This window comes from Pseudomonas proteolytica (assembly GCF_007858275.1).
Classification (GTDB): domain Bacteria; phylum Pseudomonadota; class Gammaproteobacteria; order Pseudomonadales; family Pseudomonadaceae; genus Aquipseudomonas; species Aquipseudomonas proteolytica.
Genome location: NZ_VFEV01000046.1, coordinates 1 through 48,680, shown reverse-complemented (window position 1 = coordinate 48,680; position 48,680 = coordinate 1). Strand labels below are relative to the sequence as shown.

Sequence of the window (48,680 nt, the reverse complement as noted above, 5' to 3'; positions counted from 1 at the left end):
GGCTTGATGGTCTTGAATCGGAACACTGCTGCTAAGCTTATCCACAATTGCTGGGGCAAAAATCAGCAATCCGTCCTGGGTCAATTTTCAGTCGGCAGGGTGGGTCAGTTTTAAATCAGCGCCAACAAGCAAGGCGGCATCATCCGTTTTAACTCCTCGGCTGAGGTAAAGGACAACGGCGCGACTGGCGCTGAGACGTTCGTTGAGATCCTTACAGCGGGCCTTGACGACTACTTTAACGGCGGTGACTGGGAAGCGGCGGCAGAGGACGCAATCCCCTGTGAGTTCCGCCCTAAGGGCGCTGAGCCAACCACACAGCAGATTATGCTGATGCAAGACCGTAGCGTTGAGTTCGATCCCCGTAAATCCATCTACGATGACTCGACCTTTGAGAAGGGTGAGGCAGTCGCTGGTGACTTCCTGTTCTGTGAGGCGACCCCGCATGCCGCTCTGTTCTCTTTCCGTCAAACGTTCTTCGACCACCACATGATGGCTGGCTTCACTGCCAATGGCATGGGTCAGATGGCCGAGAAGATGCTGAAAGACTTTGAGCTGTCTTGTGGGGCGACCATTGCGAAGATCCTGACCAGTGCTGCATCCACCGAGACCAAGGCACTGACTGGCTTATCGAAGAACCCACGCGAACGCGCAGAGGACATCATCGACGGCCTGACCATGAACATCAACCAAGCCGTTGGCACTTCGCTGTCTGACTTTGTGTTGCTGATTCCTGCAAAGGAAGTCGCTGGTCTTGAGCGTGCTGCTCAACGAGCTGGTTTGTCGGATGTAGAGGAGCTATTGGGTTGTGGTACGCAGTTCTATTCTGGTGAAGACCTCGGCATCTTTATGCTTCCTAAAGACATGGCCTCTTTGAGCTTCCGCCAAGATGGTGATGGCGATGTGTGGCAGATCCATGCGACCCGCAACGCCAATGCAGCAGCATGGGACGTAGAGATCATTGGTGTGGCTGATGTAATGGCTCAGGCCAAGGTGCAACTCAAGCTGGCAAACCCAGCCGACCCAGCCGAGAAGCTCCAAGTTGAGCTGGTAGATTTTCCAATGGTCACTCGTGTGACGCTGGGCGAATAGATGGATGAAGTCCTGAGGCTCCCTATGAGGAGTCTTGGGTTCTTTTAGTGATACGTTATTTCATTGCTTTAATTGGCTGGTTCAAGGAGGACCCTATGACCATGCGAAAGATATTCGGTTAGCTGTCCTCAAGGCTATCGTTAAATCTCCCAGCTTCTGGAAGGTAGTCGCCATGATTGCCATAGTCAGTGGGGTCGCCGTGCCTGAGGGGCTCATTGAGCTTACCCACGATCTGTTGAGCGATGTAATGACAGCTATGTAGGGCGCCCATGTATGAATTCGCAGTGGTTCTTGGCTCGCAGGTTATTCAGATTTCACACAGGAACTCCTTGAGGTCCCTTTAGAATTTGAGAGAAAAATCTGAGCGATCACCTTTAATACTCTCTGGGCGCGCTTACCCCCGTAGGCCCTCGCACGCTCGCTCAGGCGCACGATAAGGACCCTTGCGGGCAGGCGATAAGGACCCCAGCGTTGGGACAAATGTGCGCCAAAGCTGTTACAAATCGAGGTCCTATGGTGCTACGCTAAGGTCTCCTAACGTGCCTCATCAGGTCGGTGTAAGGATCGTATCCTTCGCCTCTGGCAGCATCCCTGGATAGTCCAGCGTGTAGTGCAGACCCCGAGATTCCTTACGTTCCATCGCAGACCTGATCATCAGTTCCGCTACCTGAGCAAGGTTCCTCAATTCAATCAGGTCTCTGCTTACTCGGTAGTTGCTGTAGAACTCGTCGATCTCATCCAGCAACAACCGCACACGATGCTGCGCCCGTGCCAAGCGCTTGTTGGTGCGCACGATCCCCACGTAGTCCCACATGAAGCGCCGCAGCTCGTCCCAGTTGTGGGCGATGATCACGTCCTCGTCCGAGTCGGTGACCTGGCTGGCGTCCCAGCGGGGCAGGGCGGCCGGGACCGGGACGCGCGGCAGTTGTTCGAGGATGTCGGCGGCTGCGGAGCGGGCATAGACGAAGCATTCGAGCAGCGAGTTGCTGGCCATGCGGTTGGCGCCGTGCAGGCCGGTGAAACTGGTTTCGCCAATCGCATACAGGCCAGGGACGTCGGTGCGGCCTTGCTGGTCGACCATCACCCCGCCACAGGTGTAGTGCGCCGCCGGGACCACCGGGATCGGCCCTTTGGTGATATCGATATTGAAGGCCAGGCAGCGTTCGTAGACCGTCGGGAAGTGAGTCTTGATGAAGTCGGCTGGCTTGTGGCTGATGTCCAGGTAGACGCAATCGATGCCCAGGCGCTTCATCTCGTGGTCGATGGCGCGGGCCACGATATCCCTTGGTGCCAGTTCGGCGCGCGGGTCGAAGCGCTGCATGAAGCGCTCGCCGTTGGGTAGCTTCAGGTGGGCGCCTTCGCCCCGCAGGGCTTCGGTGATCAGGAAACTCTTGGCCTGGGGGTGATACAGGCAGGTGGGGTGAAACTGGTTGAACTCCAGGTTCGCCACCCGGCAACCCGACCGCCAGGCCATGGCGATGCCATCTCCGCAGGCACCGTCGGGGTTGCTGGTGTAGAGGTAGACTTTGGCGGCGCCACCTGATGCCAGGATGGTGAAACGCGCGCCGTAGGTATCGACTTCACCGCTGGCGCGGTTGAGGACGTAGGCTCCCAGGCAACGCTCGCCGGCCAGGCCCAGGCGTTTTTCGGTGATCAGGTCGACGGCGACCCGTTGCTCCAGCAGTTCGATATTCGGCCGTTGCCGGGCCTGGGCCAGCAGGGTCTTGAAGATCGCGGCGCCGGTGGCATCGGCGGCATGGATGATGCGCCGGTGGCTGTGGCCGCCTTCACGGGTCAGGTGGAACTCGAAACCACCGTCATCACTGCCCGCATGTTCATCACGGGTAAACGGCACGCCCTGGTCGATCAGCCACTGGATGGCTTCGCGGCTGTGCTCGACGGTGAAACGCACTGCTTGTTCGTTACACAGGCCGCCGCCGGCGTTGAGGGTGTCTTCAACGTGGGATTGCACCGTGTCGGTGTCATCCAGCACGGCAGCAACTCCGCCCTGGGCCCAGAACGTCGAACCGTTGGCCAGGTCGCCCTTGCTCAATACAGCTACGCGCAGATGGCTCGGCAGGGTCAGTGCAAGGCTCAAGCCTGCGGCGCCGCTACCAATCACCAGGACATCGTGTTGAAACTGTTGGCTCATTTATGGGATTCCGCAAAAAGCGATCCGAAGGGGTGGCGCAAACAGGACGCCTGGATCGGCGAATCAAAGGGTCACACGGCCCACTAGTATATAGAGGGGGCTATCGGCACAATAGCCGGGCATTCGTGGCATTGTGAGACTACGGTGAGCGAACTGCACGGCTTTGATGAGGCGGTCCGGTAGGGCGGTGGGAACTTTTGTATCCCTCCCGACTCCATTACAGGATGCCCGAAAGCTGGGAAAACGTTGGTTTTACTGATTGGCCTGGAGCATGGGAGCGTCAGAAAACCGGCGACAAGATTATTCGCGCAGCCGGCTATGCCCGCGCTGCGTTTTTCGTGTGTGCCAAAACAGAGCCCACCGGAAACTTGCTTGAAGGGGGAGAACTTTTGCGAAAAGTCCTAGTCTATGTTTGCAAGCCTGATCGTTTAGTTATGCAAGCCTCCTTCAAGTACAACGAGGAGTGTTCATGCTAACCCAGGAAGAGGATCAGCAGCTTGTTGAGCGCGTTCAACGCGGCGACAAGCGAGCATTTGATCTGCTAGTGCTGAAATACCAGCACAAAATTCTCGGGTTGATCGTGCGGTTTGTGCACGACACCCATGAAGCGCAGGACGTTGCACAGGAAGCCTTTATCAAGGCTTACCGTGCACTCGGTAATTTCCGCGGTGACAGTGCGTTTTACACGTGGCTTTACCGCATCGCCATCAACACGGCGAAGAACTATCTGGTTTCTCGCGGTCGCCGCCCGCCAGATAGTGATGTGAGTTCGGAAGATGCTGAATTTTATGATGGTGATCACGGCCTCAAAGATCTCGAGTCGCCGGAGCGTGCATTGCTGCGCGATGAGATCGAAGGCACTGTCCATCGCACTATTCAGCAACTGCCAGAAGATTTGCGTACGGCGTTAACTTTACGTGAATTCGATGGTCTGAGTTACGAGGACATTGCGAGCGTCATGCAATGTCCGGTGGGGACCGTACGCTCCCGGATTTTCCGGGCTCGGGAAGCCATCGATAAAGCCCTGCAACCGTTGTTGCAGGAAAACTAAAGACAGCGGCGACAGCCAAGAGAGGAACCGCCATGAGTCGTGATGCCCTGCAGGAATCGCTGTCCGCAGTGATGGATAACGAAGCGGATGAACTGGAACTTCGTCGAGTGCTCAATGCATTTGATGACGCCGAAACCCGTGATACCTGGTCTCGTTACCAAGTCGCTCGGGCGGTGATGCACAAGGATCTACTAGTCCCTCGTCTGGATATTGCTGCGGCCGTTTCTGCTGCGCTGGCCGATGAAGCCGTTCCGGCAAAAGCTGCACGTGGTCCGTGGCGTAGCCTGGGTCGCTTGGCAGTTGCTGCCTCGGTGACTGTGGCCGTACTGGCTGGTGTGCGCCTGTACAACCAGGACGAGATCGCCGGTGCCGAACTGGCCCAGCAAACCCAGCAACCGGTCATGGCCGGTCCGCAGGTCAAGGGTCCAGCTGTACTGGCCGGCTACAAGGAAAGCTCTGAAGCACCAGGCCCGATGGCCAATGGCGTGCTGCAAGGGCAATCCGGCTGGCAGGACCAGCGTCTGCCAGGCTACCTGCGTCAACACGCTCAGGAGTCGGCGGTAAAAGGCACCGAAAGCGCCTTGCCTTACGCTCGCGCTGCAAACCTGGAAAACCGCTAAACCGCTAAGGAGCTTTATGCGTGCCATACCGCTCCTTGCGCTTTTGCTCAGTGGCTGGTTTGCAGTTCCTGCCCAAGCCGACGAAGGCCAGGATTGGCTGAAACGTCTTGGGCGGGCAGGGCAGCAAAGCTACCAAGGCACGTTTATCTACGAGCGTAACGGTAGTTTTTCTACCCATGAGATCTGGCATCGCGTCCAGAACGGGCAGGTTCATGAGCGCTTGTTGCAGCTCGATGGATCGGCTCAGGAGCTTGTGCGTATCGATGGGCGCATCCAATGCGTTTCCGGCAGTCTGGTGGCCGGCGTCGATAACTCCCCGGGCGCTTCCGCCCACGAATTCGACCCACAAAAACTCAACCCTTTCTACGAGATTGTCGTCAGCGGAAAGTCGCTAGTGGCCGGCCGTAAAGCGGTGATCGTGTCGCTGACCCCGCGTGACCAGTACCGCTACGGATTTGAGTTGCACCTGGATCGTGAAACCGCGCTGCCTCTCAAGTCGTTGCTGATTAACGATAAGGGGCAATTGCTGGAGCGATTCCAGTTCACCCAACTGAAGACCACAACCCCCGATGCGCGTGATTTGCAGCCAGGCAGCGACTGCAAGCCGTTGACCCCTGCGAGCAATAAGGCGTCAGCGCCGACGGGCCAGGCCCAGGCTTGGCATCCACAATGGTTGCCGCCAGGGTTCGAGTTGACCCGCAGTGACGCGCGCAAGGATCCCAAGACCCAGGTGGTTGTAAACAGTTTGATGTATGACGATGGGCTCGCGCGTTTTTCACTGTTCCTTGAGCCTGTGACGGGTGAGGCTGCTACCGAAAGCCGCGTTCAGCTTGGTCCTACGGTTGCGGTATCCCGTCGCATGAGTACGCCTGAGGGCGACATCGTTGCCACGGTTGTCGGGGAGATTCCGATGGGGACCGCCGAACGGATAATCCTGTCTGTTCGCAGTGGCCCGGCGCCCGAAAAGCCTTGAACCGTTAATCCTATGCTCATCCAGATCGTTCACAGTGCTGCAGGAGACAGGCGAAGGTTGCCTCGTTCTTCTGCCGAGAACATGAAACTTCTGGAGAGTATTTTCACTTGCAAAATCTCCTTATGTTTTTTATAGGTCAGAACTCCTCGGCCCTGGCCTTGTGTTGTTCACGCAATGTTGACGTCGCTAGTAGTAGCCTTCGGCGTTTATTGAACCCTGTCGCCCAACCCTGCTCGTCGTAACGGGAGCTGTATGTCGATACCACGTTTGAAATCTTACCTATCCATAGTCGCCACGGTGCTGGTGCTGGGTCAGGCCGTTTCCGCGCAAGCGGCGGAGTTGCCTGACTTCACCCAACTGGTGGAGCAGGCTTCGCCTGCCGTGGTGAACATCAGTACCACCCAGAAGCTGCCGGATCGTAAAGTCTCGAACCAGCAGATGCCCGACCTTGAAGGCCTGCCGCCCATGCTGCGGGAGTTCTTCGAGCGTGGCATGCCCCAGCCGCGCTCGCCCCGTGGTGGCGGTGGTCAGCGCGAAGCGCAATCCCTGGGCTCGGGCTTTATCATTTCGCCCGACGGCTACATCCTGACCAATAATCATGTGATCGCCGACGCCGACGAAATTCTCGTACGCCTGGCTGACCGCAGTGAACTCAAGGCCAAGCTGGTCGGCACCGATCCTCGCTCCGACGTCGCCTTGCTGAAGATTGAAGGCAAAGACCTGCCGGTGTTGAAGCTGGGTAAATCCCAGGACCTCAAGGCCGGGCAATGGGTGGTGGCCATTGGTTCGCCGTTTGGCTTTGACCATACGGTGACCCAAGGCATCGTCAGCGCTATCGGCCGCAGCCTGCCGAACGAGAACTATGTACCGTTCATCCAGACCGACGTGCCGATCAACCCGGGCAACTCCGGTGGCCCGCTGTTCAACCTGGCGGGCGAAGTGGTGGGGATCAACTCTCAGATCTACACCCGTTCCGGTGGGTTCATGGGCGTCTCCTTCGCTATCCCGATTGATGTGGCCCTGGACGTTTCCAACCAACTCAAGGACGGTGGCAAGGTCAGCCGTGGCTGGTTGGGCGTGGTTATCCAGGAAGTGAACAAAGACCTGGCTGAATCCTTTGGCCTGGACAAGCCGGCTGGTGCCCTGGTCGCGCAGATTCAGGATGATGGCCCGGCTGCCAAAGGCGGCTTGAAGGTTGGCGATGTGATTCTCAGCATGAATGGCCAGCCGATTGTCATGTCTGCTGACCTGCCGCATCTGGTAGGCGCACTCAAGGCAGGTGGCAAGGCCAAGCTTGAAGTGATCCGCGAAGGCAAGCGTCAGAATGTTGAACTGACTGTCGGAGCCATTCCGGAAGAAGGCCAGGAACTCGCGCTGGGCGGCAAATCCGGCGCCGAGCGCAGCAGCAACCGCCTGGGCATCGCCGTGGTGGAGTTGACCGACGAACAGAAGAAGAGCTTCGACCTCAAGAGCGGCGTGGTGATCAAGGAAGTTCAGGACGGCCCGGCCGCCCTGATCGGCCTGCAACCCGGTGACGTGATTACCCACTTGAACAACCAGGCCATCAATTCCACCAAGGAGTTCACCGACATCGCCAAGGCGCTGCCGAAGAATCGCTCGGTGTCGATGCGGGTCCTGCGTCAAGGGCGCGCCAGCTTCATCACCTTCAAACTGGCGGAGTAATGCGCTAGTAGCGGGTCAATAAAAAGCCCCGCTCTCGATAGTCGAGAGCGGGGCTTTTTTGTGGGCGCTGGGTTTAGCTCATCATGCCTTTGACAATGCGTTCCTGCTCGATCAACTCACGCTGGCGCGCATCGATGCGTGACGACAGCGGGAAATTGCTGCCGGCGCGGCGCTTGGCAAAGTCCAATTGCTGGATCGCTTGCTGGAAGTCGCCCACCAGCGCGAAGTACTCGGCGCGGGCTTGATGCAAGCCGATGATATTGCCGGACAGGCCACGAGTCTCGGCGACCTGATACCACACATCCGGATCATCGGAACGCGACTTGAGCAGACCTTCCAGGGCCTTTTCCGCGTCGGCCGTACGGTTCTGCTTGAGCAGCAGGTCCACGCGCACCTGGTTCAACGGGTAGTTGCTGGGGTACTGGGCCAGCATGCGATCGGTACGTTGCTGCGCGTCGGGCATGCGATTGTTGGTGATATCCAGCTCGATCTGCGCCAGGTTGTAGGTGATGTCGTTGGGCGCCTTGGCCAGCAGCGGCTTGAGGGTTTCCCGCGCCTCATTGAGTTGGGTGCCCTTGATCTGGGCGATGGCCAGGCCGTAGCGCGCCACATCGCTTTTCGGGTTCTCATCCAGTTGGGCGCGGAAGCGCTTGGCGGCCAGCCCAGGTGTGTCTTCGTAATACAGCTGGACCCGGGCGCGTATCAATTGATAGCGCAGGCTGTCTTCGGTGCCGCCGGTCTTGGCTTGCTCGGCGCGGTTACGGGTGTCGGCGATCCGCGATTCGGTGACCGGGTGCGTCAGCAGGAATTCCGGTGGCTTGGCATCGAAGCGGTATTGGCGCATCAAGCGCTCGAACATGGTTGGCATCGAGCGCGGGTCGTAGCCGGCCTTGACCATGTTGAGGATGCCGATGCGGTCGGCTTCCTGTTCATTCTGCCTGGAAAAGCGCCGTTGCTCCTGGATGGCCGCGGCCTGACTGCCGGCAATCGCAGCGATCCCTGCATCGCCTGCGCCGGCGGCTGCCGCGATAATCCCGCCGAGCAGCGCGGCCATCATCGGGATCTGCATCCGTTGCTGGGCTTCCACGCCACGGGCGAAGTGGCGTTGCGACAAGTGCGCCAGTTCGTGAGCCATGACCGAGGCGTATTCGCCTTCGGTCTGGGCATTGAGGAACAGGCCACCGTTGACCCCGACAATCCCGCCCGGTGCGGCAAATGCGTTAAGTTGCGGGCTATTGATCAGGATGAACTCCAGCCGCCGGTCATTGACCTGGCTGGTCTCCACCAGCTTGTAAACGCTGGTTTCGACGTAATCCTTGAGTTGCGGGTCATTGAGGACCGAGACCTGCCCGCGCAGGAATGCCAGCCAGGCCCGGCCCAGTTGGTGTTCCTGTTGTGGCGAGACAATGGCAGAACTGGCGTCGCCAAGTGACGGCAGATCGTCGGCGAAGCCTGGAGAGGCAAGCAGGCAAGCTAGCGTCAGCAGGGTAGGGCGCAAAAAAGTCATGCACAAAGCCTTTCGACAAAGACCTTACTGTAGCCGGACACTGAGCCTGGGACCAGATATTCTAAGCACCCCTTGATGCCGCCAGGAGCAAAACCATGACCGATGCTGTAAACCACGACGCCGAGCTCGATGCCAGCGGCCTGAACTGCCCGTTGCCATTGCTCAAGGCCAAGATGGAGCTCAATCGGCTGGCCAGCGGTGCGGTACTCAAGGTGATTGCCACGGATGCGGGTTCCCAGCGCGACTTCCGCACGTTTGCCAAGCTGGCGGGGCATGCGCTGTTGCACGAAGAGGCCGATAACGGTGTGTATCGTTACTGGTTGCGCAAGGCCTGATGGCCCCCTCGCGGCATAGGTATCTACACAACTTTGCCGCAACGCCTAAATCCAGGCAGATAGCGCAGTTGTGGCAAGCCCGCTTGCCACAGGAGAGTTCGTCAGTTTCTGAAAGTTGTGTAGATACCTATGCCCATCGCAGGCAAGCCCGGCTCCCACACTCACGAGTTGTCTGGTCGAGCACCGATCCAACGTAGGAACTGGCCTGCCAGCGATAGCTATCTAACGGCCACCCACAACATCAAGCCTTGTCCAGTGCCTGCGCCGCCGCCAAGACGGCATCCACATGCCCTGGCACCTTCACGCCGCGCCATTCCTGGCGCAGCACGCCATTTTTGTCGATCAGGAAGGTGCTGCGATCCACCCCCATGTATTCCTTGCCGTACAGCTTCTTCAGCTTGATTACATCAAACAGCTGGCAAACCGCTTCATCCTTGTCGCTGATCAGCTCGAAGGGGAAGGCCTGCTTGGCCTTGAAGTTCTCATGGGACTTCACGCTGTCCCGGGACACGCCAAACACCTCGGTGTTGGCGGCCTGGAAGGCAGCGTGCTGGTCACGGAAACCCTGGCCTTCAGTGGTGCAGCCTGGCGTGCTGTCTTTGGGGTAGAAGTAGATCACCACTTGCTTGCCCTTGAGTCCCGCGAGGCTGAACGTCTGCCCGCTGGTCGCCGGGGCTTGGAAATCGGCGACCGGTGTGTCGATGACTACCGCCATGGAAAACTTCCTTACATTGGGTTCTGTGGGCGCCAGGGTTCGATCAGTGCATCCAGGTTCAGCGCATCGGCGAAATCCAGGAACTGGTCACGCAACCAACTGATCTGCACGCCTGCCGGCAAGGTCACCGTAAAGGTGGCGTTGAGCATGGTGCCGCCGGTCTGAGGGGCCTGATAAGTGTCAAACGTCAGGTTTTCCAGTTCGACGTTATGGTCGATAAAGAACTGGCACAGTTCATTGACGATGTCCGAACGGTAGGCCGAACTGACGTAGGCCACATACGGTAGCGCCTGGGGACGGTTCTCCAGGGCGGCACTGCGCACCACATTGACGGTGAAGTCGTGCTTCTTGGCCAGGGTCGGCAAGCCGGCTTCCAGGCGCGCCAGGGCATCCCAGCTTCCGGAAATCTGCAGGACCAGCGCACTGCATTCGCCATGGCGAGTCAGGCGTGAGGTCACGACGGCGCAGCGGTTTTCATGGCTGGCGCGGCACAGGACGTTAGTCAGCTCCATGGGGTTGGCGCCAAGGGCACTGATAACAAGGAATTGTTCGCGGACTGTGGGGGTGGACATGCAGCATTCCTAAAGCGATGAGCGGTCGATACGAGCGTGCGGTACCGATCAAAGGATCAAGGGTAGCGAAAAGCGCCGCCAAGGGCTAGGACGTGGCGTTTTCATTGCATATTCAGTGGCAGTTGGCCGTGCTTTGGCCCAATGATGGCATTGCCGGCAACTAAGTTGATCCAGAACGCATCCTCAGAGGGTACTTCGCTTGTGCAAGCATCTTGGCGCCAGTACCATTACGGCTCTCTTTTTCCGGCAGGAGCGGTTGCATGATTGCGGGCAGTATGGTGGCACTGGTCACACCCATGGATGCACAAGGTAATCTCGACTGGGACAGCCTGGGCAAACTGGTGGACTTTCACCTGCAAGAAGGCACCAACGCCATTGTGGCCGTCGGCACCACGGGTGAATCGGCCACGCTTGATGTGGAAGAACACATCGAGGTGATCGAGTTTGTGGTCAAGCGCGTTGCAGGGCGTATCGCGGTCATTGCCGGTACGGGCGCCAACTCGACTCGCGAAGCGATCGAGCTGACCAAGAACGCCAAGAAAGCCGGTGCCGATGCCTGCCTGCTGGTGACGCCGTACTACAACAAGCCGACCCAGGAAGGCTTGTACCAGCACTTCAAGACCATCGCCGAAGCCGTCGACATCCCGCAGATCCTCTACAACGTGCCAGGGCGCACGGCGTGCGACATGCAGGCCGCGACCGTGATCCGCCTGTCGACCGTGCCGAACATCATCGGTATCAAAGAAGCCACGGGCGACCTGCAGCGCGCCAAGGACATCCTGGCCGGCGTGAGCAGCGACTTCCTGCTGTACTCCGGCGATGACGCCACGGCTGTGGAGCTGATCCTGCTGGGCGGCAAGGGCAATATCTCGGTAACCGCCAACGTTGCCCCGCGTGCCATGAGCCAGATGTGCGCCGCTGCCATCGCCGGCGACGCCGTGACCGCCCGCGCGATTCACGAAAAGCTGATGCCGCTCAACAAAACACTGTTCATCGAATCCAACCCTATTCCCGTGAAATGGGCGCTGCATGAAATGGGCCTGATGCCGGACGGTATCCGTCTGCCGCTCACCCAACTCAGCCCAGCCTGTCACGAACCGCTGCGACAGGCCCTGCGCCAGTCCGGCGTCCTGGTTTAATTGAGGAAGCACTACGCATGAAGCGATTGGCCGGACTTTCCGCACTTGCCTTGATTATCTCCAGCACCAGTGGCTGCGGTTGGATCTGGGGCCCGGAAGGCTACTTCCGTGACCGCGGCAGCGATTACCTGGAAGCACAACAAACCGCACCGATGCAATTGCCGCCGGACGTCAACGTCGCCAAGCGCCTTGACCCGTTGCTGCCGATCCCGCGCAACGTAGCCGACGACACCGTCAAGGGCGAGTACGAAGTACCGCGTCCACAACCGATTTCGGCCCTGGCCGATGCCAGCGACTACAGCCTGCAGAAAAGCGGCGATTCGCGCTGGATCATGGCCCAGCGCCCACCTGCCGAAGTCTGGCCGGTGGCGGTGCAGTTCTTCCAGGACAATGGCTTCCGTATCGACGAGCAACGCCCGCAGACCGGTGAATTCACCACCGCGTGGCAGCAGCCGAGTGAGCTGTCGGCCAACATGGCCAAGCGCTTGCAGGCGGGTGGCGTCGCCGCTGATGGCGAAAGCCGCATCCGCGTGCGCATCGAGCCAGGCGTGCAGCGCAATACCAGTGAAGTCTACGTGGTCAGCGCCGAGCGTCCTGCGGGTAGCACCGCCAACGTCGACTTCACCAACCGTTCGGTCAACAGCGGTGTCGATGCCGCGCTGGTCGACGAGATGCTTGCCAGCATGAGCCGCATCTCCGAGAAGGGCGGTTCCGTCTCGCTGCTCGCCGCCCGTGACTACGACACCCCTAGCCGTGTCAGCCTCACCGAAGACGGCAGCGGCAACGTTGTGCTCAACCTGGGTGAAGACCTGGACCGTGCCTGGGCCAGCGTCGGCCGTGCCCTGGAGCAAGGGCCATGGCGCGTCGAAGACATCAACCGCAGCCTGGGCCTGTACTACATCAACGTGGCAGAAAAGGCCGAGAAGAAAGACGAAGAACGTGGTTTCTTCAGCAAGTTGTTCGGCAGCGAGCCGACCAAGGAAGAGATCGAGACCCGCGCCGAGCGTTATCAAGTGCGCTTGAGCAAGGTCGGCGACAACGTGCAAGTCACCGTCGAGAAAAACATCAACACCGTGGCGCCAGCAGAAACGGCGCGCAAAGTGTTGGGCGTGATTCAGGACAACCTGGGCTGATCCGATGCGTTTTGCTGTTCTCGGCAGCGGTAGCCAAGGGAACGGCACGCTTGTAGCCCACGACGACACGTACGTCCTGGTGGATTGTGGTTTCTCCCTGCGGGAAACCGAGCGACGCCTGCTGCGCCTGGGGGTTCACCCCGCGCAGTTGAGCGCGATTCTAGTGACCCACGAACATGCCGACCACGTGCATGGCGTGGGTTTGCTGTCTCGGCGCTACAATCTTCCGGTGTACCTGAGTCGCGGCACCTTGCGCGGGATGCGCAAACCCATTGAACCCGCAGGTTTCCTGGCCGGTGGCGAGCAACTGCAGATCGGTGCCTTGAGCGTCGACGTGATTGCCGTGGCGCATGATGCCCACGAGCCCACGCAATATGTATTCAGTGACGGCGAGCGCCGCTTTGGCCTGCTTACCGACCTGGGTTCCTACTGTGCCAAGGTGCTGGAAGGCTATCGTGACCTCGATGCGTTGATGATCGAGTCCAACCATTGCCGTGACCTGCTGGCGCGCGGTCACTACCCGTACTTTCTCAAGCAACGGGTGGGTGGCGAGCTGGGACATTTGAACAACCACCAGGCGGCGTACCTGGTGTATGAGTTGGGCTGGCAAGACCTGCAACACCTGGTCCTGGCCCACCTGAGCAGCAAGAACAACCTGCCGCAGCTTGCCCGGCAATGTTTTGTCGACACCCTCGGGTGCGACCCGGACTGGCTGCAACTGGCCGATCAAGATTCAGGGCTTGACTGGCGACATATCGCCTAGCCCATCTACTTACCAAGCGGAGCCCATCATGGAAAAACGTGAAGAACTCTACCGCGGCAAAGCCAAGTCGGTTTACAAGACCGACGACGCCAACCGCTTGATCCTGCTGTTTCGCAACGACACCTCGGCGTTCGATGGCAAGCGCATCGAACAGCTCGACCGCAAGGGCATGGTGAACAACAAGTTCAACGCCTTCATCATGCAGAAACTCGAAGCTGCCGGCATTCCGACCCAATTCGACAAACTGCTGGGCGACAACGAATGCCTGGTGAAAAAACTCGACATGATCCCGGTCGAGTGCGTCGTGCGTAACTACGCAGCCGGCAGCCTGGTCAAGCGCCTGGGCGTGGAAGAGGGCCTCAAGCTTAACCCTTACACGTTCGAACTGTTCCTCAAGGACGACGCCAAGGGCGACCCGTTCATCAACGAATCCCACGTCGTGGCATTCGGCTGGGGCACTGCTGAACAGCTGGCACGCATGAAAGAACTGTCGCTCAAGGTCAACGACGTCCTGAGCAAACTGTTTGACGATGCTGGCCTGCTGCTGGTGGACTTCAAACTGGAATTCGGCGTATTCCACGACGGCTCCATCGTCCTGGGCGACGAATTCAGCCCAGACGGCTGCCGCCTGTGGGACAAGGACACTCGCAAGAAGATGGACAAAGACCGCTTCCGCCAGGGCCTCGGTGACGTTATCGAAGCCTACGAAGAAGTCGCCAACCGTCTCGGCGTACCGCTGTAATCGACGCAAGCATCTGATAGCACGGAAAAAAATCCACTGAGAGCTTTGCTTCCCAGTAACAGGCTGTTATGATGCGCGCCGTTGGAGAGATGCCAGAGTGGCCGAATGGGACGGATTCGAAATCCGTTGTACCTTCACCGGTACCTAGGGTTCGAATCCCTATCTCTCCGCCATTACATAGAAAAGCCCCGCAGATTAATTTCTGCGGGGCTTTTTCGTTTCCGTCTCCCTCTCTTCCAACGCCTGCCTCCCCAGTTTTGCCACCCTGTTTTGACGATTTCTCCCCAGCGTTTTGCCTGGCGAAACACTTCCAACAATCGCTCCCCGGTTTTCATTCAGGTAAACCCATAAAAAACAATCACATACACATTTTGTGATTTTTTTTTCCCGTCAGCCCTTTACTTAAAATTGGTGAAATGCTTATATTTTGTTGTTAATTCAAAATACAGTTCCGCACAGCGAAATTGATTGAATTGTCAAAGCTGTAGCGTTCCTTCGTCCTTGGCGAGGGGCGAGGGACTTCACACATAACAACAAAAATAGGGCTGCATCATGGAGCGCCATTCCTGCGTCATTGCTACGTGTCTCCTGGTTTCCATTGTGCCTGCGTCGGCGTATGCGGACTTTTTCGCAGACAGTAAGGCCAGCGTCGAGCTGCGTAATTTTTACATCAATCGCGATTACAGCCAGGCCAGCACCACCCAGTCCAAGCAGGAAGAGTGGGCCCAGGGCTTTTTGCTGCGTTACGCATCTGGGTTTACCGCGGGCCCTGTGGGTTTTGGGCTGGATGCGATCGGTTTGGTTGGCGTGAAGCTCGACTCCAGCCAGGACCGTGCCGGTTCCGGTTTGTTGCCTCGCCAGCGAGATGGCCGGGCGGTGGATGAAAGAGGCTCCCTGGGCCTGACGGCCAAGGTGCGGGCGTCCAAGAGTTTGCTCAGGATCGGGACCTTGCATCCGCGCCTGCCGGTTGTTCAGTTCAACGACACCCGCTTGTTGCCGCAGACGTTCGAAGGCGTACATCTGAATTCCCAGGAGTTCGCCAACACCACCCTTGATGCGGGGCAGATCCGCCAGGTGACCCAGCGCGATTCCACGAACCGCGAAGACCTGACGCCGTCAGTGGCCAACGCCAAGGGCATTCGTGTCAGCAAAGGCGCCAGCACTGATGAGTTCAACTTCGCAGGCGTCGGTTACAAGTGGAGCAACCAGTTAAGTGGCAGCTACTTCTACGGTGAACTCGACCGTTTTTACCGCCAGCACAATTTCAGCCTGTTGCATGTGCTGCCACTTGGGGAAGGGCAGTCGCTCAAGAGTGACTTGCGTTATGCCAGGTCCTACAACGAAGGCCAGAGCAATATCGATAACACTGCCGTGTCAGCGATGCTCACCTACAGTCTGGGCGGCCACGCGTTTGGTCTGGCCTATCAGAAGATGAGTGGCGACACTGGCTACGCCTATATCCATGGCGCCGATGCGTTCTTGCTCAACTTTATTTCCAACAACGATTTTGCCAACCGGGATGAGATGTCCTGGCAGGCTCGCTACGACTTCAATTTTGCCGCTGTGGGTATTCCGGGCCTGACCTTCATGACCCGTTACGTCTACGGCAGCGATATTGAGTTGGGCGCTGGCAAGCCGACGGGCTCTGAGTGGGAGCGCGATACGGACATTGCCTACGTGTTCCAGGACGGTTCGTTGAAAAATCTGGGGGTGAAATGGCGTAACTCGTCTTTGCGCATGAATCACTTTGGCAGTGATCTGGACGATAACCGCCTGATCATCAGTTACACCCTGCCACTCCTGTAGTCGAGTCGGTGACAGCCCGCCAGGCGGGTCTATAACAACAATGAGGTCGTAGCGGCTATGAAGAACGCACTTTATCCATCACGTATACGCGCCTGGTTCACCGTCAGCATACTGATGCTGGCCTACGTTTTATCCTTCGTGGACCGGCAGATTCTCAACCTGCTGGTGGGACCGATCCGTCACGACATGGATATCAGTGACACGCAGATGAGCCTGTTGATGGGGCTGTCGTTTGCGATTTTCTACACCCTCTGTGGCATCCCGCTGGGGCGGATTGCCGACAGCAAGAGCCGGCGTAACCTGCTGATGTGCGGGATCCTGGTGTGGAGCGGCATGACGGCCGCTTGCGGGATGGTCAAAGGTTACTGGCAGTTCCTTTTTTGCCGGATTGGCGTGGCAGCAGGCGAAGCCTCCTTGGCGCCCTGTGCTTACTCGATGATCTCCGACAGTTTCACCCCTGAGCGTCGCGGTACGGCGTTCAGCGTGTATTCGACGGCGATTTACCTGGGTTCGGGCGTTGCCCTGTTGTTGGGCGGGGTGGCGGTGCACTTTGCTACCAGCCAGGGTGATATGACATTGCCGCTTATCGGCACGGTGCGCCCGTGGCAAATGGTGTTCCTGATTCTCGGCGCGGTTGGCGTGGTCTTCTCCCTGTGCTTGCTGTTGTTGCGCGAGCCGGTGCGCCATGGCGTGGGGGCGGGCCTGGAGCTGCCGTTTTCGGAGTTCGTCGATTACCTGCGTAAAAACCGCCGCACCATGCTTTGCCATAACCTGGGCTTTGCTTGCCTGACGTTTACGGCCTACGGCAGCAGTGCCTGGATCCCGACATTTTTTGTGCGCTCGTTCGACATGAGCGTACCTGAGGTCGGGGTGATCTACGGCAGTATGCTGGCGATCTGCGGCTCCCTTGGCTTGTTGGTGGGCGGCCGGTTGTGCGACTGGCTGATCAAGCGCGGTCACCGCGATGCTCCCCTGCGTATCGCAATCCTGGCTGCTGTGCTGACCTTGCCGTCGAACTTGGGCTATTTGGTGGATGACAAGAACCTGGCCCTGGTGATGATGGCCCTTCACGTGTTTACCGTGAGCATGCCCTTTGGCGTCGGTCCTTTGGCCGTGCAAGAAGTGGTGCCCAGCCCGATGCGTGGGCAGGCCTCGGCGCTTTATCAGTTTGCCGTGACCCTGATCGGCCTGGGGATTGGCCCGACGGCCGTGGCCTTGGGTACCGATTATGTGTTCGGCAGCGACTCGGCGCTGCGCTACTCGCTGGCAGTGGTGACGGGCGTTTCGCTGGTGCTGGCAGTGGTGATTCTGATGAGCGGCCTGCGGTCGTATCGCGAGAGCCTGGAGCGTCTCAAAAGCTGGGCGCCCAAGGATCCCACGCTGGTGGTCCCTGGGCGGCAGGTGCCAGCGGCTGACGCTTGAGTCAGCAATTTCTCGCGCTCGATCAAGCTGGCACCCCCGTGGGGTGTCGGCTTTTTTTTCGTCGGAAATCTTTCCAGAAACCGTTTGCCAAAACATGGCTCTTTGATAAAATCGATCCACATGTTCCGCAATGCGGAACATGGTTTCAATAAAAACAAGATATCGAGGTTCAGATGAATTCCAGCGTGAGCTACGAGCGCCAAGGCGAGATTGCACTGATCACCCTGAACAACCCGCCGGTCAATGCCCTCGGTCAAGCCGAGCGTGAAGGTCTGTTGCGCGCCTTGCACCAGGGCCAGATCGACACGCAGGCCAAGGTGTTGGTGTTGCTGTGCGCTGGCCGCACTTTCATTGCCGGGGCTGATATCAAGGAATTCGGCAAGCCGCCTCAGGCGCCGAGCCTGCCGGAAGTGGTCAACGCCTATGAACAAAGCGACAAACCCTGTGTCGCGGTGATTCACGGCACGGCCCTGGGAGGAGGCCTGGAAATGGCCCTGGGTTGTCACTATCGAATTGCCCGCCGCGATGCCAAGGTCGGCCTGCCGGAGGTCAAGCTCGGGTTGCTGCCGGGCGCGGGCGGCACCCAGCGCTTGCCCCGTCTGGCCGGTGTGGCCAAGGCCCTGGAGATGATTGTCTCCGGCCAGCCCATCAACGCCACTCACGCCCGGGAACATCACATTGTCGATGAACTGTTCGACGGTGATCCTCGCACCGCCGCCATCGCCTTTGCCCAACGCATGCTGGATAACGGCCTGGGTGTGCGGCGCACCGGTGAACAAACCGCCGCCCTCAAGGGCGCGGACAACGCCGCGTTGATCGCCGCCAAACGCGTGGAGGTCAGCCAGCGTTTGCCGGGGTTCTTTTCCCCTCCACGCTGCGTCGCGGCGGTCGAGGCGGCGACCTTGCTGCCACTGGCCGAAGGCTTGCAGCGCGAGCGCGCACTGTTCCAGGAGTGCCTGGCCTCTGAGCAGCGTGCGGCGCTGGTACACGCCTTTTTTGCCGAGCGCCAATGTGCCCAGATCGACGACCTGCCCAAGGACACGCCCGTGCGTAACGTTGAACGCGTCGGGGTGATCGGTGGCGGCACCATGGGCGTGGGCATCGCCTTGAGTTTTGTCAGCGCCGGCATTGCCGTGCTGCTCTTGGAAGTCGATGAGCCGGCTCTGCAGCGGGCATTGCAGCGTGCCCGTGAGACCTGCGAAGCCAGTGTCGCCCGTGGCAGCTTGAGCCCTGCCGTGATGGAGCAGCGTTTGGCGCTGCTGCATGGCGGGGTGGACTACAGCGAGTTGGCCACTGCCGATCTGGTCATCGAGGCGGTGTTTGAAAGCCTGGAGGTCAAGCGCCAGGTGTTTGAACGCCTGGATCTGGTCTGCAAACCCGGCGCGATCCTCGCCAGCAATACTTCGTCACTGGACCTGGACGTCATCGCCGGCTTCACTTCGCGGCCTCAGGATGTGGTGGGCCTGCACTTTTTCAGCCCGGCCAACGTCATGCGCCTGCTGGAAGTCGTGCGCGGGCGGCACACCGCTCTCGACGTGTTGGCCACCGTCATGCAATTGAGCAAAAAGCTCAACAAGATTGCCGTGGTGGTAGGCGTCTGTGACGGGTTTGTCGGTAACCGCATGATCTTCCAGTATGGCCGCGAGGCCGAGTTCCTGTTGGAGGAGGGCGCCACTCCCGAGCAAGTCGACGGGGCCTTGCGCACCTTCGGCATGGCCATGGGCCCCAATGCCATGCGGGACCTGTCGGGGCTGGATATCGGCTGGAGCATCCGCCAGCGCCAGCGCGCCACGCTGCCCGCGAACTATCCGTTGCCCGGCGTCCTCGACGCGTTGTACGCGGCCGGCATGCTCGGCCAGAAGACCGGCAAGGGCTTCTACTGTTACGCCCCCGGCTCCCGCCGTCCCGAGCCCAACCCTGAACTGTTGCCGCTGCTGCAAGCCGTCTCCCGCGACAAAGGCATCGAGCGCCGCGCCCTGACTGATGAATACATCGTCGAACGCTGCCTGTTCGCCTTGATCAACGAGGGCGCAAAAATCCTTCAGGAAGGCATCGCCCGACGTAGCAGCGACATCGATGTCATCTACCTCAATGGCTATGGTTTTGCCGCCTGGCGAGGCGGGCCGATGTTCTATGCCGACAGCCTTGGCCTGGACAAGGTACTGGCCCGTATTCGCGAGTTCCACCAACGCTTCGGCGCCTGGTGGGAGCCCGCGCCGCTGCTGGAAAAACTGGCGGCAGAAGGGCGGCGCTTCGCTGACTGGAAACTGGATTCATAACGGCCTGCTTCACGGTCTATCAATGGCTTGGAGAAACAACATGGATATTCATTTTACCGCTGAAGAACTGGCGTTTCGTGATGAAGTCAGGGCCTTCTTGAAGAACAAACTGCCCCAGGACCTGGCCGACAAAGTGCGCCTGGGCAAGCCCTTGTCCAAGGATGATCACCTGCGCTGGCAGGCAATCCAGAACGCGCAGGGATGGTACGCCACCCATTGGCCAGTGGCCTTTGGCGGCACCGGCTGGGGTGCTGTGCAAAAGCATATCTTTGATGAGGAATGCGCACTGGTGGGCGCTCCGCGCAGCATTCCGTTCGGGGTCAACATGGTGGCGCCGGTGCTGATCAAGTTCGGCACGCCGCAGCAACAAGACCACTACTTGCCACGCATCCTCAACGGTACCGATTGGTGGTGCCAGGGCTACTCCGAGCCAGGCGCCGGCTCTGACCTGGCCTCGCTGAAAACCCGCGCGGTGCGCGAGGGCGACTATTACATCGTCAATGGCCAGAAGACCTGGACCACCCTGGGCCAGCACGCCAACATGATTTTCTGCCTGGTGCGCACCGACCCACAGGCGCAGAAGCAGCGGGGTATTTCCTTTCTGCTGATCGATATGACCAGCCCGGGTATCAGCGTGCGGCCGATCATCACCCTGGACGGCGAGCACGAGGTCAACGAGGTGTTCTTCGACAACGTCAAGGTGCCCGTAGCGAACCTGGTGGGCGAAGAAAACCAAGGCTGGACATGCGCCAAATACCTGCTCACCTACGAGCGCACCGGCCTTGCGGGAATCGGTGCATCGAAAGCGGCGCTGGCCCACCTCAAGCGCATTGCCCGCAAGCAGATGAGCGAAGGTCGGCCGATATTCGACGACCCGCTGTTTCGCGCCCAGGTCGCAGAGTTGGAAATGCAACTCATGGCTGCCGAAATGAGCACGCTGCGCACCCTGGCTGCGGCCAAGGACGGCGGGGTGCCGGGGGCAGAAAGTTCGATCCTCAAGGTCAAGGGCACTGAAGTCCGCCAGGCCATCAGCCACTTGCTGCGCAAGGTGATCGGGCCGTACGCGTTGCCGTTTCTGGAAGAAGAGTTGGGCCTGGATTACCCGGGCGAACCCCTGCACGCCGACTACAGCGTGGCGTTGGCCAGCCAGTATTTCAACCTGCGCAAGCTGTCGATCTTCGGCGGTTCCAACGAAATCCAGAAAAACATCGTCGCCAAGATGATTCTCGAACTGTAAGGGGCTCTGACCATGGACTTCAAACTGACCGAAGAGCAGCAAATGCTGCAAGACACAGCGACACGCCTGGTACGCGACGCCTACAGCTTCGAGGCGCGTGAGCACTATGCCCAGAGCGACGCGGGTTTCAGCCTGGCCTTCTGGCAGCAGTTGGGTGAGTTGGGGCTGACAGCAGTGCCGTTTCCCGAGGACTTGGGCGGTTTTGGCGGGGGCGGCGTCGACACGATGCTGCTGATGACCGAATTCGGCCGAGGCTTGTGCCTGGAACCCTATGTGGAGTCGGTGATTTATGCGGGCGGCTTGCTGATGCAGCTCGGCAGTCCGGCCCAGCAAAACCTGTTGCAACAAGTGGCCAGCGGTCAATTGCTGCTGGCCACGGCCTTTGAAGAACCACAGAGTCACTACCATCTGAACGATGTGCAGACCCGTGCCGAACAGACGGCCGAGGGCTGGACACTGACCGGCAGGAAAGCGGTGGTGATAGGTGGGCACCAAGCCGGCTTGATTCTGGTCAGCGCGCGGATCAGCGGTGACAGTCGCGATGAGCACGGCCTCGGCCTGTTCCTGGTCGATCCGCAGGCCGCTGGCGTCGAGCGCCGCACCTATCCCACGGTGGATGGCCGCAAAGCCTGCGACCTTTACCTGGACAAGGTGACCGTCTCTGCCGATCAGGTATTGGGTGAGCCGGGCCAGGCACTGGCAGCGTTGCGTTATCAGCAAGGGCGCGCCATTGCCGCACAGTGCGCCGATGCCCTGGGCAGCATGCAGGAAGCCTGTCGCCTGACCCTCGACTACCTGAAGACGCGCCAGCAGTTTGGTGTGGCAATTGGGCAGTTCCAGGTGCTGCAGCACCGTATGGTCGACATGCGCACTGAACTGGAACAGGCCACCAGCATGGCCATCCTGGCCGCGTGCTACTGCGATGAAGCGCACAGCCTTGAACGCACCCGGACCCTGGCCGCCGCCAAGTTCATCGTCACCCGCGCCGCGCGCAACATCGCCGAGCAGGCGATCCAGCTACACGGCGGGATTGGCATGACTTGGGAATATTCCCTGGCGCACCACGCCAAACGCCTGGTGATGCTTAGCCATCAGTTCGGTGATGACGACCATCACCTCAAGGCCTATGCCGCGTTGCTCGATGCCGCATGAACCGCCCATTTTTCACTCTGAGGGAGTCCTTATGAAAGTCCTCGTCGCAGTCAAACGAGTGGTCGATTACAACGTGAAAGTTCGCGTCAAGGCGGACAATTCCGGCGTCGATCTGGCTAACGTCAAAATGTCGATGAACCCCTTCTGCGAAATCGCCGTGGAAGAGGCCGTACGTTTGAAGGAAAACGGTAAAGCCACTGAAATCGTCGTCGTTTCCGTAGGGCCATCCACTGCTCAAGAACAGTTGCGTACTGCTCTGGCGCTGGGTGCTGATCGCGCCGTACTCGTCGAATCCGCTGAAGAACTGACCTCGCTGGCCGTTGCCAAGCTGCTCAAGGCCGTTGTCGACAAGGAACAGCCGCAACTGGTGATCCTTGGCAAACAGGCCATCGACAGCGACAACAACCAGACTGGCCAGATGCTGGCTGCACTGACCGGTTACGGCCAGGGCACCTTCGCTTCCAAAGTCGAAGTCAGCGGCGACAGCGTTGCCGTGACCCGCGAAATCGACGGCGGCGCGCAGACGGTTTCCCTGAAACTGCCGGCCATCGTCACCACCGACCTGCGTTTGAACGAGCCGCGTTATGCGTCCCTGCCAAACATCATGAAAGCCAAGAAAAAGCCTCTCGAAGTGCTGACTCCGGATGCTTTGGGCGTTTCCACTGCCTCCACCAACAAGACCGTCAAAGTCCAAGCGCCAGCTGCACGCAGCGCGGGTATCAAGGTCAAGTCGGTGGCTGAACTGGTCGAGAAACTGAAAAACGAAGCGAAGGTGCTTTGAATTGGAGAGCCTGATCATGACTATCTTGGTAATCGCCGAACACGACAACAAGGTGCTGGCCCCGGCCACCCTGAACACCGTTGCTGCTGCCGCCAAAATCGGTGGCGACATCCACGTACTGGTCGCTGGTCAAGGCGCTGGCGCCGTGGCTGAAGCCGCAGCAAAAGTCGCGGGCGTGAGCAAAGTACTGCTGGCCGATAACGCTGCCTACGCGCACCAGTTGCCGGAAAACGTTGCCCCTCTGATTGCTGCTCTTGGTTTAGAGGCGGGAGGCTCTGGCTACAGCCACATCCTGGCTGCCGCCACTTCCAACGGCAAAAACATCCTGCCACGCGTTGCTGCGCAGTTGGACGTTGACCAGATCTCCGAGATCGTTTCGGTCGAAAGCGCCGACACCTTCAAGCGCCCGATCTACGCCGGTAACGCCATTGCCACCGTGCAATCGACTGCTGCCGTCAAAGTCATCACCGTGCGTGCTACCGGTTTCGACCCAGTTGCCGCCGAAGGTGGTTCGGCTGCCGTTGAAGCAGTTGCTGCTGCCCACGATGCTGGCACTTCCAGCTTTGTTGGCGAAGAACTGGCCAAGTCCGACCGTCCTGAGCTGACCGCTGCCAAGATCGTCGTTTCCGGCGGACGTGGCATGCAGAACGGTGACAACTTCAAGCACCTGTACGCCCTGGCCGACAAGCTGGGCGCGGCAGTCGGCGCTTCGCGCGCGGCGGTCGACGCAGGCTTCGTACCCAACGATATGCAGGTCGGCCAGACCGGCAAGATCGTGGCGCCACAGCTTTACATCGCCGTCGGCATCTCCGGCGCGATCCAGCATTTGGCCGGTATGAAGGATTCCAAAGTGATCGTTGCGATCAACAAGGACGAAGAAGCACCGATCTTCCAGGTGGCTGATTACGGCCTGGTGGCGGACTTGTTCGAGGCGGTTCCCGAGTTGAGCGCTAGCCTGTAGATGGCTCATGCAGGCGCGATCAGTTGCGCGCCTGCATGAGCAATGGCGATCAGGCGCCCAGGCTTTCGATGTCCCTGGCCAGCATCACCAGTTGATGCGCCAGGGAGCTTTGCAGGGTGTCGGTAGGCAGCTGGAACTTCGGCGCGCCACAGGTCAGGGCCATGATGCTGCCGTCGGCCAGGCGCAGCGGAACGCCTGCGGCGTTGACGTTGCGGTCCCACTCGCCGAGGGACAGGCAAAAACCGAACTCTTCATACTCGCGGAACGACTCGTTCAACGAGATTTCCAGGGCCGGCCATTCGTCACCGGCTTTCTTGGCTATTTCGCCGATCAGATGCGCCCGCTCGTTTTCCGGCGTGGCGGCCAGGTAGGCGCGACCTGCGGCAGTGGTGCTCAACGGCAGGCGCACACCGGCTTCCATACGCAGGCTGGCGACGTCGGGTGGGCGGCAGCTTTCCACGTAGATCATCGACAGGCGGTCGCGGCAGGTGAGGCCAACGGTGGTGTTGGTGCGCCGTGCGAACTCGTCCATCAGCGGCTTGCCCAACTGGCGCACCCGCAGGTTGTTGACGTAGGCGTAACCCAGGGCCAGCACCCCCGAGTCCAGTTGGTACTTTTCCACGTCCTGGTTGTAGCTCAGGTAGCCAAGCTGCGTCAGGGTGTAGGTCAGGCGCGAAACCGTGGGCTTGGGCAGGCCGGTAATCCGCGCAATGTCCTGGTTGCCACGGGTGACGTTGCCGTGGGTGAACGCGCGCAGCACTTCGAGACCGCGACTCAGGGCTTCGACGAATTTCCGGTCCTTGGGTTCGTTCTCGGGCGTTTCGATTTCTTCAGTCATGGAGGCTCGTGTGGGCAGCGGACAGGCAGTGGAAGAGGTTAGTCGATAATGCCCGGCAGTGTGGGCAGTAACCGTCGCGATTTCAATGCAACGACTTATATAGTCGCGCAAAGTGGCAGCATAGCGGAATCCTGTTCCGCTAGTGGAACCATTGCACGACCCACGACAGGGCCAGCAACACCGGAATGGCGATCAGCGCGAAACGGCCATTCCAGGTGAGGACAATCGTCCACGCCGAGGTGCCAGCCGTGCGCGCCAGGATCAGCACCGCAGGCCCAAAGGGCGAGAGCAGCATCGCCAGGGAAAACGCGCAGACCAGGCTGACGGCAGGCCCCAATGGGTTGATGCCGGCCACCTGCAATTGGGCCAGCAAGCCGGCACAAATGCTCAGGGTGATAATCGGCGCAATACCGACCAGGGCGAGCCCCACCACGCCCAGCAACGCCATGCATTGCACCCAGAAAACCTGAGAGGAGCCACCGAGCAACGGCACCACCTGCTCCAGGGAAACCAGTTGATTGAACAGCGCACCGAACAGCGCCGAACAGCCAAATATAAAAATCTCATTACGCATGCCGGCCAGATGCTCGGCCAATTCGTCGTAGGCCTTGCGCGGGCTTTCGAGGAACAGCCAGCCGCTGACCAGTAGCGGCACCACCATCAGCGATGCCTGGGTGATGTTCAGCCAACTCAGGCTGGCCAGCGCCACAATCGCACCAATGCCCACGGCGGTGCCGAGCGCCAGCGGGTTGAGAGACGCGGCGGGGATTTCGGGTGATTCGTCGACCAGGGTCTGCAAGTGGCGGTTTTCCGTGCGTGCGCCAATGAGCATGAGCAGCACCGTGGCGATCACCCCGTAAGGCAGCAGGTCGGCCCAGGCCAGGCTCGGCACTTCACGGGTGATGATCGCCACGACAATACTGGTCGGCGCAACCAACGGCACCAGGGCAAAACCGCGAATGGCAGCGGTCAGCACGCCGCGCTGGCCATCACGCCGGCCCGGATGATCCGGCGCAAACGGCTGCAGGTAGCTGTGCAGGGTCGAGCACATCAGGTTGAGCATGCCGAAACTGAGGATTGACCCCAGTCCCAATGCGGCCAGCAGATAGCGCGGATAGAGCAGCGAACGTGGTCCACGCAACAGAAAACGATGCACCTCCCGCAGTGCCGGCAGGCGCTTGACCAGGCAGCCCATCAGCCCCAATCCACCAATGAACGCTGCGTAATAGGCGCCAGCGCTGCTCATGCGCTGGACGGCGGGCAGATCCAGCGGGGCCTTGAGCAGCCAGATCGCGAGCAACACCAGCGTCGCCAGGCCCAGGCGCCGAGGGTAGGGCATGAGCGACTGCCAGTGGCGGATAAAAAACAACCCGAACAGCAGCGCCGCGATCAGGCTGAACGCACTGGTACGCGTGCCCAGGGCAACCAGTTCGCAGAGCAGGGCCAGTGGCAGCAGGCGTGTCAGCTTCACGCGGGCAGGCGGCGCAGGCGGCTACGCTTGAACACACCTTCGGCGCTGGCCAACAGGTGGTCCTCGGCATCGAGCACATCACACGCGGCCATGTAGATTTTCGGCCCGCCGCCCCGGACCCGGGCGACGACCCGAACCCGACTGCCTGCGGGGGCGGGAGCCATGTAGTTGATGTTCAGTGACAGGGTCAGGGACAAGCGCCACAGGTCCGGGTCGATGTTCCAGGTGCCGCACATGCCCAGCGCCGCGTCGGCCATGGCGGCAATCACACCGCCGTGCAGGTTGCCGGCCTGGTTGAGATGCTCGGGGCGCACCTGCAGCGCGATGACGGTTTGCGCCTGGCCGTATTCAACCAGATCAAGGCCCAGGTACGCGGCGAATCCACTGAACAGGCCTTGCAGGTCGGCGGGTGGTGAGACGGTCATGGTGTGTTCTCTTTTTGTTATGGGTGAACGGCGGCACTTGCTATGCACGGTATGTTCCGCAAAGAGCCTTTTTTAGATTGAAGTTGAGCCTGACAATAATTAGTATTCTAGTCAATACGGAATTAGGTTCTGCACAGCGAAACATAAAATCGGAGAAACCATGTTTTCACGTATCGGTGTGATTGGCAGCGGCGCCATGGGCCGTGGCATTGTTCAAGTGTTTGCGACGTCAGGCTGTGAGGTGCTGCTGTATGACGTGCGCCCTGAAGCGGTCGAACAGGCGCTGAGCTTTAACAAAGACCTGTTGGAGCGCCAGGTGGCCAAGGGCAAGCTCAGCCCCGAGCAGTTGGCGCAGACGCTGGCGCGCATGCAGCCTGCTGCCAGCCTGGAAGCCTTGGCCGGTTGCGATCTGTTGATCGAAGCCATCGTCGAGAATCTGGAGGCCAAGCAAGGGCTGTTTCGCCAGTTGGAAGCCATCGTTGCGCCGAGCGCGGTATTGGCTACCAACACGTCGTCGCTGTCCGTCACGCAGATCGCCAGCGGATGCCAGCACCCCGAGCGGGTTGCCGGTTTTCACTTCTTTAACCCCGTACCGCTGATGAAGATCGTCGAGGTAGTGCGCGGCGAACGTACCCAGGTGCAGGTGGTGGAGCGCCTGTGTGCGCTGGCCGAGGCGGCTGGTCACTTTGCGGCTCAGACCCCAGACACGCCGGGCTTTCTGGTCAACCATGCCGGTCGTGCCTATGGCACTGAAGCGTTGCGTATCCTTGGCGAGAACATTGCCGATTTCGAGCAGATCGACCGCATCTTGCGCGATGGCCCGGGGTTTCGCATGGGGCCGTTCGAGCTTTTTGACCTCACCGGCCTGGACATCTCCCATGGCGTGATGGAGTCGATCTACGCGCAGTTTTATGGTGATCCGCGTTATACCCCGTCTTACCTGGCGGCCCAGCGGGTGGCCGCAGGTTTGCTGGGGCGCAAGAGTGATGGGCAGGGCTTTTACCGCTATGTCGATGGTCAGCAACTGCGTTCGCCGCAGCCCCAACGCGCGCATGTGTCGGTTGACCGCAGCTTCTGGCTCGACAGCCAGGATGCGCAGGTGAGGGGTGAAGTGGCAGCCTTGCTCGGCGCCGGTGGGGCGATGCTCGAAGAGGCCGCTCAACCCTCGGCCAATGCGATCTGCCTGATCACCCCGCTGGGGGAAGATGCCAGCAGCGTGATCGCGCGCCAGGGGTTGCCCGCCGAGCGCACCCTGGCCCTGGACACCTTCTGCGACTTCTCCAAACGCCTGGTGTTGATGCGCCAGCCTGCGCTGGACCCGGCATTCGAAGCCCAGGCGGTTCAGGCCTTGGGCAGCAACGGGGTACCGGTGGAAGTGATCAATGACTCACCCGGTTTCATCATCCAGCGGGTAGTGGCAAGCGTGGCCAACCTGGGAGCGGAAATCGTCCAGCGCGGCATCGCCACCCCGGCCACCCTCGACCGCGCGGTGATGCTGGCGCTGGGTTATCCGCGCGGCCCACTGGCCTTCGCCGAGTTCTATGGCGCCGACAAAATCCTCGCCGTGCTGCGTGGCATTCAAGGCTGCTATGAGGAGCCGCGCTACCGTCCCAGCCCCTGGCTGCGTCGCCGGGTCCAGTTGGGCCTGAGCCTGCAAACTCCCGATCAACCCTCTGCCGTGCAGGAGCAATAACCATGTCTGCTTATATCTATGATGGCCTGCGTACACCTTTTGGCCGCAGCGCCGGCGCCTTGGCCAGCGTGCGCCCCGATGACTTGCTGGGTGAGGTCATCCGCGCCCTGGTGGCGCGTAGCCCGTTCGCTGCCGAGGACTACGAAGACGTCGTGGCGGGCTGTGCCTGCCAGGCCGGTGAAGATGCGCGCAACGTCGCCCGCAATGCGGCCTTGCTCGCGGGTTTGCCATTGACCACCGGTGGCTTGACGGTCAACCGCTTGTGCGGCTCGGGGCTGGCGGCGGTGCTGGATGTGAATCGGATGATCCGGTGCGATGAAGGCCAGCTGTTTATCGCCGGCGGCACCGAGAGCATGAGCCGTGCGCCGTTTGTTGTCGGCAAGAGCGAGGCGGCCTTCTCCCGGGCGTTCCAGGTTTTTGACAGCAGTATCGGTGCACGTTTTCCCAACCCGCGGATCGAGGCTGAATTCGGCGCCGACAGCATGCCGCAGACCGCCGATAACATTGCGCACGATCTGGGTATCAGCCGTGGCGACAGTGATGCGTTCGCGGCGCGCAGCCAGGCGTTGTATGCCAAGGCGCTGGCCGAGGGTTTTTACGAGGAGGAACTGCTGCAGGTCCTGGTGCCCCAGGGGCGCAAGTTGCCGCCCAAGGCGGTGGTCGCTGATGAGCATCCACGGCCGAGCACCGATGAACCCGCGCTGGCCCGTCTGGGGGCGCTGTTCGAGGGCGGCGTGGTCACGGCAGGTAATGCCTCGGGGATCAACGATGGCGCGGCGGCGCTGATTATGGGCAACCGCGCTATCGGTGAGCGTCACGGGCTCAAGCCACGGGCACGGATCGTGGCCGGTGCGGTCGCGGGGGTCGCACCACGGGTGATGGGCCTGGGGCCGGTACCGGCGATTCGCAAGGTCTTGGCGCGTGCCGGGCTGAGCCTGGCGGATATGGACGTGATTGAAATCAACGAAGCCTTCGCCACCCAGGTACTGGGGTGCGCCAAGGAGTTGGGCCTGGCCTTCGACGACCCACGCTTGAATGCCCAGGGCGGTGCCATCGCCATCGGCCACCCGCTGGGCGCCTCCGGTGCCCGCTTGGCCCTGACCGCCTTGCGCAGCCTGGAGCGCCAACAAGGGCGCTACGCATTGGTGAGCCTATGCATCGGGATTGGCCAGGGCATTGCCTGCGTGATCGAACGGCTTGACTGAAACCACCGCATGCAAATGCGGACTTGTTGTGGCGAGCGGGCTTGTCGGAACGCCGCATCGCCCGCGTTGGGTGGCGGAGTCGCCCCAAAACCTGCCGGCTCGGTATGCCTGAAACAACCGCGGTGCCTGGAGTGGGGCTGCTACGCAGCCCAGCGCGGGCGATGCGGCGTTCCGACAAGCCCGCTCGCCACAGGGTAGGTCTTCAGTTTCAGACCTATGGTCATCCCAGGCAAGCCAGCTCCTCCATGTGATGGGGGGGGGCAAAGACTCTGCGCCTGGCACAGATCCCCTGTGGGAGCGGGCTTGCCCGCGAAAGCGGTGGGTCAGAAAAATAGATTCTGACTGACCCACCGCTTTCGCGAGCAAGCTCCCACACAGATGCAGCTTCGCACGCTGGTTCTGCGTCAGACCACCTCGAACAACCCGGCAGCGCCTTGCCCGCCGCCGATGCACATGGTCACCACCACATATCTGGCGCCGCGCCGTTTGCCTTCGATCAGGGCATGGCCGGTCAGGCGTGAGCCGGTGACGCCATAAGGGTGGCCGATGGAGATGGAACCGCCGTTGACATTCATCTTCTCCAAGGGAATGCCAAGCTTTTCCCGGCAGTAGATCACCTGCGAAGCGAAGGCCTCGTTGAGCTCCCACAGGTCGATATCGTCGATCTTCAGCCCGTTGCGCTTGAGCAGGCGCGGGATGGCATAGACCGGGCCAATGCCCATTTCGTCCGGCTCGCAACCGGCCACGGCAAAACCCCGGAAAATCCCCAGCGGCTCGAGGTTATTGCGTTCGGCGTAGAGGCTGTCCATGACCAGGCACACCGATGCCCCATCGGACAATTGGCTGGCATTGCCCGCCGTGATGAATTGCCCGGCTCCGCGCACCGGCTCCAACAGAGCCAGGTTTTGCAGGGTGGTGGAGGGGCGGTTGCATTCGTCTTGGGTGAGGGTGACGGGCTGCTCGCTGACCTCGCCGCTGTGTTTGTCCTTGACCAGCATGTGCGTGGTGAAAGGGACAATCTCGGCATCAAACAAACCGGCGGCCTGGGCCGCGGCGGTGCGCTGCTGGCTGAGCAGGGCGTATTCGTCCTGGGCCTCGCGGCTGATGTTGTAGCGATGGGCAACGATGTCGGCGGTTTCAATCATCGACAGGTAAAGCTCGGGTTTGTGCTCCAGCAGCCATGGGTTCTGACTGCGATAGGTATTGAGTTTGTCGTTTTGCAGCAGGCTGATGGATTCCACGCCGCCAGCGATCATCGCCGGGACTTTTTCCGACACGATACGTTGTGCCGCGAGGGCGATGGCTTGCAGCCCCGAGCTGCAAAAACGGTTGATCGACAAACCCGCAGTGGTGGTAGGCAACCCGCCACGGATGGCCGCCAGGCGTGCCATGTTCTTGCCCTGGGCGCCTTCCTGGAACGTCGCGCCGAGGATCACATCCTCAATCAGCCCTGGATCAATCCCGGCACGGGCCACGGCCTGTTGGATCACATGCCCGGCCAGGTCGATGCTGTGGGTGTTGTTCAGGGCGCCCCGGTAGGATTTGCCCAGGGCGGTACGCGCGGTGGAGACAATAACGGCGTCAGACATCAATCAGCTTCCTGTGCCAGTAACGGTGGGGGTGTGGGCGGCCCATTCTTCATCCTGCAATTGGCGCCAGAGCAGTTTGCCGGCACCGGATTGCGGCAGGTGCTCGCGAAACTCAATGGTGACGGGGACTTTGTAGGCCGACATGTTGGCCTTGCACCACTCGATGATGTCGCTGGCCGTGGTGCCCTGTTGTCCGGGGTGCAGGGTCACCAGGGCTTTGACCGCTTCCCCTCGGCGTGCGTCGGGGGAGGAGATGACGCAGCACTGCTTGATCGCCGGATGGCGGTACATCAGGCTTTCGACTTCCGAAGGCCAGACCTTGTAGCCGGAGGCGTTGATCATGCGTTTGATGCGGTCGACCATGAAGAAGTAGCCGTCTTCATCGTAGTAGCCGAGGTCGCCGGTGCGTAGGAAGCGTTTACCTTCCAGTTCGATAAAGGCTTTTTCGGTGTCCTGCGGGAGTCGCCAGTAGCCTTTGAACACCTGCGGGCCCCGGCAGACAATTTCGCCCACTTCGTGGGGCGCCAGCTCCAGGCCGGTGGTGCTGTCGATCACGCGCGAGTCGACGTCGAACGCCGGAATGCCCAGGCATTGGGATTTGCTGCGCGCCTTGGGGTTCATATGGGTCGCGGCCATGGTTTCGGTCATGCCGTAGCCTTCGATGTAGTCCAGGCCCAGCAACTGCTTGAGCTTGTCCTTGACCGGGCCGGGCATCGCCGCGCCGCCGCCGCCAATGTAGTTGAGGCTCGACAGGTCATAGCGGTCGAGCCCGTCCTGGGTCAGGAAATCCACGGCCATGGTGACGATATTGGACCAGTTGCTGACGCGATATCGCTGCATCAACTGGGCGGCGACTTCACGGTTCCAGCGGGTCATGACCACCACACAGGCGCCACTGAAAATCGGCCCGTTCATCGACGATTGCATACCGGCGACATGGAACAGCGGCAGGGTGGTCAGCACCACGTCTTCGCAATTGCGGTTGGTCCAGGCCTGGCGGTGCACCGTCGTCGCCATCACCGACCCATGGGTATGCAGGCAGCCCTTGGGTACGCCGGTGGTGCCTGAGCTATAAGGCATCACGCAGTGATCGTCGGCGTCACTCAGGTGGGGGCCGGGGCGTTGCCCGCAATCGAGGGCGGCCTGCCAGCGTGTCACACCCGGCAACGTTGCCGTTTCAACCGGGGCCAGCAACTCGGGCGGCAGGGGCAGGTTGGTGGGTGTACGCAGGTACTCGGAGTAGGCCGTGGTCAATACGTGGCGCAGCTTGAAGCGGCCGAGCAGCGGCGTGACAAACGGCGCGAGATCCTGGGCGCAGACGACGATCTCGCCGTCAGTATCGTGCAGGTAGTGTTCCAGCTCGCTGGCGCGGCTCATGGGGTTGAGCGGTACCACCATGGCATCGGCGCGCAGCGCGGCGTAGTAGGTGATGATGAACTGCGGCGAGTTCTGCATGAACAACAGGACTCGGTCCCCGCGCTTGACCCCCTGGGATTGGAAATACCCGGCCAGCCGCTCGACCTCATCAAGCAACTGGGCGTAGGTGATGAGGGTGTCGTAGTAGATGATCGCGGTCTTTTGCGGATAACGCCGGGCAGAGATTTCCAGGTTACAGAACAGGCTGGTATCCGGCAGTGTCAGGTGGTGGGGCGCACCCTCCGGCCAATGGGGCAGGTGACGGTTGAACATTCTAAAACCCTATTGTTATGAGTCTGGGTTAATCGATATGCGGGCGGTATGGCGGTGCCATCTCGCTGGAGATTTGCACGCAATGCGGTTGCATGTCAAATATATGGAATCGTGTTTCGCTATGCGGAACTATTGATCGGTTATTCGTAAGCCGTTGAAGTCTGCGGGGCGTTTTTCAAAGAATGCGGCAATCCCTTCGGCAGCTTCATCGTCCCCCATGGACACCACCATATGGTTGGCCTCCAGCTCCAGCTGTTGTTCCAGGGTCGTGCGGCTGGCCTGGCGGCACAGGGTCTTGATGCGTGCCATTGCTCGCTGTGGGCCAGCGGCAATCCGGGTTGCCAGGGTGATGGCTGCCGGGAGCGCGTCACCGGGTTCGGTCAGCGCATTGACCGCGCCCAAGGCATGCAAGCGTTCACCGCTGATACGCTCACCTGTCAGGCACAGTTGCGTCAGTACCTGGCGCGAAACAAACTCGGCGAGGAACGCCGTGGCACCACCATCGGGCGTGAGGCCAACCTTGACGTAGGCCACCGAAAACGCAGCGTTACGCGCCACGACCAGCATGTCGCAAGCCAACGCAATCGATAGGCCGGCGCCGGCGGCGGCGCCTTCGACGGCGGCAATCACCGGCTTGCTGCAATTTTGGAGCGCGCGGATCAGGTCATGCAGGCCTTCAAGATTGACCCGGCGCTCCGCTGGCGTCATGGCCCGACGCAATGCCAGCCGATGCAGATCGCCGCCGGCGCAGAAATGGCCGCCAACCCCGGTCAGCACCACGGCGCCAATCGACGGGTCTGCCTCGGCCTGGGCCAGTGCCTGGGGCAATGCGGCATAGAACTCGGGCGTGAGTGCATTACGTGCGGCGGGGTTGTTATTGGACAGCACGAGGACAGCACCTTCACGCCCCACAAGAATCGGTTCACCCATGGTTTCACCTGTTGTGCTCAGTGGCTGGTTATTCCAAGGATTATCGGAAGGCAAAGCTTCATTGACAATCACAGCCCTGATTGACAGGCTGTTCAAAATTCTTTGACAGTGATCCCTATGGACCTCAAGTCGCTTACCTTGCTGGTCGAAATCATCGATGCAGGCAACCTCAGCGAGGCCGCACGGCGACTTAAAGTCAGCCGGGCCAATATCAGCTACCACCTCAGCCGCCTGGAGCAGTCGATCGGTTTGCAACTGGTGCGGCGCACGACGCGCCGCATTGAGCCGACCGAGATCGGCCTGCGCCTGTATGAGCACGGGCGGGCCATTCGCAATGAACTGCTGGCGGCGCAAGAGTCGGTCTCATCGCTGGGCCAGAGCTTGCAGGGCAGGGTGCGGGTGAGTGTGCCCAGCGGTTACGGGCAGTGGGTGATGGCCGACTGGCTGCTGGACTTCAAGCGGCTGTACCCGGGGATCGTGCTGGATGTGATGTTCGAAAATCGCGTCGAAGACCTGATGCGCGATGAAGTGGATATCGCAGTACGGGTCATGTCCGAGCCGCCGCAAAACCTGGTAGCTCGGGACATGGGCGTGTTGCGCTACGTGGCTTGCGTCTCGGCGGCCTATGCCCGGGAACATGGCGTGCCCGGACAACTGAGCGACTTGCGCACCGCGCCGCTGATTACCGCGGCGGTGGTCGGCCGACAATTGCGCGTTGCTGCGTACCTGGACGATGAGCGCCATGAGGTACTGCTGGAGCCCACCCTGATTTCAGAGAACTTCCTGTTTCTGCGCCAAGCGGTATTGGCCGGGCTGGGCGTAGGGCTGGTGCCGGACTACCTGGTGCAGGACGACGTACGCCAGGGCACGTTGGTGACCGCACTGGACACCTGGCGGCTGAGCATCTTCGGCACCAACATGTATATGCTCTACATGCCCGACCACCACCACACTCGCGCGACATCGACGTTCATCGACTTCATGCTCGCCCGCTCCAGAACCACGGAGATAGACTGCGCCCCATGTCCATCCAACACGCACTCCTGACCTCACTCCTGGAAAAACCCTCGACGGGGTATGAGCTGGCCAATCGGTTCGACCGCTCCATTGGTTACTTCTGGCAGGCCACCCATCAGCAGATCTATCGTGAGCTGGGGCGTATGGTCACGGCCGGCTGGCTCATGGCGCAGGACTGTCCCAAGGCCGACAAGCGGCGCAAAAAAATCTACCAGGTGCTACCTGCGGGGCGCGAAGAGTTGCAGCGTTGGGCGAGCGAGCCGCAAGAGTCGGGGGACCAGAGCCAGGCACTGTTGATCAAGCTACGTGCCGAGGCGGTCATCGGGCCGTTGGGCCTGCGTGAGGAAGTGCTGCGCCTGTTCAAGCAACACCAGGCCATGCTTGAGACATATCGGCAGATTGAACAGCGCGACTTTTCGTCTGCTTCGTTGACCCACGCACAGCGCCTGCAATACGTGGTGCTGCGGCGCGGAATCATGCTCGAAGAAAGCTGGCTGGCCTGGGCGGACGAGTTATTGCCATTGATTGAGGCGTGAGGCCAGGCAGGGTTCGACTCCGCCCCACCGCCAATCCCCTGTAGGAGCTGTCGAGCTTCAGCGAGGCTGCGATAGCGGCAACACAGGCACTGAAGATGTCGCCTGACCCCCCGCCATCGCAGCCTCGCCGGGGCTCGACAGCTCCCACTTTTGTTCTTCGTTAATGAGTCGCGCTGAGGTCCAGGCGTTTACGTGAGGCTTGATACTCGCCCTTGAGCCGCTCGATCAAACCGCCCGCCGGCAGTACCGACTTGACCGCGCCTACACCTTGGCCTGCGCCCCAGATATCTTTCCATGCCTTGGCCTTGGCCCCCTCACCGGTGCCGAAATTCATTGCCGAAGGGTCGGACACCGGTAGTTCATCCGGGTCCAGGCCGCTGTTGGCGATGCTTTGGCGCAGGTAATTGCCATGCACGCCGGTAAACAGGTTGGAGTACACAATGTCATCGGCCGAGCTCTCGACAATCATTTGCTTGTAGGCCGCCTGTGCATGGGCTTCTTCAGTGGCGATAAATGCCGAGCCTATGTAGGCCAGGTCCGCGCCTGCCGCCTGCGCGGCGAGAATTCCATTGCCGTGGGAAATGGCCCCCGAAAGCAGCAGCGGGCCGTCGAACCATTCACGGATTTCCTGGATAAGCGCAAAGGGCGAAATCTTCCCCGCATGGCCACCAGCGCCTGCAGCCACGGCGATCAGGCCGTCGGCGCCTTTGTCGATGGCTTTTTTGGCGAAGGTATTGTTGATCACGTCGTGCAGCACGATGCCGCCGTAGGCGTGCACCGCGTCATTCACATCCACCCGCGCACCCAGGGACGTGATGATGATCGGGACTTTGTACTTGGCGCACAGGGCCAGGTCGTGCTCGAGGCGATCATTGGACTTGTGCACGATCTGGTTGACCGCAAACGGCGCAGAAGGCTTGTCCGGATGCAGGGCATCGTACGCGGCTAGCTCGGTTGTAATCTGTTTGAGCCACTCCTCCAGCACCGGTGCCGGCCGTGCATTCAGCGCCGGGAACGAACCCACCACGCCCGCCTTGCACTGGGCGATCACCAGCTGCGGGCTGGAAATAATAAACAGCGGCGAACACACCACTGGAATCGAAAGACGGCCTTGCAACACAGCGGGGAGAGTCATGGCGGCTCCAATCGGATCGGGGGTCGGGTACCCGGCGAGGAGAAATTAGCAGGGTGAATTTTAATATGCAACCAGTTGCATAGTTGCAGCGGTTGCTGCCCGCAAGAAATGCGTTTGCTGTTCTATGCTGCTTAAGCGGGACTCAATCTTAAGGACGGGAGGACGGTATGAACAATGAACCCAAGCCGCACGACGAGACGCAGCAGGAGCGCGCCCGGCAGCGTCGCGAGGAAGAGAAGCCACAGACCTGGAAGCACCCGGATGATGGTACGGAACTGTCCGAGCGCGATCAGGAGCGTCCGCTGAAACCCTGACGGCAACAGCCGGCTTGCCAGGTGCGTGTCAGCCTTGGATCGGCGTACACAGTTCCACTAGCGTCCCATCCGGGCAACGCACATACGACACCACCTGGCCCCAGGGCTTGCTGCTTGGCGCCGTCAGCTCGCTTGCACCGGCGCTTAGCGCCTTGGCGTGGGCGGCCGGCACGTCATCGGTGACGAACCCCAACTCCATGCCCAGTGGTTGTTTCGAGCTGTGGGCTGCCACGTGCCCGCCGGGAAAATTCATCTCCCCCAGCTCATGGGCCGCAAAGGACAAGGTGGTGCCACCCGTATCCAGCTCGCCATAGGTGCCTGATTCATGCAGGAAACGCCGGTTGAAGCCGAAGGCGTTTTCAAAAAATTGCAGGGACGCGGCGACGTCGGGCACATAGACGATGGTGTAGGCGAATTTCATGGTTAAGCGCTCCATGCTTGAGTGAGATGGCGATTAAAGAATGCCTGCCGATACCAGCAAGGCCGTAGGAAACCCCGACGCGAGCACCAGGTACGCAACGATAGCGGCCAGGCACAACCCTACAAATACCCGCAACAGTGTTCTGGCGGTAGGGTGGGCGATGAACTTGATGGACCAGATGCACATCCCGGCCATCAGAACAGCCAGGACAAGAATGACCAGCACGGTGATGTTCTCGGTTGCCGTGGAAGCTGATTTATAGTCCCAAACCCTTGGCTTGGATAGTCTGCACATAGACGCAGGGCCCGCTGTGTTCCTAAACTGCCGGCTGTCTTGGGCTGTGGTGCGCGTGCCATGAATCGCAATGAATTACGCAAGGCCGATATCAATCTGATGGTGGTGTTTGAAACGCTGATGCTCGAGCGCAACGTGACACGCGCGGCAGAGAAGCTGTTTCTCGGCCAGCCGACGATCAGCGCCGCCCTCAACCGCCTGCGCACGTTGTTCAACGACCCGCTGTTTATCCGCGTCGGCCATCGCATGGAACCCACGGCGCGGGCCGAGGAACTTATCCTGCATCTGTCGCCGGCCCTGGATTCGCTGTCGGCGGCGTTGAGTCTTACCCATGATTTCGACCCGTCTGTCAGCACCATGACCTTTCGCATCGGCCTGTCCGATGACGTCGAGTTCGGCCTGTTGCCACCGCTGCTGCGTGCTCTGCGCACCGAAGCGCCGCAGGTGGTATTTGTGGTACAGCATGTGGATTACTGGCGCATCCCGGATTTGCTGGCAGCGGGCGATATTACCGTGGGCATCACCCAGACCCGCGGCCTGCCGGCCAATGCCAAGCGCAAGTTGTTGCGCCATATCCGCCCCAGCGTGCTACGCGCCGACCCCTCGGACCAGCCGCTGACCCTCGATGAATATTGCTCACGGCCCCATGTGCTGGTGTCCCACACCGCCAATGTCGCGGGTTTTGCCGATGAGTGGCTGGCAGAGATCGGTCGCAAGCGGCACGTAGTGTTATCCGTGCCGCAATACAGCTCCTTGCCGGCGTTGTTGGCCGGCACCGATATGATCGCCAGCCTGCCGGACTATGCGGCCCAGGCCATGGCGGCGGCGGGCAACCTGTTTTGCGAGCCGTTCCCGTTCGACACGCCGACCCTGGACCTGTCCATGGTCTGGCTCAGCCACGTTGACAGCGACCCCGCCGAGCGCTGGATGCGCTCACGGCTGGAAGCCTTTATGAAGGGCTGAGAACGTTGGATTGCACGCTATGCATGGGCTTCTTTCAGCGCTTCCAGCTTGAGGCTTGCTGCGGCTCTGGCCACCTGTTCCCGAAACCACAGGTTGGCGCTTTCCTGCTCGCTGGCGTCGTTCCATTGCATATCCAGGGTAAACCCCGGTAGGCCGTTGGGTGCCTCGCAGTGGCCAAACTGCGGCTCCACGGCCAGCAACTGCTGCACACGTCGGGGCAGGGTGACGATGAAGTCGGTGCCGGCAATCATCTTCAGCGCCGCGCTGTAGCTGTTGGCGCGGGCGATGACCTGGCGCTTGTGGGCCTGGCGGGCCAGCCAGCCGTCGATCATGTTGGTGTCCGAGGTCCAGGGCGTGGGGAATACGTGGCGCCGTGCCACAAAGGACTGCAGGCTGAACGCCGGCTCGCGCGGGGCGGCGCGTTTGTCGAAGACGCAGACCAGGTCGTCCTCCAGCAGCATCTCGGTCCTGAGGTCCTTGTGCTCGCGATGAAAGTGCGGGCCGAAGCAGATCACCAGGTCCAGGCGCCCGTCGCGCAGCGCTTCGATGGGAATCTCGGTTTCCAGCTTCTGCACGTTGACGATCACCGGCAGGTCGGCATGATCGAAGTCTTTCAACAATCTGGGCAGGATCAGTTGTTCGAAGTACTCGGGCGCACAAAGGTTGAAGGTGACGGTTTTTTGCTTGGGGTCGAACGTCTGCGCACCCGCATGGCAGAGGTTGATGCTTTCGAGGATTTTCTGCACATGGCCATACATGGTGCTGGCCTTGTAGGTCGGGCGCATGCCGGCACGGGTATTGATAAACAAGTCGTCCTCGAAGCTGGTGCGCAGCTTCTTCAGGCTGTAACTGACGGTGGACTGGCTGACAAACAGGGTTTCGGACACATCGGTGACGCTGCTTTGCTCATACACCGCGATGAACACCATCAGGTCCTGCATATCGAGCTTTCTAAGCAAGTTGCTGTTTAGCATTCGTTCCGTCCGTGAGTCTGTTGCGCGACCGCAGCGCAAACAAGACAAAATGTTAACGGAACGCTCGTACCAATAGAAAGGTCTGTCGGACCTTTCTATGTTCATTGTGGGACAGATACTGTTTGGAACACGACGCCCTAGCGGATATGCCGTGCATAGTGGCGTGGGTCGAAGCGCAGGACGATCAGTAACATCACCACCACCACGGCGGTGAGCGACCACCAGGCCCACTCGAAACTGCCCAGTTGGTCGCGGATCATCCCGGCAATCAGCGGCGATACGCCAGCAATCAGGTAGCCGATGCCCTGCACGAATGCCGTCAGGCCGCCGGCGCGGCGTGGGTTGTCCAGATGGTCGAGGGACAGGATCAGGCTCATGGGGAACAGCCCGCCAATGCCCAGGCCCAGCAGGCACGGCCACAGTAATGTGAGGTGCTGCGGCGAGAGGATCAGGCCACAGAAGCCCGCGATGATCAGCACCAGCAACACGGCAACCACGCCGCGCTTGTCCTGCCGCCGGTTGGCGATGGCCGGGGTGATCAGCCCGGACACCACTTCCATGGCCGTCAGGAAGCCCAGTAGCAGCCCGGCGTTCTGTTCGCTCCAGCCCTGCTCGACGTAGTACGGCGCCAGCCATGCCAGTACGCAGGTGTAGGAAGCGGTACCGAGGCCGAAGAAAATCGCCAGCAACCACGCACGGCGATTACCGAAAAATGACTCCTGGGGGCCGGCGCCGGCTGGGGGCAGGGGTGGCAACGCCGCGCGCTGGGCGTACCAGAACAGCAGCGCCAATACCGCAAGCACCGCCCAGATTGCCAGGCCGATACGCCAACTGCCGGTTTGCACCTGGATGAACGGCGAGAACGATGCCGCCAATGCTGCGCCACCCATGATTGCGGTGACGTACAGGCCCATGAACAGCGAAACATTGTCACGAAAGTGCGACTTGATCAGCGCGGGCATCAACGCCTGGATCAAGGCAATGCCCACGCCGGCGGCAATGGCGCTGAGGATCAATTCGGCCGCAGAGTCGAGAAACAGCCGCGACAGCGTGGCCAGGCCAATCACCACCAGCGACAGCACGATACTGCGATGCTCACCCAACCGTTTGCCCAGGCCAATGCCAAAGAACATCGCCAAGCCCATCGCCATCACTGGCAGCATGGTCAACAACGAGGCGGTGCTGAAACTCAGGGGTACATCGGCGCGGATCGACGATAACAAAGGCCCGACCGCCGCCATGGACGGGCGCAGGTTCAGGGCCACCAGCACAACGCTGAGCATCAACCAGAGGGCGGTGGTGGGTTTAGCGTGGACGTTTTCCATGGGCGGGCCTTGAGCGGACAAGGTCGCTATTAGGCGGCCACCCAGGGCGAGGGGCAAATGAGAAAGTCGCAGGGGCTATTGAATAAACAGGCGCCGCTTTGTCGATTGCACACCTGACCTGTGGCGAGCGGGCTTGCCCCGCGTTGGGGCGCGTAGCGCCCCCAATCAGGTATTGCGCAGAGACTGGTTGTGGGGCTGCTGCGCAGCCCCGCGCGGGCATGAGTATCTACACAACTCTTTGATGGTTCTTTGGGTTGTGTACATATCCGTTGCTGCGGTCACGGCGGCTATGGGTTCCGCCCTGACAGCCGACCTGATCGGTGAGGCTTACGCGTATACCTGTGGGAGCTGGCTTGCCTGCGATAGCGGTCGATCAGTCAATATATTTATCGGCTGATACACCGCTATCGCAGGCAAGCCAGCTCCCACAGGGGAATGCAGCTTCGCGCTCTGGCTTTGCTGTTGCCCAGCTTTTGATCTGGCTTTTGATCTTGGGCGCCCCGTCAAACCACGATGGCCGCAGGCAGGTATTGCGCAGTGGGCACCCCGGCAGGGATGCCGGGGTAGCCGCGACACGGCCATGGATGGCCGATCGCGGCGGGCCCACGGAGCAATGCCTGACTGCGGGCATGCCGAGCCTTGGCGAGGCACCGAGTGGTGGGGCAAGAGCGCTTTGGTTACTTTGGACTGGGCCGGCACTCCGGCTTTTCGAAAGTGACCCGCCGTCAGGGCGGAACCCATAGCCGCCATAACCGCAGCAACGGGTATGTACACATCCCCAGAAGAGCGAGTTGTGTAGATACTCATGCCGCGCGGGGCAAGCCCGCTCGCCACAGAGCGTGTGTTTAGTAGCCTACGGTGAAACGCTGGCGCGAATGTTTCGGTGTTTCCACTTCATCGATCAACGCAATCGCGAAGTCGGCAAAGCTGATCCAACTGCGGCCTTCGCTGCTCACCAGCAGGTCGTCCTGGCCCAGGCGGAACGTGCCGGTGCGCTCAGTCTCGACAAACTCTGCCGAGGGCGAAAGAAAGGTCCAGTCCAACGTCTTTTCCTGGCGCAAGGTGTCGAGGAACGCCGCACCCGCACTGGCCTCGGCCTTGTATTCGGCAGGGAACCCTTCGCTGTCGATGACCCGCCCGCCGCCCGGCAACAGCAGCGAACCCGCACCGCCCACTACCAGCAAACGCTTTACGCCGGCCTGTTTGACCGGGCCGATCACTGCGGCAGCGGGCAGGGTGGCGAAGTGCGCGGCGCTGATCACCACGTCGCTGCCGCTGATGGCCTGTTGCAGAGCTGCCGCGTCCAGGGCGTCGACCTGTTTGACGGTCAGGCCGGGACGCGCTGCGATAGCGCCAGTGTTACGGGCAATGGCAGTGACCGTGTGGCCGCGACGCAGGGCTTCTTCCAGCAGTTGGCTACCGGCACGGCCGGTGGCACCAATGATTGCAATCTTGCTCATGACGTTCTCCAGGGTGGGTAAAGGTTGGATCAATTCACCACTTCATTTCGCCCTTGGCGACTTTGGCGCTCAGTTCCAGAGAGCTTTCATCGGCCAGGTGCGGGTAGCGTTTTTTCATCGCCGCAATCAGTGCGGTGGAATCCTTGGCCTTGGCGGTCTCTACGTCGAACGCCTTGATGTAGTCGGCAGTGAAGGCGACAGATTTGGCCGAAGGTGTGCCCAGGTAGTGACCGGGTACCACGGTGACCGGTTTGAGTTTTTCGATACGTTGCAGGGTGCCCAGCCAATCGGCGTGGGATTTCGCGCCCTGGGTGTCGGCCATCCACAGGTGGATGTTTTGCGAGACCACCACGCCGCCGACCACGGCCTTGATCGATGGGATCCAGACAAAGCTGCGATCCGGCTGCGGGCCGTCCAGGCCGATCACTTCCAGTGCTTGCCCTTCAAGCGTCAGGCTATGGCCTTCGAGGACTTGGGGAATAATGGTTTTGGCCGGCTTGTCGTCGCCCATTTTCGGACCCCAGTATTCGATCTTTCCGGCAACGGTGGCCTTGATATGGTCGACCACTGGCTGCGGGGCGAGGATCTTGGCCTGGGGGAAGGCGCTGGCCAGAGTGTCGAGGCCGAAGTAGTAGTCTGGGTCGCCATGGCTGATATAGATGGTGGTCAGTTGTTTGCCGCTGGCGCGGATTTTCTGCACCAGTTGTTCGGCCTGGCCTTTGCCAAACTGCGCGTCCACCAGGATCGCGTCTTTCTCGCCGCTGACCAGCACCGAACTGACAGGGAAGATCGCCGATTCGCCCGGGTTGTAGACATCGAGGGTGAGGTCGGCGGCGACGGCGTGGGCGGCAAAGCCGAGAACGGTAGTGGCCAATACAAAGCGCTTGAGGGTGGTGAGCATGTTCAGGTCCAGGTCAGGGGTGCCTTGGCAGGCGATGGACAGAGCTTAGTTGCACTGAACGCAGCAAAAAATGCGATGCTGGAACATAGTTTGTTTCTGAAATCGGGCAAATCATGGATCGTCTTCAAGCAATGCGCGTGTTTGTCACCGTGGTCGACCTGGGCAGCCAATCTGCCGCCGCCGATCATCTGGACCTGTCGCGCCCTGTGGTGTCGCGTTATCTGGCGGAGTTGGAGGACTGGGTCGGCGCCCGCTTGATGCACCGCACCACTCGCAAGCTCAGCCTGACCGCCGCCGGCAGCGAAACCCTGCCACGATGCCGGCAGATGCTGGAATTGTCCTGCGACATGCAGGCCGCCGTCAGCGAACCGGACGACGCCCCCCGTGGCCTGGTGCGCCTGAGTGTCAGCACCTCGTTTGGCCAGGCGCAGTTGGCCGAGGCGATGGCCGATTACGTCAAGCGTTACCCGTTGGTCAGCATTGACCTGCAGATGCTCGATCGCACGGTGAACCTGGTGGATGAGCGCATTGACCTGGCGATCCGCACCAGCAATGACCTGGACCCTAACCTGATCGCCCGTCAACTGACGGTATGCCGCTCGGTGATCTGCGCTTCGCCGGCGTATCTGCAGGAACACCCGCAACCCCAGCGGGTAGAGGAGCTGGCGGGGCATAACTGCCTGACCCATTCTTACTTCGGCAAAAGCCTGTGGCATTTCGAGGAGGATGGCGAACCGGTATCGGTGCCGGTGCACGGCAATATCAGCGCCAATGAGGCCAGCACCTTGCTACGGCTGACCCTGGCCGGCGCGGGGGTGGCGATGTTGCCGACCTATCAGGCCGGCGATTACATCCGCAGCGGGCAACTGATCCGCCTGCTGCCCCATGCCGAGCCCCGGCGGATGAACATGTACGCGGTCTACGCCTCGCGTAAGCACATGCCGCAGGCCTTGCGCAGCCTTCTGGATTTCCTGGTATTGCGCTTCCCGCCCGAGCCGCAATGGGATGCGGGGCTGTAGGGCCGATAAGGCGCCTGAATACCCGTCAATACTGGCAACTCGCCCTGGCTGACCTATGCTTAAGACAGCACCTTCTTGATCTGTCCGGAGGTCACCGCCATGACGATCAAAACCAGAAAGTACCTGATGATCTTTGCCCTGTGCGCCTTCGCCACAGCCCTGTACGGCACCGCCGCCTACCGCGCCGAACAGGCCCGCCAGCAACCGGGCATGGCCGCGAGCTGCAACCATGGGCAATGCACCTACTCAGCGACGTTGAGCGCTCTGCGCTGACACCCCATCGTTAGGCGCCGCGTTCAGCTGTTCGCGAAATGCCTTGGGTGAAAACCCCACGCGTCGTCGGAACAGGCGTGAAAAGTTGGTCGGATCTGAAAACCCCAAAACCTCAGACATTTCGTTGATGGTCATGCTGGTGTAGGTCAGCAGGCGCTTGGCCTCCAACAACTGACGGTCATGCATGATCTGCAAGGCCGGCTGCCCGCCCAATTCGCGGCAGGTGCCGTTGAGGTGCGACACAGAGATCCCCAGCTTGTGCGCCAGGTCTTCGATTTTCGGGTGTTCGCGGTAGTGCTGCTCCACCAACTGGGTGAAACGCCGGAAGTATTCACGGCCCCGTGGGGCCCGTGGATGGCGGCGCTGGATGGCCTGGCGGCTGATCCACACCAATAGCACGCTGACCAGGGCGTGCATCATCATGTCCCGGGCCGGGAAGTCGTCGCTGTATTCGTTCTGCAACCGCGTAAAAAGGCTATTGAGATAGTCACTGTCCTGGCCCGCCGGGTAGCTGCCCAGGGCGCTCAAACCGTCCACCGCCGAACCCAATTGGCCTTGCAGGTGCGCCACCAGTGGCGCGGCCAGTGTCACCACAAATCCTTCGACATCCTCGGAAAACCGGAACCCATGCACACACAGCGGCGGTAGCACCTGCAGGGTCGACTGCGTCAGCGTCGTGCGCTGGCCCTCGATCTCCAGTTGCGCCTGGCCCTTGTACACGTAGAGCAATTGGCACAGGTCCGCATGCCGGTGGGGCTGGATCTCCCACTGGTACTCACGGCTGCGCCGGGAGATGGTTTCACAGTGCAGCAAGTCTGGCGTCGGCCACTGTTGGCTTTCCCCGTAGAGTTTGAACACTGGAATCGCGGGGCTGGCATTTTTGGTCATGTTTTTATCCGATACTCAGGACAGTGGTTCGGTAATCGCCCCGATTGGCGAAAAGCGCAGGCTTTGGCTCAGTTTTCACCTTCTTGTGGCGGTCACTCAAGGGAAAAATGCCAGTACCAAAACCACTGACAACGCTTTCACCGGTTACGTTCGGGGGAAGCAGGCGGGTCATAAAAATAATGAAAACGCTAAAAACCCAAATCGCCATCATCGGCGCCGGTCCTTCGGGGCTGCTGCTCGGCCAGTTGCTGCACAACGCCGGGATTGAAACCCTGATTCTTGAGCGGCAGACCCCGGACTATGTACTGGGGCGGATTCGCGCCGGGGTGCTGGAGCAGGGCATGGTCGAGCTGTTGCGCCAGGCGGGCGTCGGCCAGCGGATGGACGCCGAGGGCCTGGTGCATGAAGGCTTCGAGCTGGCTCTGAATGGGCGTTTGCAACATATCGACCTGAAATCCCTGACCGGCGGCAAGACCGTGATGATCTACGGCCAGACCGAAGTCACCCGCGACCTGATGGCCGCCCGCGAGCAGGCCGGCGCCATCACTTTCTATGAAGCACGCAACGTACAACCCCACGACCTCAAGGGCGAGCGGCCCTGGCTGACCTTCGAGCATCAAGGCCAGCAGGTACGCGTGGACTGTGACTACATCGCCGGTTGCGATGGCTTCCACGGCGTGGCGCGTCAGTCGATCCCCAGTGACGTGCTCAAGACCTTCGAGCGGGTTTACCCCTTCGGCTGGCTGGGCATTCTTGCCGACACCCCGCCGGTCCACGACGAATTGGTATACGCCAAGCACCCGCGCGGCTTTGCCCTGTGCAGCATGCGTTCGTCCAGCCGCAGCCGCTATTACCTGCAAGTGCCGGCCGCGGAGTCGATTGACGCGTGGTCCGACCAGCGCTTCTGGGATGAACTCAAGGCGCGCTTACCCACGGATCTGGCGGCGCAATTGGTCACCGGGCCGTCGATCGAAAAGAGCATCGCCCCGCTGCGCAGTTTCGTGGTGGAGCCCATGCAGTACGGGCGCCTGTTCCTGCTGGGAGACGCCGCCCACATCGTGCCGCCCACCGGGGCCAAGGGCCTGAACCTGGCGGCCGGTGATGTCAGCACCCTGTTTACGATCCTGTGCAAGGTGTACCGGGAAGGGCGCGTGGAGCTGCTGGAAAAATACTCACAGATCTGCCTGCGCCGTATCTGGAAGGCCGAGCGGTTTTCGTGGTGGATGACCTCGATGCTGCACCAGTTTCCCGAGGCGGATGGCTTCAGCCAACGCATCGCCCAGAGTGAGCTGGAGTACTTTGTCGAGTCTGAGGCCGGGCGTAAAACCATTGCAGAAAATTACGTAGGACTTCCCTACGAAGCTATCCAATAGCTGGCTATCGAGTAACATGACGGGCATTGCCGCGGGCCTCTTTTTCCGTGGCCTTGCCTGCAGGTTCTGCCGTGACTCAACCCACACCTTCTGTACGCAGTGTCCTCGCCGCGCTGATGTTGGCGATTTTCCTCGGCGCCCTGGACCAGACCATCGTGGCGGTGTCGATGCCGGCCATTTCCGCCCAGTTCAACGACGTCAACCTGCTGGCCTGGGTCATCTCCGGCTACATGGTGGCGATGACGGTGGCGGTGCCGATCTACGGCAAGCTCGGCGACCTGTACGGGCGCCGGCCCATGATGCTGATCGGCATGGGCCTGTTCACCGTCGCCTCGCTGTTTTGTGGCATGGCGCAAAGCATGGAACAACTGGTGCTGGCGCGTATCCTCCAGGGCATTGGCGCGGGCGGGATGATTTCCGTGAGCCAGGCGATCATCGGCGACATCATCCCACCCCGCGAGCGCGGGCGTTACCAGGGTTACTTCAGCAGCATGTACGCCGTCGCCAGCGTGGCCGGGCCGGTGCTGGGCGGCTATATGACCGAGTACCTGTCGTGGCGCTGGGTGTTTTTGATCAACCTGCCATTGGGCGCGGGCGCCTGGTGGGTGGCCCATCGCACCCTCGTGGGGCTGCCGGTGCCACAGCGCAAGCCGATCATCGATTACCTCGGCACGCTGCTGATGATCGTTGGCCTGACGGCGCTGTTGCTGGGCATCACTGAAATCGGCCAGGGCCATCATTGGCGCGATGATCAAGTGCTGGGCCTGCTGGCATGTGCCCTGGTGGCGTTGACGCTGTTTGTCTGGCACGAGCGCCGGGCGCGGGAGCCGTTGTTGCCCATGCACCTGTTCGCCAATCGCAGCGCGGTGCTGTGCTGGTGCACGATTTTCTTCACCAGTTTCCAGGCCATCTCGCTGATCGTACTGATGCCCCTGCGCTACCAGAGCGTCACGGGCGCCGGCGCCGACAGCGCTGCGCTGCACCTGCTGCCGCTGGCGATGGGCTTGCCCATGGGCGCGTTCTTCGCCGGGCGCATGACCTCGGTGACGGGGCGCTACAAACCCATGATCCTGGCCGGGGCAGTGCTCACGCCGATTGCGATCCTCGGCATGGCCTTCAGCGCACCCCAGTCCCTGGTCTTGAGCAGCCTGTTCATGGTGCTCAGTGGCATTGCCTCAGGCATGCAGTTCCCGACGTCCCTGGTGGGCACGCAAAACTCGGTGGCCCAACACGACATTGGCGTCGCCACCAGCACCACCAACCTGTTCCGCTCCCTGGGTGGCGCGGTTGGCGTGGCGTGCATGTCGGCCTTGCTGCTGGCGTTGTTGCAGGATTCGAGTATTGCCCATCTGGCCGGTGGCTCGATGATGGCTGAAGGCAGTTCCGGCAACGTCCTGCTCGATGGCCTCAATGCCGCGCCCGGCCCGGCGCAGGATGCCTTGCGTGGGGAGTTGCTGAGTACGTTCCGGCATTTATTGATGATCAGTGCGGCGGTGTCGCTGCTGGGGCTGGCGGCGGCGATTGCCATGCCCAACCACCTGTTGCGTGGGCGTGAGGACAAGGCGCGATAAACGCTTCGACCCAGGACGCTCAATTAAGCGCGAACCCCGCCTGTGGCGAGGGGGCTCGTCCCCCGTTGGGCTGCGCAGCAGCCCCAACCCAATAAGCCTCACAGAGTTTTATCTGACACACCGGGGTGGCATATTTTGGGGCTGCTGCGCAGCCCAACGGGGGTGTAGAACCGTAGACATCCTTTACATCTGAAACCGGGGACATCGTTTACACATTTGAAGCTTGGATGCGGCTCTTGCCGCGTCCAAGTCTGCCCAAGGGAT

General features: G+C 60.7%; 45 protein-coding genes and 1 tRNA gene. 28 read left to right on the top strand and 18 right to left on the bottom strand.

The genetic code is table 11. The features are described from left to right. Positions 1-330 precede the first annotated feature (330 nt). On the top strand, positions 331-1,089 hold the full coding sequence (locus FIV38_RS25885; protein WP_235860994.1) for a hypothetical protein: 759 nt from the start codon (positions 331-333) through the stop codon (positions 1,087-1,089). A gap of 547 nt (positions 1,090-1,636) precedes the next feature. Here the strand turns inward: FIV38_RS25885 and nadB are convergent. Then, positions 1,637-3,241, bottom strand: coding sequence for an L-aspartate oxidase (nadB, locus tag FIV38_RS25880; RefSeq protein WP_092234279.1), 1,605 nt, complete (start codon positions 3,239-3,241; stop codon positions 1,637-1,639). Between the two features lie 469 nt (positions 3,242-3,710). On the opposite strand from nadB, the gene rpoE reads away from it, so the two are divergent. The 4 genes from rpoE to FIV38_RS25860 all read left to right on the top strand — a co-directional run bounded on the left by rpoE (position 3,711) and on the right by FIV38_RS25860 (position 7,568). Then, the gene (rpoE, locus tag FIV38_RS25875) at positions 3,711-4,292 is read left to right on the top strand and encodes an RNA polymerase sigma factor RpoE/AlgU (RefSeq protein WP_003172477.1); all 582 of its coding nucleotides are present in this window, start codon (positions 3,711-3,713) and stop codon (positions 4,290-4,292) included. 32 nt (positions 4,293-4,324) lie between these two features. Continuing rightward, positions 4,325-4,912, top strand: a complete 588-nt coding sequence (locus FIV38_RS25870; protein WP_029299081.1) for a sigma-E factor negative regulatory protein — start codon at positions 4,325-4,327, stop codon at positions 4,910-4,912. 16 nt (positions 4,913-4,928) lie between these two features. Beyond that, positions 4,929-5,885 carry a MucB/RseB C-terminal domain-containing protein gene (locus tag FIV38_RS25865; RefSeq protein WP_092234282.1) on the top strand — a complete coding sequence of 319 codons (957 nt, stop codon included), beginning with the start codon at positions 4,929-4,931 and terminating at the stop codon, positions 5,883-5,885. A gap of 252 nt (positions 5,886-6,137) precedes the next feature. After that, the gene (locus FIV38_RS25860; protein WP_092234285.1) at positions 6,138-7,568 is read left to right on the top strand and encodes a DegQ family serine endoprotease; all 1,431 of its coding nucleotides are present in this window, start codon (positions 6,138-6,140) and stop codon (positions 7,566-7,568) included. 73 nt (positions 7,569-7,641) lie between these two features. Here the strand turns inward: FIV38_RS25860 and FIV38_RS25855 are convergent, their stop codons facing one another. Beyond that, on the bottom strand, positions 7,642-9,075 hold the full coding sequence (locus FIV38_RS25855) for a M48 family metalloprotease (RefSeq protein ID WP_029299078.1): 1,434 nt from the start codon (positions 9,073-9,075) through the stop codon (positions 7,642-7,644). Positions 9,076-9,170: 95 nt separating this feature from the next. Here FIV38_RS25855 and FIV38_RS25850 point away from each other — a divergent pair, with 95 nt between their 5' ends. Beyond that, the gene (locus tag FIV38_RS25850; RefSeq protein ID WP_029299077.1) at positions 9,171-9,410 is read left to right on the top strand and encodes a sulfurtransferase TusA family protein; all 240 of its coding nucleotides are present in this window, start codon (positions 9,171-9,173) and stop codon (positions 9,408-9,410) included. A gap of 241 nt (positions 9,411-9,651) precedes the next feature. Here FIV38_RS25850 and FIV38_RS25845 read toward each other — a convergent pair whose 3' ends face one another. Next, complete coding sequence (locus FIV38_RS25845) at positions 9,652-10,125, bottom strand: peroxiredoxin (RefSeq protein WP_092234288.1); 474 nt, start codon at positions 10,123-10,125, stop codon at positions 9,652-9,654. 11 nt (positions 10,126-10,136) lie between these two features. Then, positions 10,137-10,697 (bottom strand): glycine cleavage system transcriptional repressor, encoded by a 561-nt coding sequence (locus FIV38_RS25840; protein WP_029299075.1) that lies wholly within the window; start codon positions 10,695-10,697, stop codon positions 10,137-10,139. Positions 10,698-10,957: 260 nt separating this feature from the next. Between FIV38_RS25840 and dapA the strand changes: the two genes are divergently transcribed. The 12 genes from dapA to FIV38_RS25780 all read left to right on the top strand — a co-directional run bounded on the left by dapA (position 10,958) and on the right by FIV38_RS25780 (position 24,112). Further along, entirely contained in the window at positions 10,958-11,836 is an 879-nt protein-coding gene (dapA, locus tag FIV38_RS25835) for a 4-hydroxy-tetrahydrodipicolinate synthase (protein ID WP_070995812.1), read from the top strand. A 17-nt stretch (positions 11,837-11,853) separates the two neighbouring features. Next, on the top strand, positions 11,854-12,969 hold the full coding sequence (gene bamC, locus FIV38_RS25830; protein WP_029299073.1) for an outer membrane protein assembly factor BamC: 1,116 nt from the start codon (positions 11,854-11,856) through the stop codon (positions 12,967-12,969). A 4-nt stretch (positions 12,970-12,973) separates the two neighbouring features. Next, entirely contained in the window at positions 12,974-13,732 is a 759-nt protein-coding gene (locus tag FIV38_RS25825) for an MBL fold metallo-hydrolase (RefSeq protein ID WP_029299072.1), read from the top strand. 28 nt (positions 13,733-13,760) lie between these two features. Next, a complete protein-coding gene (purC, locus tag FIV38_RS25820; protein WP_003211975.1) occupies positions 13,761-14,474 on the top strand; it encodes a phosphoribosylaminoimidazolesuccinocarboxamide synthase in 714 nt (237 codons plus the stop codon). An 83-nt stretch (positions 14,475-14,557) separates the two neighbouring features. Further along, positions 14,558-14,647, top strand: a tRNA-Ser gene (locus FIV38_RS25815). 379 nt (positions 14,648-15,026) lie between these two features. Next, complete coding sequence (locus tag FIV38_RS25810; RefSeq protein ID WP_092234291.1) at positions 15,027-16,280, top strand: OprD family porin; 1,254 nt, start codon at positions 15,027-15,029, stop codon at positions 16,278-16,280. Between the two features lie 57 nt (positions 16,281-16,337). After that, positions 16,338-17,702: a spinster family MFS transporter gene (locus tag FIV38_RS25805; RefSeq protein WP_050493012.1), complete on the top strand. Its 1,365-nt coding sequence runs from the start codon at positions 16,338-16,340 to the stop codon at positions 17,700-17,702. Between the two features lie 173 nt (positions 17,703-17,875). Then, complete coding sequence (locus FIV38_RS25800) at positions 17,876-19,981, top strand: 3-hydroxyacyl-CoA dehydrogenase NAD-binding domain-containing protein (protein WP_092234294.1); 2,106 nt, start codon at positions 17,876-17,878, stop codon at positions 19,979-19,981. Between the two features lie 40 nt (positions 19,982-20,021). Then, entirely contained in the window at positions 20,022-21,218 is a 1,197-nt protein-coding gene (locus FIV38_RS25795) for an acyl-CoA dehydrogenase family protein (RefSeq protein WP_092234297.1), read from the top strand. A 12-nt stretch (positions 21,219-21,230) separates the two neighbouring features. Next, a complete protein-coding gene (locus FIV38_RS25790; protein WP_092234300.1) occupies positions 21,231-22,370 on the top strand; it encodes an acyl-CoA dehydrogenase family protein in 1,140 nt (379 codons plus the stop codon). A gap of 31 nt (positions 22,371-22,401) precedes the next feature. Continuing rightward, positions 22,402-23,151 (top strand): electron transfer flavoprotein subunit beta/FixA family protein, encoded by a 750-nt coding sequence (locus FIV38_RS25785; RefSeq protein WP_092234303.1) that lies wholly within the window; start codon positions 22,402-22,404, stop codon positions 23,149-23,151. Positions 23,152-23,167: 16 nt separating this feature from the next. Continuing rightward, positions 23,168-24,112 carry an electron transfer flavoprotein subunit alpha/FixB family protein gene (locus tag FIV38_RS25780; protein ID WP_092237323.1) on the top strand — a complete coding sequence of 315 codons (945 nt, stop codon included), beginning with the start codon at positions 23,168-23,170 and terminating at the stop codon, positions 24,110-24,112. Positions 24,113-24,161: 49 nt separating this feature from the next. Here FIV38_RS25780 and FIV38_RS25775 read toward each other — a convergent pair whose 3' ends face one another. The 3 genes from FIV38_RS25775 to FIV38_RS25765 all read right to left on the bottom strand — a co-directional run bounded on the left by FIV38_RS25775 (position 24,162) and on the right by FIV38_RS25765 (position 26,846). Next, positions 24,162-24,950, bottom strand: coding sequence for an IclR family transcriptional regulator (locus FIV38_RS25775; RefSeq protein ID WP_029299054.1), 789 nt, complete (start codon positions 24,948-24,950; stop codon positions 24,162-24,164). A gap of 139 nt (positions 24,951-25,089) precedes the next feature. Continuing rightward, positions 25,090-26,421 (bottom strand): hypothetical protein, encoded by a 1,332-nt coding sequence (locus FIV38_RS25770; RefSeq protein ID WP_235860996.1) that lies wholly within the window; start codon positions 26,419-26,421, stop codon positions 25,090-25,092. Further along, on the bottom strand, positions 26,418-26,846 hold the full coding sequence (locus FIV38_RS25765) for a PaaI family thioesterase (protein WP_092234306.1): 429 nt from the start codon (positions 26,844-26,846) through the stop codon (positions 26,418-26,420). The genes FIV38_RS25770 and FIV38_RS25765 overlap by 4 nt, the downstream gene beginning before the upstream one ends. 160 nt (positions 26,847-27,006) lie before the next feature. Between FIV38_RS25765 and FIV38_RS25760 the strand changes: the two genes are divergently transcribed. Together FIV38_RS25760 and FIV38_RS25755 are read left to right on the top strand one after the other, a co-directional pair. Beyond that, entirely contained in the window at positions 27,007-28,539 is a 1,533-nt protein-coding gene (locus FIV38_RS25760; protein WP_092234309.1) for a 3-hydroxyacyl-CoA dehydrogenase, read from the top strand. 2 nt (positions 28,540-28,541) lie between these two features. Continuing rightward, complete coding sequence (locus FIV38_RS25755; RefSeq protein ID WP_092234312.1) at positions 28,542-29,744, top strand: 3-oxoadipyl-CoA thiolase; 1,203 nt, start codon at positions 28,542-28,544, stop codon at positions 29,742-29,744. 404 nt (positions 29,745-30,148) lie between these two features. Here the strand turns inward: FIV38_RS25755 and FIV38_RS25750 are convergent, their stop codons facing one another. The 3 genes from FIV38_RS25750 to FIV38_RS25740 form a co-directional block, all read right to left on the bottom strand. Beyond that, positions 30,149-31,333 carry an acetyl-CoA C-acyltransferase gene (locus FIV38_RS25750; RefSeq protein ID WP_070996408.1) on the bottom strand — a complete coding sequence of 395 codons (1,185 nt, stop codon included), beginning with the start codon at positions 31,331-31,333 and terminating at the stop codon, positions 30,149-30,151. 3 nt (positions 31,334-31,336) lie between these two features. Beyond that, on the bottom strand, positions 31,337-33,022 hold the full coding sequence (locus FIV38_RS25745; protein WP_092234315.1) for a long-chain-fatty-acid--CoA ligase: 1,686 nt from the start codon (positions 33,020-33,022) through the stop codon (positions 31,337-31,339). 129 nt (positions 33,023-33,151) lie between these two features. Further along, positions 33,152-33,952, bottom strand: a complete 801-nt coding sequence (locus FIV38_RS25740) for an oxepin-CoA hydrolase, alternative type (RefSeq protein WP_092234318.1) — start codon at positions 33,950-33,952, stop codon at positions 33,152-33,154. Between the two features lie 117 nt (positions 33,953-34,069). On the opposite strand from FIV38_RS25740, the gene FIV38_RS25735 reads away from it, so the two are divergent. Further along, positions 34,070-34,999 (top strand): LysR family transcriptional regulator, encoded by a 930-nt coding sequence (locus FIV38_RS25735; RefSeq protein WP_092234321.1) that lies wholly within the window; start codon positions 34,070-34,072, stop codon positions 34,997-34,999. Next, complete coding sequence (locus FIV38_RS25730) at positions 34,975-35,505, top strand: PadR family transcriptional regulator (RefSeq protein WP_092234324.1); 531 nt, start codon at positions 34,975-34,977, stop codon at positions 35,503-35,505. Before FIV38_RS25735 ends, FIV38_RS25730 begins: the two co-directional genes overlap by 25 nt. 160 nt (positions 35,506-35,665) lie before the next feature. Here the strand turns inward: FIV38_RS25730 and FIV38_RS25725 are convergent, their stop codons facing one another. Further along, positions 35,666-36,640 (bottom strand): NAD(P)H-dependent flavin oxidoreductase, encoded by a 975-nt coding sequence (locus FIV38_RS25725; protein WP_092234328.1) that lies wholly within the window; start codon positions 36,638-36,640, stop codon positions 35,666-35,668. Positions 36,641-36,807: 167 nt separating this feature from the next. Between FIV38_RS25725 and FIV38_RS30060 the strand changes: the two genes are divergently transcribed. Continuing rightward, positions 36,808-36,954, top strand: a complete 147-nt coding sequence (locus FIV38_RS30060; protein WP_166647833.1) for a hypothetical protein — start codon at positions 36,808-36,810, stop codon at positions 36,952-36,954. A 28-nt stretch (positions 36,955-36,982) separates the two neighbouring features. Here the strand turns inward: FIV38_RS30060 and FIV38_RS25720 are convergent, their stop codons facing one another. After that, entirely contained in the window at positions 36,983-37,375 is a 393-nt protein-coding gene (locus FIV38_RS25720; RefSeq protein WP_092234331.1) for a VOC family protein, read from the bottom strand. 33 nt (positions 37,376-37,408) lie between these two features. Next, complete coding sequence (locus FIV38_RS25715) at positions 37,409-37,600, bottom strand: hypothetical protein (RefSeq protein WP_029292315.1); 192 nt, start codon at positions 37,598-37,600, stop codon at positions 37,409-37,411. A gap of 129 nt (positions 37,601-37,729) precedes the next feature. Between FIV38_RS25715 and FIV38_RS25710 the strand changes: the two genes are divergently transcribed. Next, complete coding sequence (locus tag FIV38_RS25710) at positions 37,730-38,632, top strand: LysR substrate-binding domain-containing protein (RefSeq protein WP_029292316.1); 903 nt, start codon at positions 37,730-37,732, stop codon at positions 38,630-38,632. Between the two features lie 17 nt (positions 38,633-38,649). Here FIV38_RS25710 and FIV38_RS25705 read toward each other — a convergent pair whose 3' ends face one another. From FIV38_RS25705 to FIV38_RS25690, 4 genes are all read right to left on the bottom strand, one after another. Then, a complete protein-coding gene (locus FIV38_RS25705) occupies positions 38,650-39,606 on the bottom strand; it encodes a LysR family transcriptional regulator (RefSeq protein WP_029292317.1) in 957 nt (318 codons plus the stop codon). 137 nt (positions 39,607-39,743) lie between these two features. Further along, on the bottom strand, positions 39,744-40,931 hold the full coding sequence (locus tag FIV38_RS25700; protein ID WP_092234335.1) for a cyanate transporter: 1,188 nt from the start codon (positions 40,929-40,931) through the stop codon (positions 39,744-39,746). A gap of 845 nt (positions 40,932-41,776) precedes the next feature. Next, on the bottom strand, positions 41,777-42,391 hold the full coding sequence (locus FIV38_RS25695; RefSeq protein WP_092234338.1) for an NAD(P)-dependent oxidoreductase: 615 nt from the start codon (positions 42,389-42,391) through the stop codon (positions 41,777-41,779). A gap of 34 nt (positions 42,392-42,425) precedes the next feature. Next, positions 42,426-43,292, bottom strand: a complete 867-nt coding sequence (locus FIV38_RS25690) for an MBL fold metallo-hydrolase (protein WP_029292320.1) — start codon at positions 43,290-43,292, stop codon at positions 42,426-42,428. A 113-nt stretch (positions 43,293-43,405) separates the two neighbouring features. Between FIV38_RS25690 and FIV38_RS25685 the strand changes: the two genes are divergently transcribed. Both FIV38_RS25685 and FIV38_RS30055 read left to right on the top strand, forming a co-directional pair. Continuing rightward, positions 43,406-44,311 carry a LysR family transcriptional regulator gene (locus FIV38_RS25685; RefSeq protein WP_029292321.1) on the top strand — a complete coding sequence of 302 codons (906 nt, stop codon included), beginning with the start codon at positions 43,406-43,408 and terminating at the stop codon, positions 44,309-44,311. Positions 44,312-44,410: 99 nt separating this feature from the next. Then, entirely contained in the window at positions 44,411-44,584 is a 174-nt protein-coding gene (locus FIV38_RS30055) for a hypothetical protein (protein ID WP_166647834.1), read from the top strand. Here FIV38_RS30055 and FIV38_RS25680 read toward each other — a convergent pair. Then, the gene (locus tag FIV38_RS25680; protein ID WP_070995095.1) at positions 44,558-45,472 is read right to left on the bottom strand and encodes a helix-turn-helix domain-containing protein; all 915 of its coding nucleotides are present in this window, start codon (positions 45,470-45,472) and stop codon (positions 44,558-44,560) included. The two genes, FIV38_RS30055 and FIV38_RS25680, sit on opposite strands and share 27 nt — an antisense overlap. A gap of 179 nt (positions 45,473-45,651) precedes the next feature. Between FIV38_RS25680 and pobA the strand changes: the two genes are divergently transcribed. Both pobA and FIV38_RS25670 read left to right on the top strand, forming a co-directional pair. Next, positions 45,652-46,845, top strand: coding sequence for a 4-hydroxybenzoate 3-monooxygenase (gene pobA, locus FIV38_RS25675; protein WP_092234342.1), 1,194 nt, complete (start codon positions 45,652-45,654; stop codon positions 46,843-46,845). A 53-nt stretch (positions 46,846-46,898) separates the two neighbouring features. Further along, the gene (locus tag FIV38_RS25670; protein WP_029292324.1) at positions 46,899-48,416 is read left to right on the top strand and encodes an MDR family MFS transporter; all 1,518 of its coding nucleotides are present in this window, start codon (positions 46,899-46,901) and stop codon (positions 48,414-48,416) included. Positions 48,417-48,680: the final 264 nt, after the last annotated feature.

What these genes read in the sequence shown, in the direction of transcription:
- rpoE (WP_003172477.1), top strand. Translation starts at nt 3,711, where the DNA reads ATGCTAACCCAGGAAGAGGATCAGCAGCTTGTTGAGCGCGTTCAACGC.
- FIV38_RS25845 (WP_092234288.1), bottom strand. Translation starts at nt 10,125, where the DNA reads ATGGCGGTAGTCATCGACACACCGGTCGCCGATTTCCAAGCCCCGGCG.
- FIV38_RS30060 (WP_166647833.1), top strand. Translation starts at nt 36,808, where the DNA reads ATGAACAATGAACCCAAGCCGCACGACGAGACGCAGCAGGAGCGCGCC.
- FIV38_RS25725 (WP_092234328.1), bottom strand. Translation starts at nt 36,640, where the DNA reads ATGACTCTCCCCGCTGTGTTGCAAGGCCGTCTTTCGATTCCAGTGGTG.
- FIV38_RS25685 (WP_029292321.1), top strand. Translation starts at nt 43,406, where the DNA reads ATGGATCGTCTTCAAGCAATGCGCGTGTTTGTCACCGTGGTCGACCTG.
- FIV38_RS25695 (WP_092234338.1), bottom strand. Translation starts at nt 42,391, where the DNA reads ATGAGCAAGATTGCAATCATTGGTGCCACCGGCCGTGCCGGTAGCCAA.
- FIV38_RS25800 (WP_092234294.1), top strand. Translation starts at nt 17,876, where the DNA reads ATGAATTCCAGCGTGAGCTACGAGCGCCAAGGCGAGATTGCACTGATC.
- FIV38_RS25780 (WP_092237323.1), top strand. Translation starts at nt 23,168, where the DNA reads ATGACTATCTTGGTAATCGCCGAACACGACAACAAGGTGCTGGCCCCG.
- FIV38_RS25700 (WP_092234335.1), bottom strand. Translation starts at nt 40,931, where the DNA reads ATGGAAAACGTCCACGCTAAACCCACCACCGCCCTCTGGTTGATGCTC.
- FIV38_RS25825 (WP_029299072.1), top strand. Translation starts at nt 12,974, where the DNA reads ATGCGTTTTGCTGTTCTCGGCAGCGGTAGCCAAGGGAACGGCACGCTT.
- FIV38_RS25840 (WP_029299075.1), bottom strand. Translation starts at nt 10,697, where the DNA reads ATGTCCACCCCCACAGTCCGCGAACAATTCCTTGTTATCAGTGCCCTT.
- FIV38_RS25690 (WP_029292320.1), bottom strand. Translation starts at nt 43,292, where the DNA reads ATGCTCACCACCCTCAAGCGCTTTGTATTGGCCACTACCGTTCTCGGC.
- FIV38_RS25860 (WP_092234285.1), top strand. Translation starts at nt 6,138, where the DNA reads ATGTCGATACCACGTTTGAAATCTTACCTATCCATAGTCGCCACGGTG.
- FIV38_RS25740 (WP_092234318.1), bottom strand. Translation starts at nt 33,952, where the DNA reads ATGGGTGAACCGATTCTTGTGGGGCGTGAAGGTGCTGTCCTCGTGCTG.
- FIV38_RS25850 (WP_029299077.1), top strand. Translation starts at nt 9,171, where the DNA reads ATGACCGATGCTGTAAACCACGACGCCGAGCTCGATGCCAGCGGCCTG.
- FIV38_RS25730 (WP_092234324.1), top strand. Translation starts at nt 34,975, where the DNA reads ATGTCCATCCAACACGCACTCCTGACCTCACTCCTGGAAAAACCCTCG.
- FIV38_RS25865 (WP_092234282.1), top strand. Translation starts at nt 4,929, where the DNA reads ATGCGTGCCATACCGCTCCTTGCGCTTTTGCTCAGTGGCTGGTTTGCA.
- FIV38_RS25720 (WP_092234331.1), bottom strand. Translation starts at nt 37,375, where the DNA reads ATGAAATTCGCCTACACCATCGTCTATGTGCCCGACGTCGCCGCGTCC.
- FIV38_RS25735 (WP_092234321.1), top strand. Translation starts at nt 34,070, where the DNA reads ATGGACCTCAAGTCGCTTACCTTGCTGGTCGAAATCATCGATGCAGGC.
- FIV38_RS25705 (WP_029292317.1), bottom strand. Translation starts at nt 39,606, where the DNA reads ATGCTAAACAGCAACTTGCTTAGAAAGCTCGATATGCAGGACCTGATG.
- FIV38_RS25755 (WP_092234312.1), top strand. Translation starts at nt 28,542, where the DNA reads ATGTCTGCTTATATCTATGATGGCCTGCGTACACCTTTTGGCCGCAGC.
- FIV38_RS25805 (WP_050493012.1), top strand. Translation starts at nt 16,338, where the DNA reads ATGAAGAACGCACTTTATCCATCACGTATACGCGCCTGGTTCACCGTC.
- FIV38_RS25710 (WP_029292316.1), top strand. Translation starts at nt 37,730, where the DNA reads ATGAATCGCAATGAATTACGCAAGGCCGATATCAATCTGATGGTGGTG.
- FIV38_RS30055 (WP_166647834.1), top strand. Translation starts at nt 44,411, where the DNA reads ATGACGATCAAAACCAGAAAGTACCTGATGATCTTTGCCCTGTGCGCC.
- FIV38_RS25855 (WP_029299078.1), bottom strand. Translation starts at nt 9,075, where the DNA reads ATGACTTTTTTGCGCCCTACCCTGCTGACGCTAGCTTGCCTGCTTGCC.
- pobA (WP_092234342.1), top strand. Translation starts at nt 45,652, where the DNA reads ATGAAAACGCTAAAAACCCAAATCGCCATCATCGGCGCCGGTCCTTCG.
- FIV38_RS25765 (WP_092234306.1), bottom strand. Translation starts at nt 26,846, where the DNA reads ATGACCGTCTCACCACCCGCCGACCTGCAAGGCCTGTTCAGTGGATTC.
- FIV38_RS25870 (WP_029299081.1), top strand. Translation starts at nt 4,325, where the DNA reads ATGAGTCGTGATGCCCTGCAGGAATCGCTGTCCGCAGTGATGGATAAC.
- FIV38_RS25775 (WP_029299054.1), bottom strand. Translation starts at nt 24,950, where the DNA reads ATGACTGAAGAAATCGAAACGCCCGAGAACGAACCCAAGGACCGGAAA.
- FIV38_RS25885 (WP_235860994.1), top strand. Translation starts at nt 331, where the DNA reads ATGCAAGACCGTAGCGTTGAGTTCGATCCCCGTAAATCCATCTACGAT.
- bamC (WP_029299073.1), top strand. Translation starts at nt 11,854, where the DNA reads ATGAAGCGATTGGCCGGACTTTCCGCACTTGCCTTGATTATCTCCAGC.
- FIV38_RS25785 (WP_092234303.1), top strand. Translation starts at nt 22,402, where the DNA reads ATGAAAGTCCTCGTCGCAGTCAAACGAGTGGTCGATTACAACGTGAAA.
- FIV38_RS25680 (WP_070995095.1), bottom strand. Translation starts at nt 45,472, where the DNA reads ATGACCAAAAATGCCAGCCCCGCGATTCCAGTGTTCAAACTCTACGGG.
- FIV38_RS25750 (WP_070996408.1), bottom strand. Translation starts at nt 31,333, where the DNA reads ATGTCTGACGCCGTTATTGTCTCCACCGCGCGTACCGCCCTGGGCAAA.
- FIV38_RS25810 (WP_092234291.1), top strand. Translation starts at nt 15,027, where the DNA reads ATGGAGCGCCATTCCTGCGTCATTGCTACGTGTCTCCTGGTTTCCATT.
- FIV38_RS25790 (WP_092234300.1), top strand. Translation starts at nt 21,231, where the DNA reads ATGGACTTCAAACTGACCGAAGAGCAGCAAATGCTGCAAGACACAGCG.
- FIV38_RS25795 (WP_092234297.1), top strand. Translation starts at nt 20,022, where the DNA reads ATGGATATTCATTTTACCGCTGAAGAACTGGCGTTTCGTGATGAAGTC.
- FIV38_RS25745 (WP_092234315.1), bottom strand. Translation starts at nt 33,022, where the DNA reads ATGTTCAACCGTCACCTGCCCCATTGGCCGGAGGGTGCGCCCCACCAC.
- dapA (WP_070995812.1), top strand. Translation starts at nt 10,958, where the DNA reads ATGATTGCGGGCAGTATGGTGGCACTGGTCACACCCATGGATGCACAA.
- FIV38_RS25760 (WP_092234309.1), top strand. Translation starts at nt 27,007, where the DNA reads ATGTTTTCACGTATCGGTGTGATTGGCAGCGGCGCCATGGGCCGTGGC.
- purC (WP_003211975.1), top strand. Translation starts at nt 13,761, where the DNA reads ATGGAAAAACGTGAAGAACTCTACCGCGGCAAAGCCAAGTCGGTTTAC.
- nadB (WP_092234279.1), bottom strand. Translation starts at nt 3,241, where the DNA reads ATGAGCCAACAGTTTCAACACGATGTCCTGGTGATTGGTAGCGGCGCC.